The sequence below is a fragment of the Ruegeria sp. C11 genome (assembly GCF_056537725.1).
In genome coordinates, this window is sequence record NZ_JBQFSB010000014.1 from 1 (window position 1) to 57,671 (window position 57,671).

A 57,671-nucleotide genomic window follows, 5' to 3' on the forward strand; every position below is an offset into this window, starting at 1 on the left:
TATCGGGCTGCTGCTCTTCGCCAGTATCGGGCTGCTGCTCTTCGCCAGTATCGGGCTGCTGCTCTTCGCCAGTATCGGGCTGCTGCTCTTCACCGGTATCGGGCTGCTGCTCTTCACCGGTATCGGGCTGCTGCTCTTCGCCAGTATCGGGCTGCTGCTCTTCGCCGGTGTCGGGCGGAGTCGTTCCGGTGTCGGGCGGAGTCGTTCCGGTGTCGGGCGGAGTCGTTCCGGTGTCGGGCGGAGTCGTTCCGGTGTCGGGCGGAGTCGTTCCGGGATTGGTCTGGGACTGATTATTAGACCCGGAAGAGCCCGTATTTATAAGCCAGTCAAAGTAAGAACCCGAGATATTGCTTGCGAGGTCAGAACCCGCATTCAGCGAATCCGCCGGGCTACCGGGCTTAACGATATATTGGTTGTAGCCATCCGCCTGCGCCGTCGCCTGATAGATGAAATGCTGATCATACTCGGAAGGCTTGATCAGAACATTGTCTGCAACGGTCCAGCCAGGCTGCCCGTTGTCACCCAGGATTTGCGACGTGATGTTCTGAGTGATGGTCACATTCTTGGAATCGCCTGAGACATTGATGAGCGGAATTTCAATACCGCCTGTCTGCGTCTTCTCATCCACGTGCAGAACCGAATTCTTGGTGACAGTGATCCCGTCAGCACCATAAACGGAAATACCATGCAGGTGGCCGTTGTAGATCACGTTGCCTTCGATCAGCACGTTGTGGTGGATGACACTCGGGTCGCTGATGTTCTTGCCGTCACCACCCATCCAGATGGTTTGAGTATAATCCCCGTTCCCCATGTCAAAGACATTGTCGCGGATGATGATATTGTCACTGCCGCTGCCGTTTGCGCGTTGAACCTGGATCATGTCACGGTGATCGCCAGCACCTGCAGCGCCGCCAAAATCGTGAATGTAATTGTTCTCGACCAGGATGTTGTCGACATTGTCGAAGACCAACCCATCCGAGCGGATCGAATGGATGTCATTCCCGGCAAAACTGACCCCATCGGAGTTAATCGCGATGGCGCCCTTCCACCATTTCGAGAACTCGGTATTGGTAATGTCGATATTGCTGGACCCGGTGATCATCAGGCCGGTGCCGTACCCGGTACCGTCCGCGGTTGTTCCGGTACCGCTGGCAAAATCGCCGTCGAAGTTCGAGTTATTGAACGCGATATTCGAGCTGTTGGTAACGCTGAACTTGTTCTGGAAGTGATAGTCACCAGAGCTGAATGTGTAGTCGAAATTGACCGTGTCGAATGTGACATTCGACGCACCATTGAGATGAGCTTCGGAGAAGCTCGCCATCGCGTTCGGATCTGCAGACTTGATCGTTACGTTCGATGAGAACTGTGTATTGTTCAGACTCAGCTTCCCATAATTGCCTGCCGCAAGGAGGATTGTTTCGCCGCCTGTTGCTTGCGCCAGCGCCTGGTTCAGCTCTGCCGCGTTGGATACTGTGATCGTTGTAGACATCCTACACCTTTAGATTTCATAAGCGCTTGAAAGCGCACGAGATCCCGCTCACCCAGGACGGAGGGAACAGTCGCGCGGGGGCGACAGAGTGGCCAAAATGCGGCTATATTTGGAAACTTGTGCCTGTTTCGGGACAATTAAGCCCGTCTGCCCATCATTTCCGAGTAAACACGATACTCGATACCGGGAATTGTTCCCCTTCCCTAAGCGGTTGAGTAACGTTTGGAGGATTGATTCCCTGATCGCAACAATGGCCACGAAGTTGCCGTAATTCAGGCATGACCCCGCGTATCCCGGTCAGTCATAGGCGATGAATTGCCCGATGCCGCTACGGAAACCCACAAAACTTCATTAAAACCGCCCGGAAACCGGTGGTGTGACGCCATGGGGAGTACCAGAGAATCCGCGTAATCCTAAGAGCGCCGCGATAGACACTATAAAACAGCTCGCCTAAGCTTTCGATGAACCGCAGATCAGAAAGGTGCGTCATGCCCGGATCACGTATTCTTGCCCTTGCAGGCGCGGCACTGCTTTTGTTGAGCACTGCCCTGGCCGCCGAGACACCCTGCAAGAGGCAGGACTTCAAACCCAGGCTCTCGACTCAGGCCGAAGGTCAGGCCATCTCTGATGCCGGGGCCCTTGCAACCGCGCTTCAGAATGCACGTGGAGGTGAAACCTACCTGCTTTCACCCGGAAACTATGGCACTCTGAAACTGGGCCATACGTTTCAATCGCCCGTAGTGATCCGTTCAGCCGATCCCACCAACCTCGCCTGTTTCACGGTTGCGATCTTTGATGGGGCCGAGAACATTCATCTGGATGGTATCCGTTTCGACTATGTCTTCAAGAGAGGAGACCCGCACCATCTCGCCAACTTCGTCGTTCGCAACAGCCGAAAAATAAAATTCTCCAACTCCGTGTTCAGCGGGGATGTTGCCAGCGGCACCGGAACGCCCGAGGACGGCGCCGGGTTCGGGACCGGCCTGCTGGTTTTTAACGCTGACAACGTCGACATCACCAACTCCGAGTTCCTGACCTGGTGGAAGGCCGTCATCGTCATTAACACCGACGGCATAAATATCACTGACAGTGACGTGCATTCGATACGCTCTGACGGTTTGGTCTTCGACAATGTTGACAATATTCTGGTCAAAGATAATCATCTCCATGATTTTGGTGGTGCTGATGGCGTCGGCGATCACCGCGACATGATCCAGATTCAACGCGCCAATAACAGCGGCAGCGCCAACATCACCATTCGTGACAATGTCTTTGACGTGGGTGGCGGGGACTTCACCCAAACGATCTGGGCCGGAGGAGACGGGAAGAATATCGGCGACCGCCAGGTACGGCATCAGAATGTGCTGATTGAAAATAACATGATCTATAACGGTCATGTCCATGGCATTTCCATCTATGGTTCCGACAACATCTCGGTCAGGAAGAACTCTCTTATTAATGTGCCTGGCGGCCATTCCGTGCCTGCGATCAACATTTCGGCAGACTCTTCATCAGTGGTCATCGAACAGAATGCCGTGGCGAATATTCTGGGCTATGAAAATCAACGGGATTGGGTCGTACTCAATAATGCCATGATTCAAGATCAAACTCCGTCGCAGGGCGGTTATTATGATAGCCAGTTCATCTATTACGCGCATGGAGCAAAGAACGGTTACAATGAATACGGCGTGCGTCCCGGCAGTCTTATCGACCGTCTGAATGCCGGATCAACGCTGGCAAAAAAATATCCCACGCAATGATGGGTAGTGGAGGCGGGGGAAGCACGGCTGGCAGCCTTGGACGCTGCCGATGTACTGATCGCTGAATTTTACGAGTTGGAATGATTTATCCAGACAATGAGCAGGAATTTTGAATGACCGCCGTTTTGTCAACCAAAGCCAGTGCTCCGGCGACAAGGCCGCTGGTTCTGGTATTGCTGATTTTGTCCTTTGCAATGCCATTCTATTTCTTCCTGGGCGGGCTGAAGCTCAATGGCTACCGCGTGATCCTGATCCTCTTCCTGTTTCCCGCAATTTTTGGCTGGCTGAGCGGCAAAGCGGGAAAGATCAGGGCAATCGATTTTCTGGTTATCGGGTTTTGCCTCTGGGCATGTCTGACGTTGGCCGTCAATCACGGCTTTGGGCCGACATGGCAATTCATCGGGATGTTCATGATCGAAACCCTGGTCCCGTATTTCATTGCCCGCACGTATATCCGGAACATGGAGTCGTTCAGACACTTCGTAAAGTGGCTCTTCCTGCTCCTTCTGGTTCTTCTGCCATTCGCCGCCTTCGAAGCTGTTACGGGAAGAACCCCGCTGCTGGATCTGTTCGGCAAGGTGATGAGCGTTTACCAAAAATGGGTCTTCGAACCCCGGCTGGGGTTGCTGCGCGCCCAGACAACGATGCCTCATCCCATTCTGTACGGAGTGTTCTGCGCGCCCGCCTTTGCGCTCACCTGGTATGTTCTGGGGTGGAACAAGTCGCTCTTTAAAAGGGCCGGACTGACCTCAATCGTGGGGGGTGCCGTTTTCTGTTCGCTGTCGTCAGGCGCTTTCATGAACGTTATTCTGCAGGTGATGCTGATGGGATGGAACTGGGTGTTCCGGTTCCTCGAGAACAGATGGAAAATCTTGCTCAGTATTTTTGGCGTTCTGTATTTTATCGGCGAGGTTGGATCGAACCGGAACATGTTCCAGATCTTCGCAACGCATTTCACGCTCACACCGGGAACGGCCTGGGCGCGGATCAATATTTTCACATTTGTCTCTGACGACATTCTGCGAAACCCGCTTTTCGGGATCGGACTGCACGACTGGACCCGCCCCGCCTGGATGTGGGCGCTGAGTACCGTGGACAACTTCTGGCTTTTGATGGCGCTGAGGCACGGCTTCCCCGGACTAATTCTGTTGGTTGCCGCCGTGGTGACCATATTTTTTCAGGTCGGGAACAAAACGCTGAGCGGAGCGGCTGCAGATGCACGCCTTGGGTACCTGTTTTCCCTGTTCGGCATTTGCCTTTCCGCCATCACGGTGCATTTGTGGGACTCCACATACTGTTTTTTCATGTTTCTTCTGGGGGCTGGTATCTGGTTTCTGGACGTAGATGACCAAGCAGAGCAGGACGGCGGGGAAAAGCAGGCATCCACACAGGGCAGAACAGTTCAATATACACGGTTCCCGCGGTCGCAATCGGATTCGGCATCGCACGGACGCCCGGTCCGGTCCGCTAACCGGTAACAGTCCAGTTGCGCCGGGCCATCCCCAGTGCGCGCCGAAGGCGGCGCAGGGGGGGCATCCGGCCTGAAAGGATCGCATCCATCGCCTGTTTCGACATGTCACCACGCAATGACGTCCGGGGGCGCAGGAATGCACCCTGACGCCAGCCCCCCCCGTCACTTGACCAAGCGGCAGAGTAACCCTCAGCACGAAGGGCGCGCAGCACCCGCGCATCGTAGCGACCGAACGGGATGCCTGCCTCGACCACCGGGTGGCCACAGATTTCCTCGAGTTGCTGACGCGAATCGCGCAGCTCCTGCCCGAGCGCGACGTCATCCAGAGTGGGCCAGACGACATGATCGATCCCGTGACTACCGATTGTCATGCCGGCATCGCGCAGAGCTTGCAGATGACCGGAATTCAGAGACCCGTCCTGCCCAATCCGCCCCGTAAGAACAAAAAAACACGCCCGAAGCCCACGCGCGGCAAGGGCGGGCAAGGCAATGTCATGGTCCGAGAGGTTGCTGTCATCAAAAGTAATCGTGAAACTCTCGGGGTCAGGGGACGCCGCAATCTGGTCGAGTACGTGTTCGAACTGACTGATCGAAAGCCAATAGGGTTCCTCACCAGTTTCCAGGGGACGTTCCGGCGCTCCGATACCATGAAAGTTGATACCCCTGAAAACCGTCATCGGCGCGCTTTCCTCAGGTGGGAATGAACCGTTTCTGCGGTGCTGATCAGGGATGAAACCAACCCGGCAGGACGGAACTCATAAGGTCCTGCCGCCTGCAGGTCCGTTCCCCCGGTGCGGAGTTTAAATTCTGCAACAGTGGGATTGATATCAGGGTCTATACCGTCAAGATCGTACCATTTCACGCCAAGCTCCCGACAACGCAAAATGGATTCCCACATCAGAAAATGGCCGGCATTGCAACGTCGGCCAACTGCAGTCGTGGCCCCGAAAAGATAGACGGCGCTACCGCCCGCCCTTCCGACCGTCATTCCGGCGATATCAGCACCGTCCTGCCGGGCAAACAATACCTCATGGATAAAATCGCCCCCCCGAAGCGGATAATAGAATTCCGGAGGTATGTCAGGTTGCTCGAACCCTTTGGCAGTCTGAACATTCCGATAAAGCGCCTGAAACCGGTCGGCTGCATCGGATATCGGCACCACATCAAGCTCTAAATCGGCTTTCAGAGATTTGCGCAAATGGTTGCGCCACTTTCCATGCAGGGCACCCATCAGGATCTCTTCGTCCTGATCGGGGTCAACGACCACTGTGCGATAGGGCGGGGACCGGTCTGTCGGGCAGAACCCCGCCGCAGCCATCGAGCGGTCCGCAGCCGACACATCATAAAGCGGCAAGGCAGGCAGGCGGAGCCGGAGAACACATCCAGCGTCCTGTGCATAGGCGCGCAACGTGGCAAATACCGCATCCAGCCTGCCCGGGTTCGTATCGGGCTGTTCCCGGTGGTGCATCAAGGGGCCAGCGGCGATCCAGGCGATGCCACGCCCCAGCCCCGGCACGCGCTTGAGGCGCAGACAGGCCGCAGCAACCGGTTTGCCCGCCTGATCCGACAAAGTGATGAATTGCGCCTCGGCCCCGATCCGTTTTGCCGCTGCCTGCGCATAGGTCAGGGTTTGCTCATAGGTCAGATCACGAAACCCCGCGCTGATCCCGGGCCAGTCTTCGGCTGCGACTGTCTGCAATGTAAAGGGCGGGGTCATAGCTGTGTCCGTATCCAGTTGGTCCAGAGTTTACCGGGCCGTATCCCCAGCCGGGGGCGGATCTTCAGAAACCACGCGCGATAATAAAAGAAATGAAGCGCATCCGCCCAAAGAAGCAGCGACAAGGCCCGCAACCGCGCCGGGGTTCGATCAGGAGCAAGCACTATATTGTGAAATGGCACCAGTTCACCGCCATAGCTGAGCTTGTATTCGTATTCCCCCGCACCTGCTTCGATCAGACGGATGCCCGAACCAATCAAATCCTCTACACGCTCGATCAAGCCCACGCGGCCCAGGCCGTTTTTTGCATATTCAGGGTCTATTTCACGGGCATTCAGCCACCAATAGGCCTTATCCCCCAGCGTATAACGCAGCTGGCTCGACAGGAGTGTCTGGCCCAGCCATTGCTCGTCTATCGCCGCCTGCTCCCTGGGCGCCAGTCGCCGCAGCAATGCGCGATAGAACGCTGCGGCCACACACCAGTCGGAAAAATGTCCACCCTTCCCTGCTGCCCGCCATTGCCTTGTATGCAGCTCGATAAAGCGATCCATCATCGCGTCGACCGTATCCGGGGTCGAACTGACATTGCTCAGCGGCTCGTCTCTGGTCAGGCGTTTGATATCCCGCCGCACCTCACGGCGACGGCTTTTGGAAAGCGCGCCCATAAATGCATCAAAGTTCCCGGGCAGGTCCATTAATGTGTGTCCCCGCAGGCTGCGATCACGCAGAATGGATATGCCATGCCCATCTGTAGCGCGCAGGTTCCCGAGTTGCGCAGCGCGGTCAGAAAGCGGCGAAAAGCTGATGGCCGCACACTTCAGATCATGCACCAGATGCCGGAGAACGATCTTCAGCACAGTTTCCTCGCGGCCAGCTGCAATCGGCAGGCCCATCACCGCAAAATTCGGATCCACACCGGCCAGCCGGGCCACACGCACGGGTATTGGGCCCGCCCATATGGTTTCGATGCAAAAAGGCAGAACAGCTATAAGGTGGGGGCCATCCCGCAAGACAAAGCTGGCCGGACGGCGACTGGCGGCAAAGGTGGGTCCGTAATGATCCCACCAGGCTGATTGCCAATCAGTCAGAAAGTATATGTCGGCGCCGGTCGCGGTGACCAGATCGTCCCAGTCCGCCCTTGCGTCCAGCGAATGGGCCGGTGCCTCAAGGAATTCGATCACAATCCCGGATTTGGCGGACACCGTATCTTTCATGTACTCGGCTCCTGACCGAACAGATGATAGCGGATCACCGCCTCTGACAGCCGCAAACGTGCCTTGCGCTCGGGCGTGGAGCGCAGCAGACCCATCAGGCCAAACACCGCCCCGCGCAGGGCTGCGCTGCTGATAAAGATGGCGCGCGCCACCAGCTCTCCATACCGGCCATAGTGTTTTCTGGCATAGATTGTCTTGCTTTTCTGTTTTTGCACATACATGCGCGATTTGATCTGCACCGTGCTTTTTGACCCGCCTTCCAAATGCAGAATCCGCGCCACGGGCGCAAACACACAGTCCCATCCGGCATCGCGGATGCGGCGGCACCAGTCGGCCTCTTCGGAATAAACAAAGAATGCCTCGTCCAGAAGACCCACCACCTCGAACACGTGACGGGGTACCAGCATGAACATGCCGGACACCACATCGACCTTACGCTCGGATTTGCGATCCCAGTCCCCGTATTCGGCATGACCCAGAAACCGGCCCTGCGGGGACAGGCGATGCAGCCCAAATTCGATCAGCGCAAGATTTGCAGGTCCGGGGTCGGCAAAACAGGTGCGCTGGATCGTGTGTTCATCCTCCAGGACCTGACACCCGACACAGCCCACGTTGGGGTGTTGCTCCAGCCAGCCCACCATCGTGTCGATTGCACCGTCCAGAATGATGGTGTCAGGGTTGAGCAATAGCAGGGTTTGCCCTTGCGCGATTCTCAGGCCCTGGTTGTTGGCGGCGGCAAATCCCCGATTGGTATCGTTAGCAATCAGCCGGACGCCGGGAAATTCGTCACGGACAAGATCTGCCGAACCGTCGTTCGAGGCGTTGTCAACGACGATGACCTCGTGCGGCAGCTGCGTCTCGTGCGCTATGGATTTCAGGCAATCCCGAAGAATGTCCCGCGTGTTCCAGTTCACGATCACAATGGAAACGGCATATTCGGTATTTGTACTGTGCGGTGATGCAGCCATAGCACCCTGTTCTCGTTAACCACTTACATATCTAAATACTCAGCCACTGATTCACTTTCTGAACACGCTGGCTGTAATCATCTGATGGCCACAGTTGTCAAAAAGCAGCCGCAAAAGTCAAAGTATATAACCAATACATTGAGGTAATAGTTTGGCGGCGAGAGCCTTGGAAAGACAAGGTGGCATTGCGAACGAATGCGATCCGTCAACTGACTGACACATCATGAGTCACCGCTTTCGGGTGCTTCACACCCCCACGGCACGAGGACAATATGCATGAAGATGGCAGATTGTTGAAACAAACTGCGCGAGGCACGCCATCGCGATGACGCATGCATTTCCCGCCAACCTCCTCCTCGGTCGACGAGATCAGTACAGAAGTACAGAGCGGTTTCTGCCAGCGGTCGATCCGTCTTGAACGGCAAACCCTCCAATTGTCTGAGGGTTGGAATATAATATATGTTTCAATTGCTTAAATCACGAACCCACAATCTGATGGCCGGGCCTGCCGCCCCTGGTCGTGCCAGTATGGCCGGGAAGAAGGGGAAAGCGCCATGGTACCTGCCGCCCAGCCATCACTTGTGGTGACAGCTGACCAGCCCCGGTACCTTCTTCCTGCTATACCCCCGGGATACCCCGGAAGAACGGGGGCTGTATTTGTGCGGCTCATCAGGATTCTGTTGTGAATCGAAGGTAATCTCCTGTAGCCTGATGCTAAGGTTTGGTTTTGAGTATGGGTGTAGGTCATTTGAAACAAGATACTGTTCCAGTCGTCATTATCGGTGGCGGCCCCGCTGGTTTAACCGCAGCTTATGAACTTCAGAAGCTAAGCGACAAACATGTCCCACAAGTTTTTGAGGGCTCGGATCTGGTCGGCGGCATTTCGCGGACCGAAACCCACAAGGGCTATCGCTTCGACATCGGCGGGCACCGGTTTTTTACCAAGGTGCGCGAAGTCGAAAAGATGTGGCACGAGATTATGGGTGACGATTTCATCACCGTGCCACGCCTCAGCCGCATCTTCTATCGGGGTAAGTTCTATGATTACCCGCTGCGCATCTTCAACGCGCTTGGGAATATCGGGCCTTACGAGACCTATAAGATCGTCGGCAGCTACATCAAATGGAAGCTGCGGCCCAAAAAGCAGGAAGATACGTTCGAAGAATGGGTCATCAACCGCTTTGGCGGACGGCTCTACATGCATTTCTTTCACAGCTACACGCAAAAGGTCTGGGGCATCCCACCTTCCGAAATCCGTGCCGACTGGGCGGCGCAGCGGATCAAGAACCTGTCCTTGCCCAAGGCAGTCTGGAACGCGATCTCTGGCGCCAATGACACCGCCAGCCTGATTGAAGAGTTCCAGTATCCGCGTCTTGGCCCAGGCATGATGTGGGAAAAAACCCGCGATCTGATCGAAGAAAAGGGCGGCACCGTACAGATGCGCTCGGAGGTCGTGAAGGTGAACCGTGACGGCAACCGGGTAACCTCGATCGACGTTCGCCGGTGGAACGAAAACGACGCTCAAAGCAAGACGGTCGAACGGGTCGAAGGAGAGCAATTTATCAATTCAATGGCGGTGCGCGATCTGATTCACGCCTTTGACCCACCGCCCCCGCCAGAAGTTGTTGAGGCGGCCAATCGCCTGAGGTACCGCGACTTCCTGATCGTGACACTGATACTGGATCATGCCGACCCGTTCCCAGACAACTGGATCTATATCCACAGCCCGATGGTCAAGGTTGGTCGCATCCAGAACTTCCGCGCCTGGTCCAAGGAAATGCTGCCTGATCAGAATACATCCTCGATCGGGATGGAGTATTTCTGTCAGAAGGGGGATGGGCTTTGGTCTTCGTCCGATGCGGAACTCAAGAAGCTTGCCAGCGAAGAACTGGAAAAGCTTAATCTGGCCAAGGCTACCGATGTCGTCGACTGCGCGGTGATCAGGCAGCCCAAGGCGTATCCCGTCTATGACAGCGAATACAAAGAAGCTCTGGATACTGTCAGCGACTGGCTGAAGACACTTGAAAACTTCCAAACCGTTGGTCGCAATGGCCTGCACCGCTACAACAATCAGGATCATTCAATGCTGTCGGCGATGTATGCCGCCCGCAATATCCTGGGCGAGGAAAACGACATTTGGGACGTCAATGTCGAACGGTCCTATCATGAGGAATTCGAAGCCAAGCCTGAAAAAAAGAAGGCATCGAAAGAGCGCTTCGATAAAGACGTCGTACTCGAATAAGGACCACCTTCCGGGCGTATTCGGATGAATGCCGAGTAACGCCCGGAAGGCATTTCTTTTCGATTTTTGCTTACACGTATGATCGGTGGGAAGAGTCCCATCAGAGGGGCGAAAATGCATGCCTGCCCCCAGACAAAGAGTCTAAACAGTGCTGTTTGGACCTCCGCTGAGGAGGGGCGCGGTCAGTTTCAGCCCTGGCTACCGCTGCCCTTCACGTCAACAACCCGTCCAGATAGGCCCCGTATTCGTTTTTGGCGAACATCTCTGCCCGCTGGCGCAGCTGCTCCTCGTTGATCCAGCCCAGTTGCCACGCGATCTCTTCGGGACATCCTGTCTGCAACCCCTGACGTTCCTCGAGCGTGCGCACGAAATTGCCCGCATCCAGCAGGCTGGCATGGGTTCCGGTGTCCAGCCAGGCATAACCGCGCCCCATGGTTTCGACCCTGAGCTCACCCTCTTCCAGATACATTTGCAGCAGGTCGGTGATTTCCAGTTCTCCGCGCGGTGATGGTTTGACCTTTCTGGCGCGTTCCGGCGCGGTCCCATCGAGGAAATACAATCCGGTGACCGCATAATTCGAGGGAGGTGTGGATGGTTTCTCTATGATTTCGCGTGCCCGTCCACCCTCGTCGAAGGCGACCACGCCATAGCGTTTTGGATCAGCCACGTGATAACCGAAAACCGTTCCTCCGGTGTCATGCGCATTGGCTGCAGCAAGCAGTTTCGGCAGGCCATGTCCAAAAAAGATGTTATCCCCCAACACCAGCGCAGATGGTGCACCCGCCAGAAACTCCTCGGCCAGAACAAAGGCCTGCGCCAGCCCGTCGGGACTGGGCTGCACGACATAGGTGAGGTTTATCCCCCACTGGCTGCCATCCCCCAGCGTACGTATAAACTGATCCTGATCCTGTGGGGTGGTGATCACACAGATGTCCCGTATGCCAGCCAGCATCAGCACCGTCAGCGGGTAATAGATCATCGGCTTGTCATAAAGCGGCAACAGCTGCTTTGATACGGCCATCGTGATCGGATACAGCCGGGTGCCGGATCCCCCTGCCAGTATAATGCCTTTGCGTGTCATCATGGTGCGTTTTCCAACTCTTTCAAAATATCACTCAAACCTTGCCGCCAATCCGGACGGGTAATGCCAAAAGTTGTTTCCAGTGAGGTACAATCAAGGCGGGAATTCAACGGCCGTCGCGCGGGCGTCGGGTAATCGCCGGACGGGATATCTATCACGTCGCAATCAGTCTCTAACTCAGCAAAAATCGCGCGGGCAAACCCGGCCCAACTGACATCCGGCGCGCCTGAGAAGTGATAGATACCCGCTTTGTCCACATCCTCGGCCAATTGCCGCGCCATCGACAGGCAGGCCACCGCGATGTCCCGCGCCGGGGTCGGACCCCCGATCTGGTCGGCCACAATCGACAGCCGGTCACGCTCGGCCCCCAGCCGCCGCATCGTTTTGACGAAGTTGTTGCCATGGGCTGACACCACCCAAGAGGTGCGCAGAATGCCATAGGTTCCTCCGGCCCGGACGATCCCCTGCTCACCAGCCAGTTTCGAGCGCCCATAGGCACCCAGCGGCCCGGTGGGATCGGAGGGTTTCCATGGGACCTCTCCCGATCCATTGAACACGTAATCCGTCGAGACAGAAACGAACGGGATATCCAGGGCAGCGCATTCCCGGGCCATCGCAGTGGGTGCATCCGCGTTGATCACGGTTGCCAGCGCCTCTTCTTCCTCGGCCCGGTCCACGGCGGTATAGGCCGCGGCGTTGATCACCATCTGTGGTGCGGCGGCGCGAATGGCCTCGGCACAGGCTGCGGGTCGTTCCAGATCAGCTTGGGAACGGTCAAGGCACGTCACCCCTGCAAAACCTGCCAGTTCCCGCGCAACCTGTCCGGTTTTGCCAAAGACAAGTATGGTCATACCTTCACACCCAACCGCTTGCCGACGCCTTCGCGGTTCTGCAGCGCACGCCACCAGCTTTCATTGTCCAGATACCACTGCACGGTTCTTTCCAACCCCTCTTCGACACTGACAGAGGGCCGCCACCCAAGCTCTTGCCGGATGCGGGTCGGATCGATGGCATAGCGCGCATCATGGCCGGGGCGGTCGGCGACAAAGGTGATCAGATCGGCATAAGGCGCCGGGCCGGGGCGCAGGCGGTCGAGAATACCGCACAACATCTGCACCAGCTGCAGATTGGTACATTCGTTTTCGCCACCGATATTATAGCTCCGCCCGATCTGGCCTTTCTCAACCACCAGCAGCAATGCTTCGGCGTGATCTTCCACGTATAACCAGTCTCTGACATTGGACCCATCGCCATAGATCGGCAGCGGCTTACCCGCCAGAGCGTTCAGAATGATCACCGGGATCAGCTTTTCCGGAAAATGATACGGCCCGTAATTGTTGGAACAGTTCGTCAGCACCACCGGCAACCCATAGGTTTCGAACCAGGCGCGCACCAGATGGTCGCTGGCCGCCTTGCTGGCGGAATAGGGCGAGCGGGGATCATAAGGGGTCTCTTCGGTGAACTGACCGGTCGCACCCAGCGAGCCATAGACCTCATCGGTCGAAATATGGTGAAACCGGAAACTGTCCGGCCTTCCCCGGCCTTCCCAGTATCCCCTGGCCGCTTCAAGCAGCGTGTAGGTTCCGGTGACATTGGTTTCGATAAAGGCACCCGGCCCGTCGATCGACCGGTCCACATGGCTTTCAGCCGCCAGATGCATGATCGCGTCCGGGGCATGCTCTGCCAGCGCCTGATCCATGGCTTTGCGGTTCCGAATATCAGCCTCTAAAAAGGTGTAATTCGCGTCATCCGCCACCTCAGCCACATTGTCGAGGCAAGCTGCATAAGTCAGCGCATCCAGATTGACCACCTGATGCCTGTCCCGGATCGCCCGCCGCACCACGGCCGATCCGATAAAGCCTGCGCCCCCTGTCACCAAAAGCTTCACGGCGCATCCTCCCACAGAAACGGGCTGTCGAAATCCGCCAACGCGGGCGCGGCCCTGTCCTTGTCGGACAACACCGGTTCCCCGGTCAGCCCCCAGTTGATGCCACAGCTGCCCCAGTGCACCGCCCCATCGCAATCGGGTGCATAATAGTCAGTGCATTTATAGCAGATCTCGGTGCCCGGCTCCCGCGTGACAAAGCCGTGCAGAAAACCTTTGGGCACCAAAAGCTGCTTTCCGTTTTCCGCCGTCAGCTCCACGCCCAGCCATTGCCCATATGTGGGTGAGCCCCTGCGGATATCGACAACGACATCGAACAATGCCCCTCGCCCACAGCGCACCAGCTTGTCCTGCGCATGGGGCGGCGACTGAAAATGCAAGCCACGAAGGGTACCGGTGTTGGCCGAAACCGAATGATTGTCCTGCACGAAATCCAATTCGATCCCATATGAGGCCAGGACCTTGCGGCTCCAGGTTTCGGAAAAAAAACCGCGTACATCACCGAACCGCTTTGGTGTCAGTATCAGGACACCCGGCAAGGCGGTCTTCTCAATCTGCATGTACTCAAAACCCGTGTTAACACAACATGTTCATAGCAATTGAATATCAGCCTGTCATGAACGAGGTGCGAATGCGGCAGAACATGTTGTCGCCAAGGCGACAATCCCAGTGACTATACGAAGAATGTGCAGGGCACCTGCTTTCTTGCCGTCATTCCATGTCATTCACGATGGAAACCAATATGACAGATGTCCGAAGATCTTCATGTCGGCAATCGCATTGGCAGCCCTCGTCATTTACTGGCTATGTGTCCTGAGCCCAGGTGCTTCCTTCGTCACCCAATGGTGACGACCAATCACACTGTCGAGTAAGAACATGAACGCGAGTGGGATAAAGAGCAGATACCAAAGGACATGGTTCAGGTAGTAGTGAACGTCAGAATGGCCCTTGGCCAGAATGTACCACGACACAGGCGCAATAAGCGACATCACAAACGCTGCTGACAATCTGTCCCTACGCCGCAACGCGTAACCGAGGCACGTCAGGGTCAACACCGGCAAAAACAACGTTTCGAGCGCACGCAGACCAAGCCGCGCATAACTTGCGGGGTTTATGGTCCGGGCTGTCTCGATCACCGCCGGCAGCGAGAGGTTTGTCCGCAACTCTCGCAATCGCCGCAGATCTTCTGGATGGTGACGCACATGTTCCACCCAGGGAAATGCGCGCGGCATCATAAAATATCGTGCGACGACCACGACCGGATTACGCACGAGAGAGGTCTCAAGTTCGTACTCGCATTTGTTACGATTTTCCTTTTCACCCTGACTGCAGATCTCTTCGATGGTTTCGGCAGGCAATTCGGAAATCGTTCGTTTTCTGGCCACAGTCGCAATCTGCCCTAAGCCATCAGTCAGGCTTGGGCCCAATGATCGAGCGTGGATGCCAACCGACAAAACAAAAGCCGAAACAGAGGCCACTCCGCAGACGCCCATAGACAGGATCAAATTCCGCAGTCCTGCAGTGCTGCGCGCCCATACCATTGTCAACGGAACCATTGCTGCAAGTGTGATTGTGGTTATGTATTCGTAACCACACAGAAATCTGATGGTAAAAACACAGAACAGCCCTCCACCCAACATGATCAGCCCACCCGGTGACACCAGTGCACGGCGAGCGAAAAACAACGAAACCAGCGCGGGCACAAACCAGGTAAATTCAACCCAATAGAGATGCCGCGAGAACACAACCGGCCAGGGGCTGAACACCAGTGGCATGCAAAATGCGGCTGCATGTGCAGTAGAATACAGCCTTCTAATCCCGATAAAAAACAGCATTACAACGACACTCATGAAAAAGGCTGTCATTGAACTGAGCACTTCCAGTGGAAATCCGAACCTTTCGTCGAGCGCACTGAAAAACTTCACCTGCAGGCCCAGCTGTGACGTGTAGTGATAGAATTCTCCGGTCCGGTTTTCGTCCTGGTAAAGCTCTCTGGCATGCGGCCATTGCTGGTCGATTTCCGGGCGGGTATAGCGCCCCAGCACAACGGGCCCCTCATTCGCCGCAGCATTCAGCATGCCATCCAGAACCAGCTGCTCGGACCCCATATCGTGTTTGTAGAGCGTCGAATCCCAGGTGATCCTGTAGAAATTAAAATTGAAAGACAGGAATGCCATCGCCAGCACGATCAGAGGCAGGGTAACTTTCAAGAGCGGAATCCTGACAGATTCTACCTGGATGCTTTGAGGTTTATCGTTCACAATAAGACGCTTCTCTGTAACCCAGGCACCTGACACCCCCTAAAGCATTCGCAATACTCTCATGTTGTTGCATGATTGCGCATCGATCAAGTTTCGCAAATTGGCGCGTGGTGATGTCCTGTTCACGTGCGCCGCGATCTACATGTTCCAAGCATCCTGGCACGCAATCTTCATTGGCAGGCGACGCATTGACGACGGGTTGGATCAGTTGTTCTCGGAATTGCCAGACTTTGCCGCCTCAACCGGAAATCGCACGGCGTTTTGTCAGACGCTCTCGCACCGCGTTCTACTGGCCAGTCGTAAGGCTGCATTATTATTCCTGATAAGCGATACTTATCGAATTTAATGAAGGAATCTGCACATTTGAAAGGTAGTGGGCATAATCAGGCGCTTACGCGCAATAACCAAGTCACTATATTGATAATAAATGCTTTTTATCGGCAGGAAGTATATCCCACGAATGCCGCTACCGTTTCGCACGCGAAACGCTATCCCGCCCGGGATTTCAGCCAGCCCCGCAACTCGACAAGAAATGCATCAGAAACCCCGTCGCCAGACAATATGAGTTGCGCACCATTTCGGCTCCGCTTCAGGTGAATGCCCCCGATCGCCTCAGGCTGTGGTGCAACGACCTTTGATGTTTTCCCGGCGCTCTTCTCCGGGGACTGTATCGCATGTGTCAAAATCTGAATCTCGGTGTCCGGCGTGCGAGCCGGATCGGCGGCCAGCAGTCCGGACAGTTTAGAAATAGCCTTTGGATTATCTTTTACAGCCTTGGCTATAGACAGACCCAGCCTTTCGGGAATGACCGAGGCAAATCGCAGATTGCTGTCCAATGCCTGATAGATTGAAATGAACGAGCCAATCTTTGACCGTTTTGCCCGACTGGCCGAAGCAAACAGCCCGCGCAAGGCTGCGGTTTCGTCCGGATAAACACCCTGCTCTACCGCCCGAGCGACAATTCGCGCGCGCTCATAGTAGCTCAGCCCGACGCGTATCTCGTTTTCCTCCACCATTGCAACATAGGCATCCGAAGCACTCTGAGGCTGCCTGAGAAACGCGCGAACCGTTTCGAAACGCGCCTCACCGGTTTCCTCTGCCAGTACCTTCAGTGCCGTCAGGCGGCGCCAGCCCGAGATCAAACCATAACGCCCTTCCTCCAGCGCCACGACCTCGATCGGGGTTTGTTGTCCGCGGGCCTTCAGACTTTCCTTGAGCGCTGCCATTTCCGCGTCATCCACCGCCATCCGGTCACGGACCAGATAGGTTTCCTCCACCTCCGCAAGCGGCAAATCCTGCACCATCCGCCCTTCAGCCCGGGCCGCGCGGAATTCTTCGGTCAGTTCTTCAAGGGCCGCCTGAGCAGCAGTGGCACCCGCAACCTGAGCAACAGGAGGCGCGGATCGTGGCGCGGTGGCGGGGAACATGGATTTCGCCTCGGGGGTTGGGCGGGTTTCTTCGAGATAACCTGCCCGGGCGGGGGTCAGCCGTTTACGTTTGGCCATCGCTTCCTCCTACTCTCGCGCGGATCAGGCATTGGTCGGGCCTGTCCAAAAACAGTCAAAGTGTTTCGCGCGCGAAACATCATCTCATTACAGCATCAGCTCGGGGGTTCCGGCCGCCTCAGCCTGCTGGGTCAGTTCTTCGCCCCGCCAAACCCCGATCAGCAGCTTCTTGAACGAGGCATAGGTGGCATCAAAGGTTTCCCGCCCGCGCACATAGGTCTCGCGGTTGAAATCGCGGTAATCGGCCTCGTAGATGCCGTTGACTTGCTCACCCGCCTGCCCGATCAGCGCCGTGTATCCCTGCCAATGCGGCGACAGGGTGCGGCCCAGATAGGCCTGCATCAGCCCGGCCAGCTCCGCCTGCTGGCTGCCGTCATAGCGGGTGATGACCGTACGCACGGCATCCCACTGAAACGCCATCTCAGGCCGCCCCAGAGCGCGGGCAGCCATGTTCTCACCCTCTTCGATGGACTGGAAGGTCGAATGCAGCATGTCGAAGAATCGGCCGGTGGAATCGAACTCCAGAAAGGATGCACCCATGGGCACCAGCAAGATATCCGAGGCCGCCAGCCCGTTGATCGTCAGATACCCCAGCGCAGGCGGTGTATCGATGAAGACGATGTCGTATTCGTCCAATACGCCATCTTCCTCCAACGTGTCGGTCAGCGCATCCCACAGCTTCCAACTGCGGCCCTGCATACGCCAGACCGGAATCTGGAACTCCGCCCAATACAGGTTCAGCTGGGCGCCGATCAGATCGATATTCGGCCAATGCGTCGTCTGGATCAGTTCACCGCTGCGCACCTTCAGGGCATCCGACAGCGTGTCATCGATCGGGTGGGGGGCCTCGCCCCGGTCAAGCCGTCCCTGATTGTCGCGGCGCAGATGGGTGGCATAGTGGCGAGCGAGCAGAGGAAAGACGGTCTGCCATTCATCCGTTACCTTGCCGCCAAAGATCGAGGTCATCGACCCCTGGCTGTCCAGATCGATGACCAGTACCTTGTAGCCGTCCAAGGCCGCGGACATGGCCAGATGGGCGCAGGTTGACGTCTTGCCGACGCCACCCTTGAAGTTTGCCACCGAGACAATCTTGGCTGGCAGCCCCTTGGGGCGGTAGGGGCGATACTCCTTGGCCTTGGAGCCTTCGGAAGCGAAATGCAGACGCAGGCGCAACACTTCATCCAGCGTGAACCACTTGGCGCCGCCTTCAGTTTCCGATCGCCCTTGCGGCAGGTCCGGATTGCCCTTCAGCACCCGGCGGAAATGGGCAGGCGCGACGGGGATCAGATATTTGGTAATTTCCCAGGTCGAAAACAGCCGCAGCTTTTTTTGGCCGTCTTCCTCCAACCCGCGGCTGGCAAGATCTGAACGACCCCGGGCACAGGCATCCGCAATATCGGAAAAGTCATGTGTTCCGGTGGGGTTTCCCAACTCGGCATATGCCAAATCCGGATCAATATTGAAATACGGAGGAAGCCCCTCCGGCGTGCCTGCCCGCATGGAAAATACCGCCTATATGCTGCCTTTTCGGCAATATACCACAAAAGGTGGCATGTGAAAGCATTATGCGAACAAAATCGAATTTTCTAAGCAAAATAGCAGGATAAGGGCGCTTGGTAGTTGGCTTTACGGAGCGGGACAAAAAAATATTCGGTTAAGATTCAGTTATTATATTAGTTACAGGGAAAACAAGACAATCATAACACACTGATAATAAATGGTATTCCGGCATTTCTGTTGTTGCGTGCGATTCTGAACCCACGATAAGGTGACTCTGATCCCACGTTGTACTGACTCTGATCCCACGATCCGGCGGCTTTACGCTGCCTGTGGATAACTTTACGGTAAGCGTCAATAAAACCACGAACGAAGATTCGGGCAGGACATATGGGCAGGGCAGTATGAGCGGGTCAGGGGCGTTGTTGCCTGACCGGCATCCAACGGGCGATTTTTTTGTATGCGATATCTTCGATGCGCTGCCCAAGACCGATATGGGGTCGATGGAGCATCCGATGTTTTCGCTCTCGACCCGGCCGGACCGGCGGATTCTGAATTACGAACATAACGGGGTAGAGATCACGGTGACGCCGTCGGTGCGCGGCCTTGCGACGATCCACGACAAGGACATCCTGATCTTCTGCATCAGTCAGTTGATGTCTGCAATCAATGCAGGCCGTGCCGTCAGCCGTGTGCTGCATCTGAAGGCGCATGATCTGCTGGTGGCCACCAATCGCGAGACCAGCGGTGATGGCTACAAGCGCCTGCGCGAGGCGTTCGAGCGGCTGGCGGGGACCCGGATCACCACCAATATCGTTACAGGCGAGACCGAGACGACAACCGGTTTCGGACTGATCGAAAGCTGGGAGATTGTCCGCCATACACGGGCGGGCCGGATGGTCAGCGTCAGTGTGAAACTGTCGGACTGGCTGTATCGCGCGGTCCTGGCCAAGTCGGTTCTGACACTCAGCCGCGACTATTTCCGTCTGCGCAAGCCGCTGGAGCGGCGGATCTACGAACTGGCGCGCAAACATTGCGGGCGGCAACCCGAATGGCGGGTCTCGGTCGAGGTGTTGCTGAAGAAGTCGGGTTCGGCCTCGCCCCGGCGGGTGTTCCGCAAGATGATCCGGGACATGATCGCAGCAGATCATCTGCCCGATTACGAGATGACCGAGGACCCCGGTGATCTGATCCGCTTCACACGCCGCGGACAGGTGGTGGAAGGAACCGACAAACCGACCCTGCCGCCGGAGACGCTGGATGAGGCCCGGGGGATGGCACCCGGATGGGACGTCTATGCGCTCGAGGCGGACTGGCTGGCCTATTGGGCCACATCAGGCAGGCCCGCAATCAGAAACCCGCGCCGGGCCTTTCTGGGCTATGTCACCAAGCGGGTTGCGGGGAAGGGATAGGGTGTTCAGACAGGGTCATCTTGACCTGTATCGCCCGAGAAACCCGAGGCCGGTAAATGCGAGCACGGAAAAAAACGGAACCCAGAGGGGCAGGGCCGTACTTATGGCGGCAGCTCCGGCAATGATCCGTACCGTCCAAAGCGCGGCCTGTGCAACAACACCCGCCGCTGCGTTGTGTTTCAGCCAGAAGGAGCAGGCCTGAGCCAGAAAAACATAAGCGGCAAGTACGGCTGTGAAAGCAAATGGCAAAAGCACCGACGAAAGAATAAAGGCCAGCGCGAGCAAGGTGATGGCACCAGCTACCCCGTTGTACAGAGGCAGATCTCCCGAGGTCAGCGGCTGATGTCGTTTACCCGCATGTTGCCGGTCGGCAGGAAGGTTCAGCAGGTCGATCAGAAAATACACGCCGGACGCACAGAGGCTGAAGCAGAGGAAGGCCAAAAGGGTCGTCGGCACCACTGAGAGGATCGAAGAATCCTGAGAGGTGAAAAGCGGCACAAAAATCAGGAGGTTCCGGATATATCGATGTGGTCGCATCGATCTGAGGAAGGACCGCCACAGAGGCGGGCGCGAAACGATGACCTTTTCCGCAGTTCCGGAAACTTCCGCAGCCGCCACCGCCTGTGTAGGGGCGTTGATGTACAGGCCTGAAGATGCAGCTGCCCAGATGGGGGTGTCGGCCTTACTGTCGCCCGCATAGGCGAATGCGTCATTGCCAGCCATCTCGCGGATGGCCTCCAGCTTTTTTGTTCCTTTCAGATTGCGGTTTTCATCGGTCGCCAGAACAGCGTCGAACATGCCCAGATAACAGGCGACCTTATCGGCATATATGCGATGTGCAGCCGTGGCGAGGATAAGGCTCCGGCCATGCTGCTTTTCCTGTTTCAGATATTCAAGAAGCGGGATTTCGTACGGCAGCGCTTCGGCCGCAATATCAACATGCTGTGCGATCCGTGTTTTGGTATACGGAATGCCACGGTGCAGCCACAGAATGAACGGAAAGATATTGAGTGGGTTTTTCCTCAGAAATTGAAGGATGGCTTCGACAAAAAGATCCGTTCTGACCAGCGTTCCGTCCAGATCGACGAAAATTTTTTCCGGCTTGTCACTCATTACAAGGGTTCTTTGTTTGACTTGCACATCCCTGACGGTGAACCGGCTTTTCAGGCCGGAATTGCGGATTGCCCTGTGCAGGGAGTGTGATCGGCATTCTCAGACCTTCACGAGCCGCCCGCCTGTCACCGCGATCCCAGCTTTTTCAAAGACATTGCGTGTATCAAAGATCACCGTCGCCTCGCGTGCGACAAGATCATAATCCGGGGCGCTGTGATCTGTGATGACAGCCACTGCCGCATAGTGTTTCAGGTTTTCTGCGGTCAGCGATACTGACATTCGGCCTGCAAGCTGGGGATACTCGCCGCCTTCCGGCAGGCGGGGAAAATATGGATCGTGATAGTCGACTTCGGCACCCAGTCTTTCCAGCTCGTCCAGCAGTACCAGTGCCGGGCTGCGGCGGGTGTCCTCGACATCGCGTTTATAGGCGATGCCCATCAACAGAATTCGCTGCCCGGCCAACGGTTGCTCTGCGTCCGTGGCGCTGCCGCGTGCCGCCAGTTCTTCGGCAATCCTCGTGGCAAGGGCATTGGGCACGGCATCATTGCTTGTCCGCGCCAGATTGATGATCGGCGTGTCGGATCCCGCATCAGCGGCGCGCCAGGCCAGATAGGCGGGCGAAACCGGAATGCAGGCGCCTCCGATACCGGGGCCGGGGTAGAAAGGCATGAAGCCAAAGGGTTTGGTTGCTGCCGCCTCGATCACCTCCCAGACATCCACGCCCATCGCATCGAGTGCTGTTTTCAACTCGTTGACCAGGGCGATATTGACGGTGCGAAAGCTGTTCTCCACCAGTTTCACCGCTTCGGCAGTGGCGGCCGAGCTGACCGGAACCGCACTGGTAACGATGGCGCGGTAAAAATCCTCGATCAGTTGCAGGGACAGAGGGTCGTCCGCGCCCACCACCTTGGGAATGCTGTGCGTGTCGAACTTGTCATTGCCCGGATCTTCGCGCTCGGGCGAGAATCCAAGGAAGAAATCGGTTCCTGCGCGCAGGCCCCCCGCTTCGAGGATCGGTTGCACCAGAGTGGTTGTGGCACCGGGCCAGACACTGCTTTCCAGTACCACCAACTGACCGGGGCGCAGATGTTGGGCGATGGTTTGGGCGGCGGCGGCCACAAAGCGCATATCCGGGTCCTGTGCATCCGTCAGCGGGGTCGGCACGCAGATCAGCACGATATCGGCCTCTGCCAGTGCGGCGCTGTCTTCGGTGGCGCGGAAACGTCCGCTGTTCACCGCCTGCGCGATCCGGTCGGATGCGAGATAGGATATGACCTGATCGCCCTGATTGATCCGGGCAACCCGGTCAGGGTTGAGGTCGACCCCTGTCGTGTCGAACCCTTCGTCATAGGCGGTCAGCGCCAGAGGCAGGCCGACATAGCCCAACCCCACCACAGCGACGCGCGCGTCGCGTGCCGCGATAAGCTGTCTGAGGGACTGATGGTGCGAGGTCTCGAGGTTCATAATCTATCCTGATCGTACAAAGTCAGACTGAAATCAATTGGCGTCGCGGCCTCCGGAAATTCCGGCCCTTTCCACGGATAGGGCGGAACGGGCGCGAATCCAACAAATTTGTCAGCCCTGTTCGAGACCGCAGTACTGTGTTTCCGAAAAGGGCTCAATTATGAGCGGCAGGTGGAATTGTTCAGGGTCACTCGAGAAAAATGAACAGGCCGATTTTTCGCTATTTTGCGTGCAACGCACGCCGGAATGACTCCTCAGCCAGTGCCGCGCCCTTGTCCCAGCTAAAGCCCGAAGCCTGCATCAACGCTTTTTGTGACAAGTCGGTTTGCAGATGAGGTTCGGTCAGCAGGCGGATGGCCTGAGCAGCCAGTGCCTGACTGGACAGCGGGTCGAAGTAAAGCCCGCCAGCACCCACCACTTCGGGCAGGCTGCCGCGATCCGAGGACAGGACGGGTGTGCCGCACGACATGGCCTCGAGTGCGGGCAGGCCGAACCCTTCCCAAAGCGAGGGAAAGACCAGCGCATCCGCGGTATTCAGCAGGGCGGCCAGATCCGGATCGTCGATTTCACCGGTGAACACGATGCTTTCCGAGCGGGCCGCATCGGCAGCGGCGCTGGCCTTGAGGTCTTCGATATTGTCCCAGAACCGCGCCCCGGTCGTGCGCCCGACAATGGCCAGACGTGCCTGCGGTACCTGTGCAAGAATATCCGGCATGGCTTCGATCAGGCGCAGCACGTTCTTGTGCCGGTTGAAGCCACCCAGATAGACCAGAAGCGGTGCATCAGGTGGAATGCCATAGGCCTTTCTGGCCTGTGTTAGAGCCGAATTTTCGTGGATGGGCCGGAAGACGGGCTCGGCCCCTTCGGTGATGATGTCGATCTTGTCACGGGGAATGCGCAGGATGCGTGTCAGATCATCTGCCGAGGCGTCCGATATCGTCATCACCCGGGTTGCCTGCATCTTGGCCAGCCAGCATTTCGCTTGCCACAGCCGGAAATTCAGGCGTTTGGGAAAGATGAGGTCGGGAAAGCGCTCGGGGATAGTGTCGTGATAACACACCACCGTGGGGCGTCGGGCGGGCAGGGGAAAATAGGAATAAACCGCCGGATAAAAGAAGGCATCGCAGTCAATCCGCCGCGCCGATTTGGCCATCGTCAGCAGGTCAGCCCCGCCCCGGGCCCTGGCCCCCGACGAGGCCTCGGACATCGACAATTCAGATCCTGCAACAAGGGTTTTCACCCCATCCGGCACCGGCCGCGCCGGTTCCTGATCGAACAGAAGCGTGTAGCGAAAACCGCTATCGCGAGCCGCCAGAGCAGTGATCAGATTACGTGTGAACCGGCCAAAGCCGCGTTCATTGTCCCAAGGTGTTGCGTCAACGGCGATATGGATCAAATTTACTCGTCCCTGAAATTGAATGGTAACTTATTATAAAGGGTAATTATTTTCCAAACCTGGACTCAAGATAGGAGCGGGTGGCGGCCAGCCCGGCATCAAGGTCATGAACGGGCGCATAGCCCAGTCGGGCGCGGGCGTGATCGATCCGGCAGTGCCCCCGGGTCGAGAACAGCTCCAGCATGTAACGATCAGGATATACTTCGCCCTGCGCAGGCAGTCGCCGTTTCACCGCGCGCACCAATTTTTCAAACCTTTCCCTGCCAATCCAGGTTCGCGCAGCGGCGCTGATCCGGGCGGCCAGCGGAGGTGTATCGGGCACTTCGCCCTGCTCCTCGGGCGGCAACCCGGCCTCTAGCGTTGCAAGCGGGATGTGACGCACCGAGCCCCGGCCCATGATATAGCCGTAACCGGCCAGCAGATCCGACCAGGCAAAGGGGTCAGCGCCTGAGATAATGAACCGCTCCTGCCCCAGACCTTCCAGCCGTGCCGCACACAGCATGGCCTGAACCAGATCGTCGACGAAAACTGCGTTGCACAGCCCCTCAGGCTCCGGCAGAACCACGCTGCCCGCAGCCATCCAGTCGGCCAGCCGATCAGTCCAGAGCATGCTTCCGGGGCCGTAAACCAGCGTTGGCTGCAGAATCGCAACCGGGCAATTCCCCTGTATTAGAGCCTGTTCCATGGCCATTTTGGCCTGCCGGTACGGCGTGCCCCCGGCTCCGGACAAGGGGCTGTCCTCGGTCAGGTCATCCTGCGGCCAGCCGTCATAGACGACGATGGAACTGATATGGATGATCCGCCCGATCCCCGCGGCATCCGCTGCCGTTCTGAGTACGTCAAAAGCGGCAAGGTTGTCGGCGGCTGGCGCACGCATGTCATAGGCAAGATGAAACAGAACCTCCTGCCCGCGCAGGGCGGATTCCATGGCGACCCCGTCGTCAAGCGAACCGGTTATGACATGCACTCCCCTCGCCTCAAGCGCCTGCGCCCCGTGACGGCTTCGCAGCAATGCGGTGACCCTGGCACCAGCCTCAAGAAGGGCTGGAACAAGCCGCTTGCCGACAAAACCTGTAGCTCCGGTCACGAAGACGGCCTTGCCGCTGAGATGGTCCGGTCCGGCGGCTGTCACGGTCTCTTGTCCTTCGTCAAATCCACGGTCCCCGGCGATGCGTTGTCTTTGAGAAACCTAGCGCAGGGGCACAGCCTATGCTACTCCGCTTGAAGGTGAATTATTGTTAGAGATGCCGGGTGTAGCCCTGTTGCGCGCCCGCGATTGTTAATGAGGAATTGAATGAAGATCGGTGTGATCGGGGCGGCCGGAAAGATCGGCCAGATGCGGGTTCAGAACATTCTCGAGTCTCCTGACGCCGAATTGGCGGCGGTTCTGGATCTGGAGTTTCATCGCGCCGTGGCTGTGGCGGATGGTGCGCCGGCCTTTACCGATCTGGACCGGTTCTTTGCTACGCCGATGGATGCGGTGGTGATCTCGACCCCCGCGCATGTACGTGAACCGCTGTGCCTGCGCGCCTTTGACGAAGGGCTGCATGTGCTGACCGAAAAACCACTGGCTCCGACAGTAGAAGGAGCAAGGCGGATCGTTGCGGCGGCGGAAAAGGCGGGCAAGGCTTTGGGGGCAGGGTTCAACATGCGCTACTACCCTTCCTTCGCCCATGTGAAAGAAGTCGCTACATCCGGTGAGATCGGAGAGATCGACCATGTCCGCATCTATGGTGGCCATGACGGTCTGGGGCATTTCACCCACGACTGGGAATACAAGGCCGAGTTTTCCGGGGGTGGCGCCCTGTGGGATGTGGGCATCCACATGACCGATATGGCGCGCTTCATTCTGGGCGAAATCACCAGCGTTTACGGGGTGACCAGCAACACGGTCTGGAATGTGCCGGGGTCGGAAGACAACGCAATGGCGATCTTCAAGAACCCGGATGGCATCGCGGCGATCTATCAGGCCTGCTGGAATGACTGGAAAGGCTATCAGAGTGTGATCGAGGTTTACGGATCGCACGGTATGGTGCGCGGGGCCTATGCGCCGATGCAGAACCTTGTCATCACCATGGACAAGCCGGGTGGGGCACCCAAGCGGGTGCGCAAATTCTATCCGGAAATCATGGTGCGCGAGAAACTGAAATCCTGGAAGACGACTGCTATCCTGTCCTTTGGCGAGGAATTGGCCGATTTCATCCGGCTGACCCGAGGCGAGACGGGTCTGAACTGCGCCGATGGTTATGCCGGTCTGCGCGCGGTCGAGATCGCCGCCGCCGTGCCGGAAAGTTCGCGCAGCGGACTGCCGGTTGAACTGGACAATCTAGGGGACATGAAAATCCGATGAGCAGCGATCCAACCCTTTCCATCGTTCTGACCATCGTGCAAGGCGGCAGCTATGTGCGGGATTTCCTCGAAGCGGTGCGCAGTTTTGACGAACCGCCGCCGCTGGATGTGATCATTCCCTATGACGCTAGCGTCGCGGATGTGGCCCAATACGCCGATGACTACCCCGAGGTGCGGTTTCTGGACCTTGGCGTGATCAACCCTATCCGTCCGATTACGTCCGAGGCGGGCAAGCACGAGCTTTATGATCGCCGCCGCTCGGCCGGGCTGGCCGCGGCCACGGGTGATATCATCGGCATTCTCGAAGATCGCGGCCTGCCGCAATCGGACTGGGCGCGCACCATCGTGCGTCTCTATGCGGAAACCGGCAAGAACGTGATCGGCGGCGCGATCGAATGCATGGAGCCGGTCAGCCCGCTGAACTGGGCCTTTTACGTCACCGATTTCGGTCGCTACGGGCGACCGTTCGAAACCGGCCCTGCCGACTGGGTGTCGGATGTGAACCTGACCTACAGCCGCAAGGCGCTGGATGAGACGCAGCACCTGTGGAAAGACCGTTATCACGAACCGATCGTGCACTGGCATCTGATCGAACAGGGCGAGGAACTGTGGCTGTCGAACGAAGTGGTCGTACATCACCACCGGCCCAAGGCAACCTTCCGGGAGTTGCTGCCCGAGCGGTTCGACTGGGGCCGTTTGTTTGGTGAGATCCGGGTGCGCAATCAAAGCAATGCAAAACGCCTGATGCTGATCCTGGCGGGGCCGCTGATCCCGCCGCTGCTCTGGGTGCGCCACTACAAGCTGCAGGCCAGCAAGGGGCGGGGCATGCGATATCTCAAGACGTTGCCTTATGTCATGCTGCTGTCAACGGCATGGACGTTGGGCGAGGTCTGGGGCTACATCACCAAACGCCCCTGATAGGCGGTGTCACCCTTGGCGGCCAGCCAGATCGTAATAGGTCTTTTCGAACTGGCGGTGCACCCAATCCGGATCGAACCGGTCTTCCCGGCTGCGTTTCAGGGCATTTTCCGCAAGGGCGCGGCGGCGGTCCTCGTCTGACAGGACATCCGCCACGGCTGCGCAGATCGCGTCGATATTGCCGATGGGGACAACCGCGCCGACACTGTCGTCGATCAGTTCGACCACGCCCGAGCAGGCGGTGGCCACGGCGGGGGTTCCGGCCTGAAACGCCTCGGCGATGGTAAAGGGCAGCGCCTCCCACCGCGAGGTCAGCAGGAACAGGTCAGCCGCGCGCAGGTGCCGGATCGGTTTGTCCGTGCGGCCAATGAAACGCAGGTGCTTGCCGAGGCCCTTTTCCTGCGCCAGCGCATGCAGTTGCGCCTCGTCCGGTCCGTCGCCTGCGACGATGAAACGGTAACCGGGATGGGTCTCTTTTATCCGCGCGACGCAGTCGATCAGGATGTCGATCCCTTTCTGCGGCAGCAGGCGGGCCAGCGTGACGATCACCCTGTCGCCATCTCCAAGCAGATCGGCGCGCAGCTTTGCGATCTCTTCTGGGCTGTCTTCGGGCGGGGGTGTGACGCCCAGCCCTATGACCTTCAGCTTGTCCTGAGGCACATTGCCGATGGTGGCCAGATCCTCGGCCGAACGGTGGCTGGGCGTGATCACCAGATCGCATTTTGCGGCAATCCGGCCGAATGCGGCGATCCGCTCGGGCTCGGATCCGTGATAGGTGACAGCCACCGGAATGCGCCGCCCGGTGCGGGCCAGATTGGCGACCAGCGCAGGCGCGGATTCATGGCAATGGATCAGGTCGGCCGGGTTTTCCGCCAGCCAGCGCCGCAACCGCCAGGCTGCGCTCGCCGTATGGCGCAGCCGGTTGGCGATGCTGCCCCCGTCGCCCGCGACATAGCGGGTCGGCAGGTCCAGAAACCCCGATTGCCGGTTAGGCCCCGCCCAGATATCGGCCGTTCCCGCCAGCGTGACGCGATGGTTTCGCGCCTGCAGCCAGTCGCTCAGACCAAGGATATGCCGGGTGATGCCACCCATGCCGAACTGGGTGCCCATTTCGACGACATGAAGGGGTTTTCGGGGGGGGGTGGTCTGCATCTGAAGCGGTTTCGGGCCAAATTTCTGAACTATTTCCCGATCATAGCATGTGCGCCGCATTTGCACATGCTGTGGTCACGGCCTGTGCCAGCCCGCATGTATTTGCAGCATGTCCGCAACACCGGGTGCGATCCGGGCGATCGCACGGCTTGTGCCTTTCGATTGTTGCCTGGATCGTGTTTCATACCGGAAAGTCATTGGTAATCTGGTATATTTCGCATGCAGTCGTTGCGCATTTTGATGTTCACCACATTTTACCCGCCCTATTCCTTCGGAGGTGACGCCGTGGGGATTCAGCGCATGGCCCGGGCGCTGGTGGCGCGGGGACACGATGTGACGGTGGTGCATGACGAGGACAGCTATCTGATCCTTGGCGGCAAACCCCAGCCCGAGGGCGACCCCGACGGGGTGCGGCGGATCGGGCTGCGCAGCCGCAATGGAATGATGTCGAACCTGCTGACCCAGCAGCTTGGCCGCCCGGTCGTTCATGCCGGCCGCATCCGCGAGATATTGGCCGAGCGGCAGCCGGATATCATCTGGCACAACAACACCTCGCTGATCGGTGGGCCGGGTCTGTTGCCGATGGGCGAGGGGCTGAAGGTTTATGAGGCGCATGAGCACTGGCTGGTCTGCCCCACCCATGTTCTGTGGCGGCACGGGCGCGAGCTGTGCGACGAGCGCCAATGCCTGCGCTGTGTGCTGAGCTACAGGCGCCCACCGCAGCTGTGGCGTTACACCGGCGCGCTGGACCGGGCGCTGGATCATATGGATCTTATTATCGCCAAAAGCGAATTCAGCCGCGCCAAACACCGTGAATTCGGCCTGCGTCAGGACATGCAGGTGCTGCCGTATTTCCTGCCCGATATCGACCAGAACGCATTGCCGGACCCGGCAGCGCATGAGCGCCCGTATTTCCTGTTTGTCGGGCGTTTGGAAAAGATCAAAGGGCTGCAGGACGTGTTCCCGGCCTTTGACCGCTATCCCGATGCCGATCTGCTTATACTTGGTGATGGCGACTATGCGGATGAGTTGAAAAAACAGGCTGCGGGCAATGACCGGATCAAATTTCTGGGTCGCAAGACGCTTGAGGAACTCAACGCCTATTACCGGGGCGCCATCGGGCTGATCGTGCCGTCGGTCTGTTATGAAACCTTCGGCATCATCTTGATCGAAAGCTTCCGTCTGGGAACGCCGGTGATTGCCCGTCGGTTGGGTCCATTCCCCGAGATTGTCGAGCGGGCAGGGGGCGGATCGCTTTTTGAAACCGAAGAGGATCTGATTGCGGCGATGCGCGATCTGCAGCACCAGCCGGATCGCCGCGCAGGGCAGGGAGCTGCCGCGCGCAAGGCATTCATCGATATCTGGCACGAGCCCTCGGTGCTTCAATCTTATGGCGCCGCGCTGGCTCGAGCAGCGCATGCAAAAGGGGACCGGTCACTGGCCCGGTCGCTGGAGGCAGGGGCGTTCGAGTTTGGGTTTAAGTAGAAAATAAGGTATAGTGCCATGGAAACCTGGGGGGGCTTCCTATGGTGTCTCACAGCGCTTCGGGCGGCGAAGCGATCAGGCACTCGTTGTTTTGGCGCATTGCACGTCGGGCGTTGCGGTTGCTCTGGATAGTGTTTCTGGGCCTTTCGATTATCGCAATATTGGTACTTGGCGCGATCGCAACGACGCTGATCGCCAATGCAGCTCTGCGTGATCTCGATTCCGTCATGAGGGCAACCGAAAAACATGAAACCCTGCCCGAGCCGGATCTTTCACGTATCAAGCGCGTGGCGCTTTTTGTAACGGCTCAGTTTCTGCCCTTGCGCCAGCCCGGTGATGAACTGGTTGTAGCGGGCCGTGTTTTTCAGGATTGCGCAGACTGCCCTGAAATGGTCGAGGTTCCTCATGGCTATTTTCTGCTCGGTACGCCGGTTTTCGAAGAAGGGCGCTATATGCACCTGTTTGAGTTTCCGCCGCTTCGGCAGAACCTCAAATTTGCCAATCAGGAAGGTCCGCGACGGTTGGTCCGCATACCCCAGACATTGGCGTTTTCCCGGTACGAGATCACTTATGGGCAATGGCGGCAGGCTCAGGCAGATCCAGAATGGCTGGCGATAACCGGACGGGATCCGTACTTTCCCGATCTGGAGGCGGATTATCGTGATGACCAGCCCATGACGATTGTCGAATGGCGTGATGCAAAGGCCTATGTCGACTATCTCAGCGCGAAGACGGGGCACACCTATCGTTTGCCGGCAGACGCTGAATGGGAATATGCCGCCCGGGCCAGGACGGTAACGCGCTTTCCGTGGGGAAATGACGTGGGAAACAACAATGCCGTTTGCGTCAACTGCTCGTCCATATGGACCGAACGCCGCCCGGCGCCGGTCGGAGTGCACCCGCCCAATGGTTTCGGCCTGTATGACATGCACGGAAACGGCTTCGAGTGGGTCGAGGATTGTTACGAGGCGTACCATACTTCCGCAAAGCGCGACGGCTCTCCTAATTCCCGGGAGATGTGCGAATTCCGAACCCTTCGTGGTGGTGAAGCGGCTTCATCTGCCTGGCAAAGCCGATCAGGATATCGTGTCGATCCGCATTACAACAACCGCGACTACGGACATGCGATCCGGATCGTCCGCGAACTGGACTGACGGCAGGATCCGGTGTCAGGGGGCCAGCGTTCCGATGCGATGGGCGTTGGCCATGACCGAGAATGTGATGGTCGTTGCCGGAATACTGGGCAGGCTTGAGGCGTCGACAAGATGCACCCGCGACAAACCCTTGGGGCGCCCCAGAATATCGGCCTGTCCCGAACCGGGTTTTCTGGCCATCGGAACCGACCCACCCACGTGAAAGCTGGACCCCGCATCACCCGGACGGCGGGCGAAGCTGAGTGGCGAAAGCCCCGCCAGTTTCAAAACCTGTGAAAGCCGGGATGTGGCCAACCCGATAACCTTTTCGGTTTCGTCATTGCCTATAACCGTCGGGGCGAGCCGCCCATCAGTAGACAGTGTCAGGTCGATCCGGGCCGAGTGTGCCGAATGCAGAAAGGCCTGCGCCACGATCAGCCGCCGGGCCAACATCTTCCACAAGGGGGCAGAACCCGGCAATCTGGCACCGTAACTGCTGATCAGATCATGGGCGTAGAATTCGTTCCAAGTATAGATCTGGGCATGCACGAGGTTTGGTGAAATGTCCGGATCATCCAGTTCGATGAAAATCTGCGGCAAGGTGTGATAGGGCCTCTGGTCGACGCGGCGTGGTGCGCGCCAGCGGTGCAGGCTGGGCAGAAAGAAATGCTGACTGTCCTGCAGCCGCAAACTTGCCGTGGGGTCCGGAGATGACGTCAGAAGCAGACGCGCCGTTTCCAGAACACCGGCGGCAATGAAGATACGATCAGCCCGCAAGGTTTCACCGCTGTCCAGCAGCACTGTCACGTGGTCACCGTGTTCCTCGAACCTGCAGGCAAGACCGGCACGATGGCGGAAGGCAGCGTGATGCCGCAGATCGCCGAGGGTTTGTCTGGCGGAATATATATGACCCCACGGGCAGCCGTGCAGGCATTGGCCACAATACCGGCAGCCGGGATCGACGGCCAATCGCGCCGCACCTGCGCGGGTGTGCAGATCTGCAAGCCCGGTTTTATGGCGGCTCAGCAGATCCAGCATTCGCTCGGCCTGTGGCGATGGGGCCAGTGGCACTCTTTCCTGCATCGAAAAGGCGGGGAACAGGGTCTGTAGTTCGTCCACTTGGCCACTCACGGGCAGAAATTTCGCGACCGCCCGGTAATGTGGTGCCAGATCCTCGATACCAAATGGCCAGTCGGTGATATCGGCGGCACGGTTCGGCAATACGGCCGAGCCCCAGAGGTTGGACAGCCCGCCTTCGGCGTGTGAGGCGCGCAAGCCGATCCCTTCGGTCGAAACCAGCGTCTTTTCACCGGGTACCATGGCAAAATCCGAACCGAACCTGCGTACCTGTCCGGGCGGCGTATCGAACTGTGGCGCCTGCCAGCTTTGCTGATCGGCGGCGGACCAGTCGTCCGGGTCCAAAGCTGCCAGATGATCGCGACGCTCCTGCGCTGCGGCTTCAAGCTTGCGGCCACCGTCCAGCATCAGAACCTGACGGCCACGGTCCAGAAGGGCAGTGGCCACCGAGACCCCGGACGGGCCGGACCCGATCACCAGATCGGTCACGGCGCGCTACCTGTCTGGATCGGCGTCTGTCCGTTCATGCGGAGACCGGACGTTTCATTTCGACGACAATGTCATCAATGATCTGCTGCAGCGAACGCATCGGGCGGAACCCGGTGACACGCTCCAGTTTCGAGACATCGGGCAGGCGGCGCTGCATATCCTCGAACCCTTCGGGATAAACCGTGTCATAGGGAACACATTGGATTTCCGAGGCAGAGCCGGTCGTCCGGATGACCTGTTCCGCCAGGGCGCGGATCGTGACCTCCTGATCCGTTCCGACATTGAAGACGTCGCCGCGCGCGTCCGGCAGGATCATCAGTCGGCACATGGCTTCGACCACATCGGCCACATGGCCGAAACAGCGCGACTGTTCTCCGGTGCCATGAACCATCAGTGGGGCGCCCTCCAGCGCGGCCTTCACAAAGTTTGGCAGCACCATGCCATAGCGCCCCGTCTGTCGGGGGCCTGTGGTGTTGAAGAACCGCAGAACCGTGACCGGCAGGCCGGATTCCCGCGCATGCGCCAGCGCCAGAAACTCGTCCAGTGTCTTGGCGCAGGCATAGGACCAGCGCAGATTGCGCGTGGCGCCAATGGTCAGGTCGCCTTCTTCCTGAAACGGGAAATTCGTGCTCTTGCCATAGACCTCAGAGCTTGAGGCGATGAAGGTGTGCGTGTTGTTCACCAGCGCAGCATCCAGCACGTTTTCGGTTCCTGCCACATTGGTCAGGATGGATCGGCTGGGTTCGTCCATGATCAGCTTGACGCCAACGGCTGCGGCCAGATGAAAGACGACATCGGCGGGGCGCACCAACTCGGCGACCAGTTCCCGGTCAAGAATGCTGCCTTTGACAAAGGTGAACTCCGGATGATCCGCCACAGTGGCAAGATTGGACATGAGCCCGGTCGAAAGATCATCGAGGATCGTGACCCGATGGCCTTCGCGGATCAGCCGTTCCGTCAGATGAGAGCCGATGAACCCGGCGCCGCCGGTAACCAGAATATGCATGTGTTTGTACCAGTCACTTTTTGAGAACCAATTTGCCGGATTTTACGCGTCTGCCCATGTGTCCGGCCATAGCTACGGGCAGAAAAGAACTTGCTCACCATGATTTTCCCCGCACCATTGCACGGACGTTCCGCATTATTTTGCGGGCCGTAAGATATGGGCCGCCCCGCCCGGCAAGATGTGCCCGCCAGCGGGCGATGTCAGTGAAATAGAACATCTCAAGCCGGGGCAGATCATGGATGTCATCCCCCGGTCCGGCCACACCCAGCCTTGTGCCGACTGAGGTGTCGTAATGCTGCGCGATCTGTCTGAGCACGCTGTTGTTCGACGCACCGTATGGGGGCGCGAAATGTCGGATCGGTTGGCCAAGCCGCGCGGCAATGTCCTGCCCCGATCCGGTCACTTCCTCCTCCAGCGTTTCCGGGTCCAGCGTGGAAAGATCGGAATGGCTGATACTGTGCGCGCCAAAACAGACCCCTTCACCGGCCAGTGCTGCGACTCTGTCCCAGTCCATCAGGGGGCGGGGCGGGGTATTGCCTCCGGCCCAGCTGTCCGCACCACCCATCAGGCCCGAGGGCAGATAGACGATCGGGCAGAACCCGTGATCACGCAGGATGGGCCAGGCGGTATCGGCGAAATCGGCAAACCCGTCATCGAAACTGATGATGACCACGCGGTGGTCGGGCGGATTGGCCAGAGCGTCCGGCGTCACCACCGGCAGGCCGGAAGCGGCCAGTGCCTGCATTTGTGCGGCAAAGATGTCAGGCGCGATCGAGGTCGGCCCCGGCGCATCCGAGATCGAGTGATACATCAGGATATCGGCCTGCCAGTCGGGCATGGGTCAGTCTTCCACCACATGGGTGGCGAAGACCTCGCGATAATTGTTCCATTTCGCACGGTCGACCCGGCCCTTGTCATCAATGCAATCTGCGGCCCCATAGGCCATGGCAAAGGCGTGATGGGTATTGTCATGGGCGAACAGGCCCTGTCGTCCAAATACGAGCAATCCGTCCAGATCTGAGAGCCACTGATCCACCGTATCGAACCGCGCCTCGTAACCCACATCGTAAACCGGGTAGGCGTGGCTCAGCCGCCGGGTTTCGCAGCGGCGCACCGGCACAGTAACCGGCAGACCCAGCTGGCCCAGCCATTTGGTGAACTCCTGCCCCAGTTCCTCGTCGGACATGGACCACCACTTTTCATCCGGATCGCAGGGCAATTCGGCGCACAGCACGGTGACACCCTTTGGCTCGCCACTGGCGTTATAGTTCTTGGGTTCCGACATCCGGCTGATCGGGATCGACAGCTCCGGGAAATAGTGTGCGTCGAACTCGGTGAACTGGTCGGTCTCAAGAACCAGATACAGCAGGATCATGCCCCGGAAGCGAATGGCACGGGCGGCCTCGACCACCTCGGGCGGGGGCGCGTCGATCAGGCGTGTCAGCCCGGTCAGTGGAATGGTCGACAGGATCAGGTCGCCGGTCAGTTGCCGTTCGTCTTCGCCTTCACGGATCGTCAGGCCGGTGATGCGGTCGCCGTTCCGGTCGATCCCGGTGATCTCGGTGTTGAACAGGAACTCAACACCGGATGCGCGCGCACTCTCCTGCATCGCGTCCGAGATTTGCCCGAACCCTTTGCGCGGATAGAAAAACCGCCCGGCGGTTTCACTACGCAACCCCGGCAACAGGCGCAGCATCTTCATCAGGATCTTGCCGACCGATCCGCTGCCGACCCGCCGTTCGGCCAGCTTGACCGCCAGCTTGTCCGGGTCCAGCCCCCAAAGCTTGCGCACGTAGGGGAAATAGAAATTGTCCGAAATCGTCGGTCCCAGCCCGTCATAAAGCACGGTCGAGAATGTCTCTGCCCCCTGATTTTTCTTGCGGAAAGGTTTCAGCACCATGTCCCCGATCAGCGACGCGGCAAAGGGTTTGGGCAGGCGCATCAGCGCATCGGTCAGTTTCAGCGGGAAGTGAATCCACTTGCCACCCAGCCGGATGCGCCCATGGCGCGGACGCAGCAGCAGATCGTCACCCAGCAGGGCTTTCACATCGGCCAGAACCTCGGGTTCTGCTGCCGGATGAAACCGGTGCGAGCCATAGTCGCAGATCACGCCTTCAACCGGGAATGAGGCCGAATTGCCGCCTGCAATGGGGGCGCGTTCGATCACGGTCACCTTGGCCTGACCGGCAAGGGCATGGGCGGCGGCCAGTCCGGCGGGACCGGCGCCCAGAATGATAATGTCAGGCTTGCCGCCGCTGCCATCGGATTGGGAAACGTCCGTCACGTGCGCAGTTCCTTTGCTGGCTCGGAATGTATGTGTCATGTCCGGTCAGGGTCTGAGATGCAGACGCGAGATCATGTCGGCGATCAGTCCCAGCGACCAGATCATGATCGCCGCAAGGAACGAGAAAACAGCGGTTTCACTGAGGTTCCACTGTGTCAGGTCATAAACTGTCTTGAAAAAGCCCAGAGCGAAAAACGCCAGCCCCAGCGGGATAAAGACCCGGAGCGGATTGAACAAAGTACTGATGCGCAGGATCAGGATGATGAAGTTCAGAAAGTCGATCGGCCGGATTTTCGATTTTCCCACCCGCTTGCCGTATTCGATCGGCGTATAGATCATCCGCTTGCCGTTCGAGGTCATGCACAGCGTGATCGTGGTGGTGAAGGAAAAGTTCTGCGGCAGCAGCGGCAGGAACGGGATCAGCTCGGATTTGCGAAAGACGCGCAGGCCGGAATTGAGGTCGTTGATCTTGCGCTCGGCCAGGAACGAAGCAAAGGCGAACAGGAATTTCTTGGCCGGTTTCCGCAACAGCGGCACGTTCTTCATCGCGGCGCCCCGGTCGCCCACCACCATATCCTGATCGCGGCACATGGCCAGCATGCCCGGCAGGTACCGCGCGGGATAGGTGCTGTCGGCATCAAGGATCGCCACATATTCATACTGGGCCATCCGCACGCCGCGCTTGAGGCTGGCGCCATATCCGGAATTGACATCGTTGAATGTGACGGTGGCGCCGCTGGCTTCGGCCTCGGCGCGGGTGTTGTCCTGACTGGCATCGTCCACCACGATGATCTCATAGGGAATACCCAGCGGCTCGAGATGGCTGCGCACATCTTCGACAGTATGGCGGACGGCGTTTTCCTCGTTATAGGCGGGGATGACCACGCTCAGGCTCATGCCTGTTGTATTCGCCATAGTTGGCTCATCGGTCGCGGCACTGCCCGCGTCGATCCGCTCTGCGACTTTGTTCATGAAAATAGAAACCCTTTATTCACTCAATATATCCTGTCCCGTGCCCACCCGCATGACATGTGTGACATAAGGACCGCTACGGGGGTAATTCCCTGTACTTGTATAGTATTCGAACACGCACAGACTGAACATAGTCAATAAATTTGACCAAATTCGACCGTTTCGACGTCAAGTTTTGTACTTGTTCACACTGCATACAGCGGATGCGGACATTTTGAGACCGTTGTCACCCGGCAAGCAGCCGGATGCGGATGGAAAAGGTTATAGGAAGAGGGCCGATGTCAGGGCGGCAGAATTTCACCAGCGGGGTTGCCTGGATGTCTGCCGGGATCTGGGTCGAGCAGGCGTTCAATTTCATCATTTTCGCCATTCTCGCCCGGCTTCTGGGGGTCGAAGCTTTTGGCCTGTTGGCGATGGCGGCCGCCTTTGTGTTGTTTTCCGAATTTCTGGTGCGTGAATCCATCTCCGAGATATTGCTGACTCATGAGGAGTTGTCGTCCGAGCGGTTGAATTCGGTGTTCTGGCTGCTGGCGCTGCTGGGGGCCGTTCTGACCGTACTGCTGTATCTGGGTGCAGGGCCGGTTTCGGTGTTTTACGAAGAAGAACTCGCAGGTCAGCTGCTGATCGGTTTGTCGCCGACAGTGCTGATGATTTCGCTGACGGCCGTGCCGGTGGCGATCCTGCGGCGTGAGATGCGGTTTCGTGTTCTGGCGCTGCGCGCAGCACTGGGGGCGGCCATTGGCGGGGTCGTCGGAATTGGCATGGCACTGGCGGGTTACGGTGTCTGGAGCCTGGTCGGTCAGCGGCTGGCGATGACTGCCACGAATATCATAATGGCCTGGGGCGCAGTGTCCTGGCGGCCAGCCCTTCGTGTGTCGCGGGAGCATATGCGCGACATTTTGCATTTCAGTCACCGGATCATCGGATTGCGCGCCGCTGAACTGGCTGCGGTACAATCGCCCGCAGTGGTTATCGGCGCGATGCTGGGGCCGGTGCAGGCCGGGTACTATTCGATCGCATGGCGAGTGGTCGAGATTGCTTCGTTCCTCATGATCACACCTTTGCGTACCGTTGCACAGCCCGCCTTTGGGGCGGTGGCACGGGGTGGGGGTCAGGCAGTGGAGCTGCTTTTTGATGTCATGCGCCTGACCGGGTTCGTGGCTTTCCCGGCCTTTGCCGGGCTTGCGGTTCTGTCGGAACCGGCGCTGGTGCTGCTTTTCGGTCAGAAATGGGCTCCGGCGGCCCCAGTCCTGAGTCTGATGTCGGTCTTTGGTATGTATCTGTGCGTCGAGAAGGTGCAGCAGACCTTTTGCCTGGCCGCAGGACAGGCCGGGCGGCTGGCATTGCTTTCCTGGATCGAGGTGGCGCTGGCTGCTGCGGCGATCACCCTTGCCGCGCCGTATGGGCTGACGGTTGTGACAGCCGGTTTTGTGGCGGCGTTTCTCATCGTATGGCCGTTCAAATTCGCCAATCTGGCTGCCATCTCGGGGCAACCGGTTCTAAGCCTCGTCTCGCTTCACGCCTTACCGCTGGCAACGGCAGGGATCATGGTGGTGGGCGTTCTGGGATGTGTGCGGGTCCTGAACGGTTGGCCGCAAATCACGTTGCTGATTGCCGGGACGCTGGCCGGGGTGGCGATTTACACCGCGCTTGCGTTTTTGCTCATGCGAAGCAGGTTTACCCTGCTCAAAGTGCTGGCCGGGCAGACATGAACGGATCGGATTACCGGGCTGGTGGAATTTGTGCTCTTCGTGTTGCCGGAATTCACTAGGTGGCCTGTATGTCCTGGCTGAAGGCATCAGGCGGCCCGGGTTCCACATTTGCATAAGATGCGGGGCTGAAGCGCATATAGGCAACGATCAGGATGCCCAGCAACAACACCAGATATGCCCATCGAAGCAGCCCCATCCCACGCCAGATGCGCCTGACCGGGCCAAAATTTGTGGCATTCGGGGTCAGCTTGGCGGCAAATATCAGTGCACCGCTGCAGGCGACGCCAAAGGCCGTGAGACCCAGAAGAAACCAAATCACTTTTGAAAATGTCCCGCCCCAGGTGCCGAAATGCAGCACTTCCATCAAGTGCAGCCAGCGCGCCATTCCACCAGAGTCATCCGGCGTGAAGGCCCCAAGAATTTCGAGGGTTGCAGGATCAATGGATACTGTGCTCGCGCCACTGAATTCCGAAAACCCGGCCTGATGGCCGACAAAATTGAGACTGCCGTATTTATGGCCGGGAATGATCAGGACCGCCGGCTTGAAATCCGGAAGTGCGGCACGGGCCTTTTCTTCGGCGGCATCAATGATCGCTGAATTGAAGTCTCCCGGCAGAGCGGTTTCGCGGTCTGCGGGGGGGAGGGGTTTGGGTGTCGTGCCATCAAACCCCAGGTCAAACAGCAGGAAATAGAAACTGGTTATCGCAGTTATGACCAGCAGTGGTACTGCCCAGACCGCCAAAAGCCGGTGAGTACCACCGGCCCAGGGTCTGAGACCACCTGAGCGGTTTGGCCAGCGAAAGAGGCCTTTCCAGAAGCGCCGGTAAGTGATGAGGCCGCTTACGGCCTGAAACAGAAGCAGGACGGATGAGGCGCAAATCAGGAGATAGACGGGTCGTTTCGTTGTCAGAAACGTATCGTGGAGATCGCGCAGAATGTTGCGGAAATTTGTATCGGCGGTCTCTTGAACAACATCCCCGGTTTTGGGGTCCGTCCAATAGCTTACATTTTTTCCCCGCTCCGTGCGGCTGTAGGTCCGATCCACGAACCAGGGGGCAGGGCGCTTTTCAATGGCAAGGATTGTGCTGTCGGGATGCGCCTTTTTGATACTGTCATAGATCATGCCAAAGCTGGCGGTACGTTCCTTTTGAGAGATGGTGGTCCAAACCGCCGGTCGGGCAATCGATTCCAGCTCATTGCCAAAAACGAGCAATGTGCCTGTCAGAAACATGAAGGCAAAAAAGATTGACAGGTGCAGGCCAAGCCATGTGTGAAATGTGAATAGCCGGTTGCGGATTTTTCGGTTCATATGAATGACTGGTAGCTAATGAGCTTCCTGAACACTAAATGAGATTGACGCCTGATAGGCAATGCGACTGAAATGCTTTTTTGCACGGTTGAGATTACAATATGCTCTTTTGCACCCCTATCATGATGGCGGATTTATTGATCGCAGGCATTGAGGCGAAAGCCGGATTCGCTGGAGCCACTGAAACAGAAGAGCAGGCATGACCGCCGATACACGTCAAAACGCGCTTTATTGCGGTGATCCGCAGATGCAGTTCTCCAATCTGTTCCGCCGGGATGCTGCCGGTGGGTATACCGCGCTGTTCAGAGGGCGATCCGTCTCCTGGAGCTATAATACCCGTGTGGCGATCCGGGCAGCATGCGATTTGCTGGAACTGCAATCCGGAGACGAGGTCCTTGCTCCGGCCTATAACTGCGGATCGGAGCTTGATCCGTTGATCGATGCGGGTGTTTCGGTCCGGCTTTATCCGGTTGCTGAAGACCTGATTGCCAATCCCGACCGGATCGCGCCGCTAATAACAGAGCGGACACGGGCGATTTATGTGACGCATTATTTTGGTGTGATCCAGCCTTTGCTGGCAGAGTTGCGTACGCTGTGCGACCGGTACGGGTTACGGCTGATCGAGGACTGCGCTCTCAGCCTTCTGAGTGGCGCCACCCCGGCCGAAGGTCATACGGGTGATGTCGCGGTGTTCTGTTTCTACAAATTCGTGCCGGTGTTGGGGGGCGGAGCACTGGTGATCAATGCGCCGGATTTAAACACCACCCATCCGTTTTCGCAGCCCGCCCCGCGCAAGACGGTTGCCAAAGCGCTGGCGCGCGCCGGGTTGGCGAACGTGCTGGGGCCAAAACGTGCAAGGGGGGTGCTGCAGGCGCTGCGCGGCAGAGATCAGGTGGCGGTTGAACCGCCTTCCTCAGATGATCCGCTGGAGGATATCCCGGGGCATTACTATTTTGACCCGGCCCTGCGCGATGCCGGGATGAGCGCGTTCGCGGCCCGTCCGTTGCGGGCATTTTCCGTTTCCGAAACCATTGCATCAAGGCAGGCAAACTGGCGGCGCTATCGGGATATTCTTGATGGTGTGGCCGGTGCGCGCATGCTTGTACCGGAGCTTGCGCCCACGACCTGCCCGTTGAACGTGCCGGTTCTGGTGGCCGGACGCGACCGGGTTGTGCAAGGGCTGCAAAAGAAGGGGATCGATGCAACACCCTGGTGGGCAGGATTCAATCGCAATCTCGACTGGACAGGTCAGGACGAGGCAATGGCGCTCAAGAACGATGTCCTGTCTCTGCCGCTGCACCAACATCTGTCCGATGCGCATATCGACTATATCGTATCCGCACTGAACCAAGAGCTTTCGGCCTGAGATCAGAGCGCTTTCGCAGCTTTGGATCTGATTTTGGATGCAAGCTCCAGTGCCAGGCTCTCAAAGCCTTTCGGCTTCCCGGAAAGGCGCCAGAGCAGAAGGTGCGTTCCGACATAGGCGCAAACGCCGACCAGCACCTTGACCGAGAATCTGATACGCAACAGGGGCAGATCATCCACCGTTTCATAAGCCCAGCCCACGGCGTCGACACTGCCGTAGGCGCTGCTGACAAACAGGACTGCGGCCAGCATGACAAAGGTGGACACAAAGGTGCGCCAGGCCACCAGGATAGGCGTCAGAAATCCTCCGGTTCCAAAATCTCTGGCCATGACAAGCGCCAGCCCAATCCCAAACAGGCTGCCGGCGCCAGAGCCGAGGATCGCGCCCAGGAAGCCATGGTTCGACCCCAGAAGCATGAACAGGATCGTGACAACCAGAAGGATGCTGTTGCGCAGGAACAGGCGTTTTGTATCGCCCTGCACATAGCTTGCGGAACGGACATTGGCCTGCAGCGTTTCCATGGCTTTCAGTGGGGCCAGTACCCAGATGACTTGCGATGCTGCCAGCCATTCGAAACCGGCAACGACAACGATCAGGTGGTTTGCAACCAGGGCCATGCCGACACTGGCCGGGACGATGATGCCCAGCAGAATGGCATTGGCCTGTTCAAAAGCCTGCCGGTCGGTGCCCATGGTCCTGGCGGCGCTGGCAAGGCCGGGATAGATCACCCGTTCCAATGGCCCGATGATCTGGCTGGTGAACAGGGTTACGATGCGATAGCCAATTCTGAAAATACCCGCATCCGCAAGACCCAGCGTACCCCCGATGATGATCTGGGGCATGTTATTGATCAGGAATTGCGTGATCTGAACGCCCAGTGACCATGACGATACATTGATGCAGTCATGCCAGCATTTCAGTGTCAGCCTGGGCCGCATGGGGGCAACGGAAAAGCTCCAGATCACCCGGATCACCTGGGTGATGATGCTGGCCACGACGATGGCCCAGAAATCGCGCCAGAGCCAGGCAAGGCCAACCGCCAGAAGTGTATATGCCATCCTGCTGATCGTTTCTTCGCCCGCTACGAAACCAAAGCGCAGATTCCGTTCCAGCAGGGGGAAACGTGTGCTTTTGACGGAGCTCACAATGGCGATGACGCACAGCGCCGGAATGAGCGAGGTCAGCTCTGCCAGGCCGAAGAACTCCATCAACGGGCCGCTGGCCCAGATCAGAACCGCTGCGGAAACTCCAAGCAGCAGTTGCATGGTGAACACCGTGTTCAGATGGTCGTCGGTTATGTTGGGCTGGCGGATCAGGATCATCGATACAGCGCGCTGGATAATTTCCAGAAACGCGGCAACGATTATGAAATAGGCGATGACGCCAAAATCCGTCGGCGTCAGCAGGCGCGCGGTCACGGCAAGTGTTACAAGACCCAGAATCTGACTGAAGACACCTGAGGCGAACAGGGTCGCGGCCCCCTTGGTGAGGGCGGTGCCGCGGTCGGGTGTGCCGGAATGAGTGTCCGGCCCAGATTCAACAGAGCGTTTCAAATTTTCAAACTTTCCACATTCGCAACAAACTACAAATTAGCGCTCTAGTGTTTCCTGATTACTCCTGAAAAAAAGTTTCCCGCACTTAAAGATTTGCCATTGTGGCAATAAAGGTAAGTCGCTGGTAGTCAGTCCAAAGAGCAACATTCATTTTGTGACAAGATTGCATGTTTTTCACTCAGTGTCAGAAGGCAGCGCGACATTTCAAGAAAGATGTCCAATCCAGGACAGAATTGACCTCTAAACGCGTAAGGATATCAAGTATGTGCTGTCCTGTATTCAATTCGGAAACAATCGGGCTGTGGTAGCCAGTATTTAAGACGGTGTGAGAGTATGAAAATCGCGATTTTCGGATTGGGGTATGTGGGGTTCACGGCGGCCTGTTGTCTGGCCCGTGAAGGACATGAGGTGATCGGCATCGATGTGAATGCCGACAAGGTCGCCGAGATCAATTCCGGCCATCCGCCGATCAAGGAACCAAAGGTGGACGAACTGCTGACGGCGGCGCTTGCCAAAGGTCTGATCCGGGCTGTGGTCGAAATCCCTGACCTTTCTGATGTTGACCTGGCCATTGTCTGTGTGGGCACGCCCAGTTCCACTGACGGGTCGCATAACATGAGTTTCGTAGCCGAGGTGACCCGCCAAATTGCCGAAACCGTGTCGCCCGGCCGGGCGCGGCCGCTGACGGTGGCATACCGGTCGACCTTCCGGCCCGGCACCGTCCGTCAATTGGTCGAACCGATTTTCAACAGTTATCTGGGGGACAGGGCCACACACGCGGTGGAGATCGTGTATAACCCGGAATTCCTGCGCGAAGTGTCGGCAGTTGATGATTTCTTCAACCCGCCCAAGATCGTGGTGGGGACCAGGGACGGCAACCGGTCCGACGTGATGGATGCCCTGCACGAAGGTCTGGATGCTCCGGTCTTTTATACGGCCTACGAAGAGGCCGAGATTACTAAGTTCGTGGATAATACCTGGCACGCGGTAAAGGTGGCCTTTGCCAATGAGATCGGCCGTATCTGTCACCAGATGGGGGTGTCGGCCAAAACCATGCACGAGATTTTCGTTTCCGATACCAAGCTCAACATCTCGCCCTATTACACGCGCCCGGGGGGGGCTTTTGGGGGATCGTGCCTGCCCAAGGATGTGCGCGCGCTGCAGCATATCGCGGGCGAGGTTGGGGCACATACGCATCTGATCGACAGCCTGTTGCACACCAATCAGGCGCACAAAACCTATCAGGCGCAGGACATCATGGCCCGGCTGCCCGAAGGAGGCAGGGTGCTGATGGCGGGGCTGGCCTTCAAGGCCGGAACCGATGATCTGCGCGAAAGCCCGAATGTTGATATCGCCCGGCGGTTGTTGGAAGGCGGGTATGCGTTGTCGGTCTATGATCCGGCAGTCCGGCCAGCCGACCTGCGGGGGCAGAATTTGGGCTATGCCTTTACCCATTTGCCGACGATGGGCAGCCTGCTGGTGGATCGTGCTACGGCCGAGGCCGGACCCTGGGATTTGGTGATCGGATCAAACCGTATCGTGAACGAGTTGAACCTCGGTAATACAGAGGTGGTGCGAACCTATGAATATGACTAGCCCACCGCCCGCCGTTCAGCCGATCACGTTTGATGAGTTGCGCCAGAGCCAGCCCCTGAAAGGGCTGAAGGTTCTGATCGTGGTCGAAAACCTGCCCGTACCCTTCGACCGCCGTGTCTGGATGGAGGCGCGGACGCTGGCCGCCGCCGGCGCGCTGGTCTCGGTCATCTGCCCCACCGGCAAGGGCCATGAGGAACGCGTGTGGGAGGATGAAGGCATCAAGGTCTATCGCCATCCTCTGCCGCTGGATGCCAGTGGCGCGCTGGGATATCTGTTGGAATATGGCGCGGCGCTGTTCTGGGAAAGCTGGCTGGCGTTGCGGATCAAGATGACGCGCGGTTTTCACGTCATCCATGGCTGCAACCCGCCCGATCTGATCTTTCTGGTGGCGCTGCCCTTCAAGTTGTTCGGCGTGCGTTACCTGTTTGACCACCACGACATCAACCCCGAGCTTTATGAGGCCAAGTTCGACAAGCGCGGCTTCTTCTGGAAGCTGATGAAGACGTTCGAGCGGTTGACCTTCGCCTCGGCCCGGGTGTCGATTGCCACCAATGAAAGCTATCGCAAGATCGCCATCGAACGCGGCGGCATGGCGCCCGAGGATGTCTTTGTCGTCCGCTCGGGTCCGGACCTCAGCCGCCTGCAGCATCTGCCCCCGAACCCCGATTGGCGCAACGGTCGCAAGTATTTGGTGGGCTATGTCGGCGTGATGGGCGATCAGGAAGGCATCGACCTGCTGCTGGAATCCGTGGCGCATCTGGTGCAGGCCCAGGGACGCGAGGATATCCAATTCTGCCTTGTGGGCGGCGGCCCCAGTCTGGACAAGCTGCAACAGCAATCCGAAGAAATGGGGCTTTCGGATTTCGTCACCTTCACCGGTCGCGCGCCGGATCATGATCTGTTCGAGATCCTGTCGACCGCAGATGTCTGCGTGAACCCGGACCGGGTGAACGAGATGAACGACAAGTCCACCATGAACAAGATCCTCGAATACATGGCGTTCGAAAAGCCCATCGTGCAGTTCGACGTGACAGAGGGCCGGTTCTCAGCGCAGGAAGCCTCGCTTTATGCAAAGGCCAACGATCCGGTGGATATGGCCGACAAGATCGCCAAACTTTTGGCGGATGAGGGGCAACGTGCCGAAATGGGCCGCTATGGCCGCGCCCGTGTCGAGTCCGAGATGGCCTGGCCCCACCAGGTGCCTGCCCTGATCGCGGCATATAAGCGGATCTGGAAGGGGTAAAACCCTGACCCGCTACTCGGCGGCTTGTTTGGTTTCAATATGCCCCGGTGCTTTCTTCCGGCGCCGGAGCTTCATGGCCGGGGCCTCGATGAAATGCCAGGAAAGCACTGCACAGAGCAGGGTAAAGGGCAGTGAAATCGCCATATTTATGACAGGCGTCGTCACGCCTGATTGTGCCACCAGCTGCTGGATCGGGAAGGCGTAGATATAGACCCCGTAAGAATAGTCGCCCAGCTTGTTGTAATTCAAAAGCAGCGGAACTCTGGCATAGCCGAAAAAGAACACTGCATAAGACAGGCTGACGGCAAAAACCGGCAGGAACAACGGTGTGAACCAAGCCGCGAAAGCCAGTGCGGTCAGCCCGGTCAACAATGCCCAGGACAAGGGAATATGGTGACGCCAGATATAAAGCACCATTCCCGAAAGAAAGGGCAGTCCAAGCCGTGTGAGTACCTCAATCCGTGGGTTCACGTCGATAAAAGCGACGACCAGTGTATAGAAACACAGAAACAGCACTACCAATACGGCAAAGATCTTCTTGTGCCCGAGAAACCCCAGAAGGCCGCATATCAAAACGCCGACATAACAGGTGACTTCGTATGAGAGTGACCAGAGCGAGCCGTTGATCGCGGCCCCGTAGGGGTTGGCTTCGAATACGCCGGGCAAGGTATATTGCAGCTTGAACAACAGCATGTTGCGGATGAAATAGTCGCCCGCCTCGGCCCAGAAAACGGAAGGGGGTGCCTGCGTCAGAAGAAATCCGGCGATCAGAATGGTGATCATGGTCACCATGGCGAGCGCGGGAAATAACCGCAGGGCCCGGGCAGTCAGAAATGCCGTTGCGGACGGTTTCCGATCAAAACTGCGCGTAATGAAAAACCCCGAGATCGCAAAGAAAGCCCACACACAGATTATGCCGAGCGAAAGCCCGTGCAGTACGGATTCAAAAGGCTGCCCGAATTCAGCGCCCCAGCTTAGCGGATAGGCATGCGACACGAGAACGAGAATAGCCGCCCAAATACGGATCAGATTGAAGTTGTTGTCCCGCCCCTCTGACCGATCCGCGATGCGAGGCGCCGTTTTTTCGGGACACACACTCGCAACCTGTTCTTTCATTTCCGTTTTCCCGGGCTGACTGCAGTATTCGTGTAACATGCGCTTATCGGCAGGCAGCTTATTGATACAATATCCATGAAATCATTACTCCAAATATCTTGAAACTTTGCCGGAGGTTGCGGAAACAACCTTGTGATTGAATTGGGAAACGTCTCCAAATTTCCCTTCGTTAAATCATTGTCGCCTACATCAGAACGGTACGAAACGCGGCAGGCGGTTGAGGCTTGGTTCCATGAACCGCTGCAGCCGTGCATCCGCATCCGCCTCGGTCTCACCGGCCAGGATCGGAGTGACAAAACGCACCAGCGCCCCATCGGTACGGCCCATGGTAAAGCCGTCCTGAATAACGCTCATCTTGGCGCGGAAGTCGTTGACCATGCGTTTGCCGCGCTGTTCGAACCAGTAATAGACCAACTGCTTTGACAGTTCTTTCTGGATTACCGCGCGATTGACGGTGAAACTGCCATAAGGGGTGCTGCCCGGATTGACCTCGTAGGGCTCAAGACTGAAGATTTCCCAGCCACCAACCGGCAGGCAGACCTCGGGCGAATGAATACCCTCTCCATCGGTCTGTTTGTCGTAGAAGGCCACGAACATATTCACGAAATCGCCGGAACCGGTGTCGATATAGCTGGCATTAAGATAATCGCTGGCACCAAGGGTCTGTGCAACCTCGGGATCCAGGCTGGCGGTCGATCCGGACCAGTCACCAAGCTGGCGTGGGTAAAGAACGAAGGGATCGCGTTCGATGGGCTGCACTTCAGAGGCAGGCCGCAGCATCCAGATGGCAGAGACAGTGAGGGTCAAAAGCGCCGCAGCCGCCAGAGCCACCGAGGCACGGATTCTCAGGACGCGCAGCGCGATGGCGCCAAGCCCTTCGACATCCAGATCGATCGCCTCAGTAAAGGGCTGCGGATTGGGGGCAAGTCGCTGCAATCCGATCGCCATCAGGAACAAAACGGTCACGCAAAGCAGGAAGATGATCCAGCCCTCGAAGAAATGCAGGAATCCTTCGGCCTGCTCTATGCCGTTATAGTTAACCAGAACGCCGATAACGCCGATGCGGATGGAGTTCATCAGAATGGTCAGCGGAGCAGCCGAGACCAGAAGAACCACCTTGTGCCAGACAGGGCCGCGGTAAAGCAGAGCAAAAAGATATGAGAAACTCAGGATCGGGAACAGGTAGCGCAACCCGGAGCAGGCCTCGGCCACCTGCAATTTGTAGACCCCCAGGTCGATGATGTTGCCTTCGATGAAAACCGAGACGCCAGCCATCTGCACGAACCAGACCCCAAGCTCCGACGAAACCCACTGAAGGAAAATCGTGAGCTTCCAATAGACGAATTGTGGCAGGGGCAGCATGAAGATCAGATGGAGCACCGGCAACTGATGGTATTTGCCGCGTTCCCAGCCGAATACGGTCAGCACCAAGCCACCTGTCCAGATAATCATCGCGTAAGTGACGATATCCGGAATACGCGCCAGATTGCCCAGAACGGCGACGACCAGTGCTAGTGCGATCACCATCACACCTGGCCAGCGATCATCGATAGTGGGGTTGGGTGGGGGGTAATTACGCAGCTCGCGCAGAAAAAGATAAAGCGAGATGACCGGGATCAGCGGTCCGTGGCTGTATTCGGGCGTACTCCAGGCTGCGCCCAGAGAGACAAGCCCGAGCCAGAAAATCGGCATTGACCCGGCCATGAGCAGGACAAACCAAAACAACCCGGTCGTATTTATGGCCGACAGGGTAATCCGGGCAGTATCAAGCGCCTTGCCGCTGGCCTGCATGGTCCGTTCCTTCGAATCGAGGCCAAAATTCAGTGTTCATCATGCACGAAATGATCGGGTTCTTAAGCTTCCGGCCAGTTACCTCGGGATTTTTGACTTCGAACCGGAAAGGTGCCGCAGTACAGATAATTTTGTCTACAAACGGGAAACAATCATTGGGTGCGTCAGGGTTTGAGGAATAGCCGTCGCCCCAGCGTGAAATAGATGGAACTCCCGGTTGCCTGCGCTGACTGACGCTGCTCATCGATCAGGTATTGATACCCGAGGGTCATCGCCCAGTCCTTGGTGATCGCGCGGGTATAAGCGGCGGTGATGTTCGTGCGTGAAAGCGGATCGGTCGGGCCGGGGCCTTCTTCTTCCTGATCCACGTAATCTATGCTCAACGAGAGGGCGGAATCCTGATTGATGAAATAGTCATAAGCGAAATAGGCCAGTGTCTGGCGGGTTTCCCGGCTTTGCGTGCTGGTGTCTACCCGGCGCTGTGCTGTCGCGGTGATCTGTGATCTGTTGACCGTATACACATAGTTGAGATCGCCGATAACGGTCGTTTCCCCGAATGGGCCATGCGTCAGACCGATGTTGAAATCGAACGATCCGTTGGGCCGTTGAAAATCACGGCCAACCGTTGCATTCGTTCTGGCTCCGTTGACGCCAAAAGTATGATCAAGCAGGGCATTCACAGAACCATCCGGAAGCTCTCTGAACCAGGAAAAGCGCGCGACATAATCTTCGTCCACAGTATTGGTATTGAACGTCCGCAGCGTTTCATCGACCTGGGTTACACCAATATCTGCATTGATCGTGGTAACCGCGGAAACATCATACGAAATGCCCGTAGACAGAGTCGTCGTCTTTCTGTCAGTCCGTTCCTGATCTTCGGCCGTATAGCCGATATAGCCCAGGCTCACATTCCCCTGCAAAACCGGAGAGAAGCGCAGCAGAGCAGTCGCAGCAAAATCGTCGTATTCGTTGTCGAACAGGTCCGGATCGGTCGTGTTTGTGTAGGTGCGCTCGTAACGGTTGTATGTAAGCTGAAAGCCGAGCGGATCGTTGAGACCGGTTTGCCAATCCAGGTTTATCCGGCCATCGGCGCGATCACCGCTGGAAATGACAACATCGCCGGCATCGATAATGCCATCCTGATTGATGTCTGTGAGTGAGCGGTTGAAGTTCAGATCGGTTGAGCGGTATTCAAGCAATCCGCTGAAGCGGCTGTTGGCCCGGTCGCGCAGATAGGTCAACCGTGTGAGCGGGTCGTTGAATTCCGTGTCCGATCCAAGAATCGGTTCGTCATAAATCCGAATGAGCCCCGAGAGGTCAAATGTCAGGGTCGAATCCGGCGTTTGATTCACGACCCCGATACCGAGGAGGTTCTCCCACCGCGATGTTGAACCGAGTGATGGATTGGTCAGCCGGAGATTGTCATCATATCTAAACGTGGACAGGTAATCGAGTGTGACGCTCAGCCCCTCGCCGGTCCCAAGTTGCTGTCCGGCAGGCAGGGCCAGCCTTCGCGCCGGGTTTTGCAATGCCCTTTGCCTGATCAGCTGCTGGCTGGGTGTTTGCTGATTGGATGTCAGTTGGTTGGGCGTTTGTTGACCGGTAGTCTGCTGGCCAGTAGTCTGTTGATTGGACGTTTGCTGTCCGGCTGCCGGCGCAAATGACATGATGCAGGCTGCCCCGCTTGCCAGAGCAAAGGACAGCCTTTTCCCAATTTTCCCCACCTGTTAGCCCCTATTCGAACAAGCGGCGTGCTGGCACAACAATAACGTCTCCGGTCTTGAGTACTGTGCCACCACTAATACTGTTGCCCGTGCCATCATAGTTATAGATAAACTTGGTCATCACGCCTGTTTTTTTGTCTGCCCGCCGCAGTTCGATACGTTTGCGGGCCGCGAATCTTGTTAGTCCCCCGGCCTCGGCCAGAGCCTGAAGAATGGTTGTTCCCTTGCTGGAAAGGAGTTTGCCTGGCAAACCGACTTCGCCGGTCACGAAGATGTCGATCGTTGGGCCCGTTGGAACAGTCCCCTGATTCAGTGGCGGCGGCGCCAGCGATGCAATCGAGACAAATACGGTCGGCGGTGTATTGAAATTGCTCGACAGCGCGGACGTCAGCGAGTTCTTCAGCCCGTTCACCGACTGGCCCGCAGCACGCACCGCGCCGACAAGCGGAAAGCTGATTGATCCATCCGGCAGAACCAGAACGGTCCGGTTCAGAGTCGGATCTTCAAGGACCTCAATCTGAAGCGCATCACCTGGCTGTATCTGATATGAGGAGCTTTGCGCAGAAACACCCGTTGAAATCATCATAGAGATGATGAGAGCGATAAATGATCCGATAACTGTCCGCATGTTCAAATCTTTCACTTTTTCCCCCTTATGCCTTTTTCAAATTCACGAAACAATCCACAGGAGTCTCGTCGGTTGCAGGCTGCGGCAGAAATGCAGCGGATTCACCGGCACGCTTATTGGCCGGTGTCACTTGTTGTGCGCAGCCGTTCAATTTCATCCTCAAGCGCAGATGTGACATCCGGAGAATGCCCAAGGGCCTGGGCCGCCTGATATGTGCGCAGGGCATCTTCGTTTCGGTCAAGGGCGGCATAGGCCTTGCCTAGATGATACAGAACCAGCGGCTGATCGGGGAAGGCGCGCGCTGCGGGCTCGAGATAGATGAGCGCCTCGTCGTAGTTGCCGACCCGATAGGCGATCCAGCCATATGTATCCTGAAACGCGGGAATACGTGTACCGCGCAGGCGCCGCGCCAGGATTTGGGCGCGCTGCAGGCTTTCATCGTCACTGCGGTGGGTTGTCAGAAGACTTGCCAGATTGTTGGCCACGACCAACGAGTGGTTGCTGAGCGGGTAGAGCTTTTCATAAACGGCGATTGCCTGATCCAGATCCCCGTCGCGTTCATGAGTTGCGGCAAGAAGCATCAGTATTTCCGGACTCTGAGGCAGCTCATTCAATGCCTCAGACAGCACGGCCCTGGCATCCTCTGGCTTGCCGTGGCGGGTTTCCAGCGTATGAAGCGCCACCCAGACCTGTGCCGTGTTCGGATAGTCCGCAAGGATTTTGCGATAAAGCCCCCTGGCTTCATCAAGCTTGTTTTCGCTAGTCAGTGCACGCGCTTTCACGAATTGCAGTGGCAGTGAACCGGGGTTTTCCGCAAGCTTCTGGTCGAGACGCCCGAAGGCGCCTTGTGCATCGCCCTGCGCCAGCATTGACCGGATGAGCGCGATATCGGCTGGAAGGCCAAATTCGGGATCGTCCGCCAATTCGTTCAGGAAGTCCGTCAGGTCATCCGACCGGTTCTGAGCTGCCAGCATTTGAGCCCTGAGTTCCTTGGAAACACGCTGCGCCTCCGCTTCGTCCAGATCGCTGAGCGAGTTCAGCACGGCCTCAAGGCGCCCCCAATCCTGCATTCTCAGATAGATTTGCCCCAGCAGCGGCAGAAGTTCCCGGTTGTCCGAGTTTCGACGGAGGGCATTGATCAGAACGCTTTCGGCGATTTTGAGATCGCCCTCCGCAATCAGATATTGGGCATAACTAAGCGACTCTACTGTCGCGCCCTGAGATGTTTCCGCCGCAAGCGCCAGCATTTCCCCCATGAGTTCCCGGTCGCCATTGCGCTCGTGCGCGCCGGCCATCAGGGTCATCAGTTGCGGATCCCGCGGAGCCTCGCCAAGTGCTTCGCGTAGCAGGGCGATGGCGTCACCGGTATTATCCTCTTCGATCAGCCATGCCGCCTTGAACTTGAGTGCATCCACCTGTGTGGCGTCCTCCGAGAGGATCTTTTCGATCAGGGCGCGGCCTTCCTCGGACTTACCCGCCTGAAACAGCATCCGGGCGAACTCCACCTCGTTTTCACGGGTCTGAGTGGTGCGTTCGGAATTTTCCACCAACTCTTTCATCTCGGCAAGCGCGGTTTGCTCATCGCCCGAATGGAATTTCAGTGTCGCCCTTATGGTCTTGAGCTTTGGGGTGTTCGGTCCGCCCTGCGCGATAATCGCGTCCATTTCGGAAATCGCTGCCTGCGGGCTGCGATATTCATTCAGGAACGCAACCAGTCGCTGCGCGGGGTGATAGTCTTCGGCCTGAGGAACCACTTCCTCCCGCAGCACCGCCTCGGCGGCATCCAGATTGTCCCGATCGATATAGTGCTGAACCAGCATCTGCTCTACGCCCCGGTCGTCGGGGTAGATCAGCATCATACTTCTGAGTTGTTTTTCGATTTCTGCAGGCTTGTTCAGCTCCTGCAGCGCCCGAATCCGGATCGCATAAAGATTGTCCTGTTTCGGGGCAACGACCAGAGCCGCATCGACCTCGTCCAGCACATCGTACCAATCCTGTTTGCGGACCAGAGAGTCGATCACGATATTGCGCGCGGTCATCAGATCCGGGCGTTCCTTGATCAGTTCGCGCGCAGTATGCACGGCAAAGTCCGTACCCGCAGCGCTGCCATCCCTGACCGCATCGGTGTAAGCCAAAGTGTTGTTGATGGACTGGACTTCGATATTTTCGGGCTCCAGCTCGGCAGCGGCGGTACCATGGCGCCTCACGTCCTCCCAATTGCCCACTTCCAGCGCCATTTCGGCCAGGGCGAACTGACTTTCGAAATTATCCGGGAATTGTTCGACCAGCCGCAGGTACTGACCATAGGCAATCGGGATATTGCCGCGCTCACGCTCCAGCCGGGCAAAGGTCAGGCGGGCCTCTTTGTGCCGACCATTCAGCTTGAAGACATTCCTGAACTCGACCAGCGCGCGCTCGACATCCCCCTGCTCCAGATGGGCCATCCCCGCCTGGAAATGCGCCTCTGCCCGTTCTTCGGCCGAGTCGCAGGCGCTCAGAAACAGGGTCGCAGCGAAAAGGGCAGCTGTCAGACGCTTACCGATGGAAATCCCGGTTCTGCTCATTGCTGCACTCCCGCAAAAATCAGTCACGAAAGGTTCGCGGCTGGCCGGATACGCCCGGAGCGAACCTCGGCCTCAACAGCCGGTGCCGCGCAAAACGACAAAGATGGTCCGGGTCAGAATGGAAAGATCGGTGCCAAACGACATGTTCTTCCAATACTCGATATCGTGGTGCGCACGTTCGGCAAATGAAGAGTTGTTGCGTCTGGAAACCTGCCACAACCCCGAGATGCCCGGGCGCATGGCATAGTAGAGCTTGCTGGGATACAGCTTCTGCTGGTTCACCATCATCGGGCGGGGACCAATCATGGACATCTCACCGACAAGAACGTTCCAGAATTGCGGCAGTTCATCCATCGAAGACTTGCGCAGAAACGAACCCAGTTTGATGACGCGCGGATCATTGCGAAGCTTCTGGTTGCGGTTCCACTCTTCCCGGGCCTCGGGATTGTCCGCCAGATGCTTTTCAAGAACCGCCTCGGCGTCATTCACCATGGTGCGCAGTTTGAGCAGGTTGAAAATCTTGCCGTTCTTACCGACCCGTTGCTGCCGGTAGAACGGGGTCGCACCCTGACAGGCAAGCAGCGTGGCAAAGATCAGCACCAGCGGCACGGCGATCGGCGCCGAAACAAGGACGAACACAATATCAAGGATGCGTTTTCCCATGCTTTTGTAAAACCCCGGATAGTGCGCCGAGGTCGGCATCGCAGGAATTTTAGAGTAGCCAACGCCAGCGTTGGCAACCTCTTTTGAATGACTTGTCACTATACAAACCCCCAACACACACAAATACTCACGAACCACCTACACACCCAGAGACCACTTACACTCAGCACTAAGCCTCAAAATTTTATACAAAATCTATTATATTTTTATGTCTATTTCAGACTCTGCCCGTATTCCATGCTCGGCAAGCCTCCTTTTGTTAATTGTTAACAAATTCCCACTGGCTTGCAAAACATTAATCACCCCTCAGCGCGTCTTAAGCCCATGAAATGATGGTTGCACAAAGCACTTTCAGTACAAGGCGGCTGTGTCGGAAACAGGATGAAATCAGCGTGATTGTGCAACATTTCGGCGCAATAAGGCGGCTTTCTTGGTTTTGATGCTGTGAGAAGGGCAAATCGGGAGTGGCAGACATTGAGAATCGTCGACCACCTCCAATCATAATATCTCGGCTTTTTGGGGCGATTCAGGGAAACAATTGTTAAAAACTGTTTCAATTGAGGCACCAGCGAGGCCAATGTATCGCCTGAGGAAATTAGTGATGCCTGCCGCCTTGATGTTGTGGCAGAATAAGAGCCAAGTATTTGTTGGTTCGTGTGATATCTCTGCATTGTGTAAGGATTTGCTGGTGGTTCAGGGTGCAAGTTTGGGTAATCTCCGGGAAACCAGGATTAATTTTGACAAAGCGGAAGGCGACCGTGGCGCCATGGCTTCCAGCGATGGATTCTATTTAGATTTCTTCGGGCTCGACCGGCGGCCGTTCACGCTGCTGCCGGATCCGGGGTTCATGTATTGGTCGCCCCTTCACAAGCGCGGCTACTCGATCCTGCAGTTCGGCATCATGAGCTGCGCGCCGATCACGGTCCTGACCGGAGAGATCGGCGCCGGGAAAACAACCCTGATCCAGCACCTCCTCAGTGACATGGAAAACTCGATCACGGTCGGACTGATCTCGAATGCTCAGGGCGGACGCGGAGAGCTGCTGCAATGGGTGCTGCATGCCCTGGGCCTGCCGATCGAAAAAGACGCAACCTATGTGCAGATGTTCCAGGCGCTGCAGGATTTTCTTATTTCGGAATATGCCGAAGGGCGGCGGGTGGTCCTGATCTTTGATGAGGCGCAGAACCTGACCGTCGAGGGTCTGGAAGAAGTCCGCATGCTGACCAACATCAACTCCAACACGGATGAGTTGATCCAGCTTGTTCTGGTCGGCCAGCCCGAGTTGCGGGATCTGGTTCTGGACCCCAAGATGCGTCAGCTGACACAAAGGGTGGCCGCAAGTTTTCATCTGGAGCGGATGGATGAGGTTTCGGTCGAGCACTATATTAGTCACAGGATGAAGATTGCCGGTGGTTCAGGCGAGGAGTTCACCGAGGAAGCCTGCAAGCTGATTTTCCACCGGACTCATGGTGTGCCGCGCCTCGTGAATCAGTTCTGCGATTTTGCCCTGCTCTATGCTTGGACAAATGAGGCGGAGAAAGTGGACGAAGAGGTCGTCAATCAAGTGATCAACGACGGTGTATTCTTTGGTGGGAATTCCCTTGAGAAGGAGCTGACAGTCTGAGATGGGCCCGGTTCGCTATTACATTTCCATTTTTCTGAGGCGCTTTCCGTATTTCCTCATCGTGGCCATGATCGTGTCGGCGGTTTCGATCATCGTCGCAATGACCTTGCCGCCCACCTATGTTTCGCAAATGCGGCTGATCGTTGAATCCCCTCAGATTCCGGGCAATCTGGCCGCCAGTACCGTGACGACACCCGCAGCGGAACAGCTTCAGATCGTCGAGCAGCGCCTACTGACCCGACCGGTTCTTCTGGACATTTCCCGCAAGTTCGACGTGCTGCAGGATCAGTCCGAGGCAAGCCCGGATCAGATCGTGGATGCATTGCGTGCCAAAACATCCATCTGGATCAGCACTGGCCTCAACCAGGCCAATTTGATGACGATCAGCTATGAAGCCAGGACCGGTCAGATTGCAGCCGGTGTATTGAACGAATATCTGACCGAAATCCAGAAACTTGACGTGTCTTATCGTAAGGAGCGGGCCTCGGATACGCTGGAATTCTTCGAGCAGGAAGTGGAGCGCCTGAACGACGAACTCGACAAGCGCAGCGCCCGGATTCTCGAGTTCAAGAACAAGAACTCGGGCGCATTGCCTGACAGCCTTCAGTTCCGGCTGGCGCAGCAGGGGGCAATGCAGACCAATCTCGAACAAACGGACCAGCAGATATTTGCGCTCCAGGGGCAACGGGAAAAGCTTGTAAAGATCTATAGTTCGACCGGGCAGGTTGTCGGTGTAGCCCAGCAAAACCTGACCCCGGCGCAGCAACAGCTGAGTCAGTTGCAGACGCAGCTCGACAATCAACGTGTCATCTATTCTGAGAACAATCCGCAAATCAGGTTGCTGCGCGCCCGGATCGCAAAACTGGAAGAGATTGTTGCCGCTGAGCAGGCGGCCAATCCCACGCAACCGGATGCGCAGACGGGTAACTCGGCTCTCGACATTCAACTGGCCCAAATCGATTCACAGATTGCATCGCTTCAGGATCAAAGGGTCGTGATTGAAGAGCGTCTTGGAGAACTGACGCTGACAATCGACCAGACACCGGCCAATGCGATCACGCTTGCAGAGTTGCAGCGCGACCATGATAACATCCAGTCCCAGTATAATGCCGCCATCAGCCGCCTGGCGGAAGCCTCAACCGGAGAACGAATCGAAGTGACGTCCCAAGGACAGCGCATCTCCGTGATCGAACATCCGTCCGCGCCAACCGAGCCCTCCAAACCCAATCGCCTGATGATTGCTGGCGGAGGAACAGCTTTTGGCATCATGCTGGGGCTGGGGCTTGTCGTTTTGCTGGAACTCCTGAACCGGTCCGCGCGCCGGCCGGAAGACCTGATCAACAAGCTCGAGGTCTGGCCAATCGCAACCATCCCTTATGTGCGCTCCCGAGGTGAGAAAATACGGTACCGGCTTATCTGGGTTCTGGTTATTTTGGCAATTC

Annotated in this window: 44 protein-coding genes (1 of these 44 running past the window's edge); 14 read left to right on the top strand and 30 right to left on the bottom strand. The window is 57.5% G+C overall.

Going from position 1 to position 57,671, the window contains the following annotated elements; all coding sequences use genetic code 11:
* The coding region (locus ACR0NA_RS19820; RefSeq protein ID WP_480731983.1) for a right-handed parallel beta-helix repeat-containing protein at positions 1 to 1,489 on the bottom strand (1,489 nt) is incomplete at its 3' end.
* A 740-nt stretch (positions 1,490 to 2,229) separates the two neighbouring features.
* Here ACR0NA_RS19820 and ACR0NA_RS19825 point away from each other — a divergent pair.
* Together ACR0NA_RS19825 and ACR0NA_RS19830 are read left to right on the top strand one after the other, a co-directional pair.
* Positions 2,230 to 3,249: a right-handed parallel beta-helix repeat-containing protein gene (locus ACR0NA_RS19825; RefSeq protein WP_480731985.1), complete on the top strand. Its 1,020-nt coding sequence runs from the start codon at positions 2,230 to 2,232 to the stop codon at positions 3,247 to 3,249.
* Positions 3,250 to 3,362: 113 nt separating this feature from the next.
* Positions 3,363 to 4,727: an O-antigen ligase family protein gene (locus tag ACR0NA_RS19830; RefSeq protein WP_480731987.1), complete on the top strand. Its 1,365-nt coding sequence runs from the start codon at positions 3,363 to 3,365 to the stop codon at positions 4,725 to 4,727.
* Here the strand turns inward: ACR0NA_RS19830 and ACR0NA_RS19835 are convergent.
* From ACR0NA_RS19835 to ACR0NA_RS19850, 4 genes are read right to left on the bottom strand one after another with little or no spacing between them, the layout of a single operon-like run.
* Positions 4,717 to 5,397, bottom strand: coding sequence for a polysaccharide deacetylase family protein (locus ACR0NA_RS19835; protein WP_480731989.1), 681 nt, complete (start codon positions 5,395 to 5,397; stop codon positions 4,717 to 4,719). The two genes, ACR0NA_RS19830 and ACR0NA_RS19835, sit on opposite strands and share 11 nt — an antisense overlap.
* Complete coding sequence (locus tag ACR0NA_RS19840) at positions 5,394 to 6,437, bottom strand: lipid II:glycine glycyltransferase FemX (RefSeq protein ID WP_480731991.1); 1,044 nt, start codon at positions 6,435 to 6,437, stop codon at positions 5,394 to 5,396. The genes ACR0NA_RS19835 and ACR0NA_RS19840 overlap by 4 nt, the downstream gene beginning before the upstream one ends.
* Positions 6,434 to 7,651 carry a GNAT family N-acetyltransferase gene (locus tag ACR0NA_RS19845; RefSeq protein WP_480731993.1) on the bottom strand — a complete coding sequence of 406 codons (1,218 nt, stop codon included), beginning with the start codon at positions 7,649 to 7,651 and terminating at the stop codon, positions 6,434 to 6,436. Before ACR0NA_RS19845 ends, ACR0NA_RS19840 begins: the two co-directional genes overlap by 4 nt.
* A complete protein-coding gene (locus ACR0NA_RS19850) occupies positions 7,648 to 8,619 on the bottom strand; it encodes a glycosyltransferase family 2 protein (RefSeq protein ID WP_480731995.1) in 972 nt (323 codons plus the stop codon). The genes ACR0NA_RS19845 and ACR0NA_RS19850 overlap by 4 nt, the downstream gene beginning before the upstream one ends.
* Before the next feature lie 748 nt (positions 8,620 to 9,367).
* Between ACR0NA_RS19850 and ACR0NA_RS19855 the strand changes: the two genes are divergently transcribed.
* Complete coding sequence (locus tag ACR0NA_RS19855) at positions 9,368 to 10,861, top strand: NAD(P)/FAD-dependent oxidoreductase (protein WP_480731997.1); 1,494 nt, start codon at positions 9,368 to 9,370, stop codon at positions 10,859 to 10,861.
* 211 nt (positions 10,862 to 11,072) lie between these two features.
* Here ACR0NA_RS19855 and rfbA read toward each other — a convergent pair whose 3' ends face one another.
* The 7 genes from rfbA to ACR0NA_RS19890 form a co-directional block, all read right to left on the bottom strand.
* Positions 11,073 to 11,945, bottom strand: coding sequence for a glucose-1-phosphate thymidylyltransferase RfbA (rfbA, locus tag ACR0NA_RS19860; protein WP_480731999.1), 873 nt, complete (start codon positions 11,943 to 11,945; stop codon positions 11,073 to 11,075).
* A complete protein-coding gene (gene rfbD / locus ACR0NA_RS19865) occupies positions 11,942 to 12,793 on the bottom strand; it encodes a dTDP-4-dehydrorhamnose reductase (RefSeq protein WP_480732000.1) in 852 nt (283 codons plus the stop codon). Before rfbD ends, rfbA begins: the two co-directional genes overlap by 4 nt.
* Positions 12,790 to 13,830 carry a dTDP-glucose 4,6-dehydratase gene (gene rfbB / locus ACR0NA_RS19870; protein ID WP_480732002.1) on the bottom strand — a complete coding sequence of 347 codons (1,041 nt, stop codon included), beginning with the start codon at positions 13,828 to 13,830 and terminating at the stop codon, positions 12,790 to 12,792. Before rfbB ends, rfbD begins: the two co-directional genes overlap by 4 nt.
* Entirely contained in the window at positions 13,827 to 14,387 is a 561-nt protein-coding gene (gene rfbC, locus ACR0NA_RS19875; protein WP_480732004.1) for a dTDP-4-dehydrorhamnose 3,5-epimerase, read from the bottom strand. Before rfbC ends, rfbB begins: the two co-directional genes overlap by 4 nt.
* Before the next feature lie 237 nt (positions 14,388 to 14,624).
* On the bottom strand, positions 14,625 to 16,037 hold the full coding sequence (locus ACR0NA_RS19880; protein ID WP_480732006.1) for a hypothetical protein: 1,413 nt from the start codon (positions 16,035 to 16,037) through the stop codon (positions 14,625 to 14,627).
* Positions 16,038 to 16,576: 539 nt separating this feature from the next.
* Positions 16,577 to 17,593 carry a ParB/RepB/Spo0J family partition protein gene (locus tag ACR0NA_RS19885; protein WP_480732008.1) on the bottom strand — a complete coding sequence of 339 codons (1,017 nt, stop codon included), beginning with the start codon at positions 17,591 to 17,593 and terminating at the stop codon, positions 16,577 to 16,579.
* 87 nt (positions 17,594 to 17,680) lie between these two features.
* Positions 17,681 to 19,093, bottom strand: coding sequence for an AAA family ATPase (locus ACR0NA_RS19890; RefSeq protein WP_480732010.1), 1,413 nt, complete (start codon positions 19,091 to 19,093; stop codon positions 17,681 to 17,683).
* Between the two features lie 401 nt (positions 19,094 to 19,494).
* On the opposite strand from ACR0NA_RS19890, the gene ACR0NA_RS19895 reads away from it, so the two are divergent.
* Positions 19,495 to 20,502: a replication initiator protein A gene (locus tag ACR0NA_RS19895; RefSeq protein ID WP_480732012.1), complete on the top strand. Its 1,008-nt coding sequence runs from the start codon at positions 19,495 to 19,497 to the stop codon at positions 20,500 to 20,502.
* A 15-nt stretch (positions 20,503 to 20,517) separates the two neighbouring features.
* Here the strand turns inward: ACR0NA_RS19895 and ACR0NA_RS19900 are convergent, their stop codons facing one another.
* The 4 genes from ACR0NA_RS19900 to ACR0NA_RS19915 form a co-directional block, all read right to left on the bottom strand.
* Positions 20,518 to 21,615: a UbiA family prenyltransferase gene (locus ACR0NA_RS19900; protein WP_480732014.1), complete on the bottom strand. Its 1,098-nt coding sequence runs from the start codon at positions 21,613 to 21,615 to the stop codon at positions 20,518 to 20,520.
* A gap of 99 nt (positions 21,616 to 21,714) precedes the next feature.
* Positions 21,715 to 23,079, bottom strand: a complete 1,365-nt coding sequence (locus ACR0NA_RS19905) for a nucleotide sugar dehydrogenase (RefSeq protein ID WP_480732016.1) — start codon at positions 23,077 to 23,079, stop codon at positions 21,715 to 21,717.
* A gap of 220 nt (positions 23,080 to 23,299) precedes the next feature.
* A complete protein-coding gene (locus tag ACR0NA_RS19910; RefSeq protein ID WP_480732018.1) occupies positions 23,300 to 24,475 on the bottom strand; it encodes a glycosyltransferase family 4 protein in 1,176 nt (391 codons plus the stop codon).
* Between the two features lie 46 nt (positions 24,476 to 24,521).
* On the bottom strand, positions 24,522 to 25,607 hold the full coding sequence (locus ACR0NA_RS19915; protein ID WP_480732020.1) for an NAD-dependent epimerase/dehydratase family protein: 1,086 nt from the start codon (positions 25,605 to 25,607) through the stop codon (positions 24,522 to 24,524).
* Positions 25,608 to 25,769: 162 nt separating this feature from the next.
* Between ACR0NA_RS19915 and ACR0NA_RS19920 the strand changes: the two genes are divergently transcribed.
* Entirely contained in the window at positions 25,770 to 26,825 is a 1,056-nt protein-coding gene (locus tag ACR0NA_RS19920) for a Gfo/Idh/MocA family protein (protein WP_170656610.1), read from the top strand.
* Positions 26,822 to 27,742: a glycosyltransferase family 2 protein gene (locus tag ACR0NA_RS19925; protein WP_480732022.1), complete on the top strand. Its 921-nt coding sequence runs from the start codon at positions 26,822 to 26,824 to the stop codon at positions 27,740 to 27,742. Before ACR0NA_RS19920 ends, ACR0NA_RS19925 begins: the two co-directional genes overlap by 4 nt.
* Before the next feature lie 9 nt (positions 27,743 to 27,751).
* On the opposite strand, the gene ACR0NA_RS19930 is transcribed toward ACR0NA_RS19925, so the two are convergent.
* Positions 27,752 to 28,894, bottom strand: coding sequence for a glycosyltransferase family 4 protein (locus ACR0NA_RS19930; protein WP_480732024.1), 1,143 nt, complete (start codon positions 28,892 to 28,894; stop codon positions 27,752 to 27,754).
* A gap of 240 nt (positions 28,895 to 29,134) precedes the next feature.
* Between ACR0NA_RS19930 and ACR0NA_RS19935 the strand changes: the two genes are divergently transcribed.
* Both ACR0NA_RS19935 and ACR0NA_RS19940 read left to right on the top strand, forming a co-directional pair.
* The gene (locus ACR0NA_RS19935) at positions 29,135 to 30,379 is read left to right on the top strand and encodes a glycosyltransferase family 4 protein (RefSeq protein WP_480732026.1); all 1,245 of its coding nucleotides are present in this window, start codon (positions 29,135 to 29,137) and stop codon (positions 30,377 to 30,379) included.
* A gap of 41 nt (positions 30,380 to 30,420) precedes the next feature.
* Positions 30,421 to 31,533 carry a formylglycine-generating enzyme family protein gene (locus ACR0NA_RS19940; protein ID WP_480732028.1) on the top strand — a complete coding sequence of 371 codons (1,113 nt, stop codon included), beginning with the start codon at positions 30,421 to 30,423 and terminating at the stop codon, positions 31,531 to 31,533.
* Between the two features lie 15 nt (positions 31,534 to 31,548).
* On the opposite strand, the gene ACR0NA_RS19945 is transcribed toward ACR0NA_RS19940, so the two are convergent.
* The 5 genes from ACR0NA_RS19945 to ACR0NA_RS19965 all read right to left on the bottom strand — a co-directional run bounded on the left by ACR0NA_RS19945 (position 31,549) and on the right by ACR0NA_RS19965 (position 37,340).
* Positions 31,549 to 33,078: a GMC oxidoreductase gene (locus ACR0NA_RS19945; protein WP_480732030.1), complete on the bottom strand. Its 1,530-nt coding sequence runs from the start codon at positions 33,076 to 33,078 to the stop codon at positions 31,549 to 31,551.
* A gap of 34 nt (positions 33,079 to 33,112) precedes the next feature.
* The gene (locus ACR0NA_RS19950; protein ID WP_480732032.1) at positions 33,113 to 34,084 is read right to left on the bottom strand and encodes an NAD-dependent epimerase/dehydratase family protein; all 972 of its coding nucleotides are present in this window, start codon (positions 34,082 to 34,084) and stop codon (positions 33,113 to 33,115) included.
* Positions 34,085 to 34,178: 94 nt separating this feature from the next.
* The gene (locus tag ACR0NA_RS19955; RefSeq protein WP_480732034.1) at positions 34,179 to 34,922 is read right to left on the bottom strand and encodes a polysaccharide deacetylase family protein; all 744 of its coding nucleotides are present in this window, start codon (positions 34,920 to 34,922) and stop codon (positions 34,179 to 34,181) included.
* A gap of 3 nt (positions 34,923 to 34,925) precedes the next feature.
* Positions 34,926 to 36,368, bottom strand: a complete 1,443-nt coding sequence (locus ACR0NA_RS19960; protein WP_480732036.1) for a protoporphyrinogen/coproporphyrinogen oxidase — start codon at positions 36,366 to 36,368, stop codon at positions 34,926 to 34,928.
* A 45-nt stretch (positions 36,369 to 36,413) separates the two neighbouring features.
* Positions 36,414 to 37,340 carry a glycosyltransferase family 2 protein gene (locus ACR0NA_RS19965; protein WP_170656592.1) on the bottom strand — a complete coding sequence of 309 codons (927 nt, stop codon included), beginning with the start codon at positions 37,338 to 37,340 and terminating at the stop codon, positions 36,414 to 36,416.
* Between the two features lie 278 nt (positions 37,341 to 37,618).
* On the opposite strand from ACR0NA_RS19965, the gene ACR0NA_RS19970 reads away from it, so the two are divergent.
* Positions 37,619 to 39,052 carry a lipopolysaccharide biosynthesis protein gene (locus ACR0NA_RS19970; RefSeq protein WP_480732039.1) on the top strand — a complete coding sequence of 478 codons (1,434 nt, stop codon included), beginning with the start codon at positions 37,619 to 37,621 and terminating at the stop codon, positions 39,050 to 39,052.
* Between the two features lie 55 nt (positions 39,053 to 39,107).
* Here ACR0NA_RS19970 and ACR0NA_RS19975 read toward each other — a convergent pair whose 3' ends face one another.
* Positions 39,108 to 40,361, bottom strand: coding sequence for a PepSY-associated TM helix domain-containing protein (locus ACR0NA_RS19975; protein WP_480732041.1), 1,254 nt, complete (start codon positions 40,359 to 40,361; stop codon positions 39,108 to 39,110).
* Between the two features lie 199 nt (positions 40,362 to 40,560).
* Here ACR0NA_RS19975 and ACR0NA_RS19980 point away from each other — a divergent pair, with 199 nt between their 5' ends.
* Positions 40,561 to 41,727, top strand: coding sequence for a DegT/DnrJ/EryC1/StrS family aminotransferase (locus ACR0NA_RS19980; protein ID WP_480732043.1), 1,167 nt, complete (start codon positions 40,561 to 40,563; stop codon positions 41,725 to 41,727).
* Positions 41,728 to 41,729: 2 nt separating this feature from the next.
* Here ACR0NA_RS19980 and ACR0NA_RS19985 read toward each other — a convergent pair whose 3' ends face one another.
* The gene (locus ACR0NA_RS19985; RefSeq protein ID WP_170656584.1) at positions 41,730 to 43,280 is read right to left on the bottom strand and encodes an oligosaccharide flippase family protein; all 1,551 of its coding nucleotides are present in this window, start codon (positions 43,278 to 43,280) and stop codon (positions 41,730 to 41,732) included.
* 333 nt (positions 43,281 to 43,613) lie between these two features.
* Here ACR0NA_RS19985 and ACR0NA_RS19990 point away from each other — a divergent pair, with 333 nt between their 5' ends.
* Both ACR0NA_RS19990 and ACR0NA_RS19995 read left to right on the top strand, forming a co-directional pair.
* Entirely contained in the window at positions 43,614 to 44,876 is a 1,263-nt protein-coding gene (locus tag ACR0NA_RS19990) for a nucleotide sugar dehydrogenase (RefSeq protein WP_480732046.1), read from the top strand.
* Entirely contained in the window at positions 44,863 to 46,119 is a 1,257-nt protein-coding gene (locus tag ACR0NA_RS19995) for a glycosyltransferase family 4 protein (RefSeq protein ID WP_480732048.1), read from the top strand. Before ACR0NA_RS19990 ends, ACR0NA_RS19995 begins: the two co-directional genes overlap by 14 nt.
* Positions 46,120 to 46,131: 12 nt before the next feature.
* On the opposite strand, the gene ACR0NA_RS20000 is transcribed toward ACR0NA_RS19995, so the two are convergent.
* The 6 genes from ACR0NA_RS20000 to ACR0NA_RS20025 all read right to left on the bottom strand — a co-directional run bounded on the left by ACR0NA_RS20000 (position 46,132) and on the right by ACR0NA_RS20025 (position 54,704).
* Positions 46,132 to 47,235: an acyltransferase family protein gene (locus tag ACR0NA_RS20000; RefSeq protein ID WP_480732050.1), complete on the bottom strand. Its 1,104-nt coding sequence runs from the start codon at positions 47,233 to 47,235 to the stop codon at positions 46,132 to 46,134.
* Positions 47,236 to 47,424: 189 nt separating this feature from the next.
* Positions 47,425 to 49,026: a VPLPA-CTERM-specific exosortase XrtD gene (gene xrtD / locus ACR0NA_RS20005; RefSeq protein ID WP_480732052.1), complete on the bottom strand. Its 1,602-nt coding sequence runs from the start codon at positions 49,024 to 49,026 to the stop codon at positions 47,425 to 47,427.
* A gap of 164 nt (positions 49,027 to 49,190) precedes the next feature.
* Complete coding sequence (locus ACR0NA_RS20010) at positions 49,191 to 50,693, bottom strand: hypothetical protein (protein ID WP_480732054.1); 1,503 nt, start codon at positions 50,691 to 50,693, stop codon at positions 49,191 to 49,193.
* Between the two features lie 67 nt (positions 50,694 to 50,760).
* A complete protein-coding gene (locus tag ACR0NA_RS20015) occupies positions 50,761 to 51,393 on the bottom strand; it encodes a polysaccharide biosynthesis/export family protein (RefSeq protein ID WP_480732056.1) in 633 nt (210 codons plus the stop codon).
* Between the two features lie 98 nt (positions 51,394 to 51,491).
* Positions 51,492 to 53,942 (bottom strand): tetratricopeptide repeat protein, encoded by a 2,451-nt coding sequence (locus tag ACR0NA_RS20020; RefSeq protein ID WP_480732059.1) that lies wholly within the window; start codon positions 53,940 to 53,942, stop codon positions 51,492 to 51,494.
* Positions 53,943 to 54,014: 72 nt separating this feature from the next.
* A complete protein-coding gene (locus tag ACR0NA_RS20025) occupies positions 54,015 to 54,704 on the bottom strand; it encodes a sugar transferase (RefSeq protein WP_480732061.1) in 690 nt (229 codons plus the stop codon).
* A gap of 667 nt (positions 54,705 to 55,371) precedes the next feature.
* Between ACR0NA_RS20025 and ACR0NA_RS20030 the strand changes: the two genes are divergently transcribed.
* Together ACR0NA_RS20030 and ACR0NA_RS20035 are read left to right on the top strand one after the other, a co-directional pair.
* Positions 55,372 to 56,229 (top strand): AAA family ATPase, encoded by an 858-nt coding sequence (locus tag ACR0NA_RS20030; RefSeq protein ID WP_170656572.1) that lies wholly within the window; start codon positions 55,372 to 55,374, stop codon positions 56,227 to 56,229.
* Position 56,230: 1 nt separating this feature from the next.
* Positions 56,231 to 57,671, top strand: partial view of a GumC family protein gene (locus tag ACR0NA_RS20035; protein ID WP_480732064.1) — the 5' portion only. 101 nt of this gene lie beyond the right edge of the window; only the first 1,441 of its 1,542 coding nucleotides appear in the window; its start codon is at positions 56,231 to 56,233; its stop codon lies off the right edge, out of view.

Bases quoted from the DNA above. Each gene is read 5' to 3' on its own strand.
- xrtD (WP_480732052.1), bottom strand. From the start codon at position 49,026: ATGCAGGCCAGCGGCAAGGCGCTTGATACTGCCCGGATTACCCTGTCG.
- ACR0NA_RS19970 (WP_480732039.1), top strand. From the start codon at position 37,619: ATGTCAGGGCGGCAGAATTTCACCAGCGGGGTTGCCTGGATGTCTGCC.
- ACR0NA_RS19955 (WP_480732034.1), bottom strand. From the start codon at position 34,922: ATGCCCGACTGGCAGGCCGATATCCTGATGTATCACTCGATCTCGGAT.
- ACR0NA_RS19890 (WP_480732010.1), bottom strand. From the start codon at position 19,093: ATGCGGGCAGGCACGCCGGAGGGGCTTCCTCCGTATTTCAATATTGAT.
- ACR0NA_RS19950 (WP_480732032.1), bottom strand. From the start codon at position 34,084: ATGCATATTCTGGTTACCGGCGGCGCCGGGTTCATCGGCTCTCATCTG.
- ACR0NA_RS20010 (WP_480732054.1), bottom strand. From the start codon at position 50,693: ATGTCATTTGCGCCGGCAGCCGGACAGCAAACGTCCAATCAACAGACT.
- ACR0NA_RS19925 (WP_480732022.1), top strand. From the start codon at position 26,822: ATGAGCAGCGATCCAACCCTTTCCATCGTTCTGACCATCGTGCAAGGC.
- ACR0NA_RS19840 (WP_480731991.1), bottom strand. From the start codon at position 6,437: ATGACCCCGCCCTTTACATTGCAGACAGTCGCAGCCGAAGACTGGCCC.
- ACR0NA_RS19965 (WP_170656592.1), bottom strand. From the start codon at position 37,340: ATGAACAAAGTCGCAGAGCGGATCGACGCGGGCAGTGCCGCGACCGAT.
- ACR0NA_RS20020 (WP_480732059.1), bottom strand. From the start codon at position 53,942: ATGAGCAGAACCGGGATTTCCATCGGTAAGCGTCTGACAGCTGCCCTT.
- ACR0NA_RS19995 (WP_480732048.1), top strand. From the start codon at position 44,863: ATGAATATGACTAGCCCACCGCCCGCCGTTCAGCCGATCACGTTTGAT.
- ACR0NA_RS19940 (WP_480732028.1), top strand. From the start codon at position 30,421: ATGGTGTCTCACAGCGCTTCGGGCGGCGAAGCGATCAGGCACTCGTTG.
- ACR0NA_RS19980 (WP_480732043.1), top strand. From the start codon at position 40,561: ATGACCGCCGATACACGTCAAAACGCGCTTTATTGCGGTGATCCGCAG.
- ACR0NA_RS19895 (WP_480732012.1), top strand. From the start codon at position 19,495: ATGAGCGGGTCAGGGGCGTTGTTGCCTGACCGGCATCCAACGGGCGAT.
- ACR0NA_RS19935 (WP_480732026.1), top strand. From the start codon at position 29,135: ATGTTCACCACATTTTACCCGCCCTATTCCTTCGGAGGTGACGCCGTG.
- rfbC (WP_480732004.1), bottom strand. From the start codon at position 14,387: ATGCAGATTGAGAAGACCGCCTTGCCGGGTGTCCTGATACTGACACCA.
- ACR0NA_RS19920 (WP_170656610.1), top strand. From the start codon at position 25,770: ATGAAGATCGGTGTGATCGGGGCGGCCGGAAAGATCGGCCAGATGCGG.
- ACR0NA_RS19975 (WP_480732041.1), bottom strand. From the start codon at position 40,361: ATGAACCGAAAAATCCGCAACCGGCTATTCACATTTCACACATGGCTT.
- ACR0NA_RS19845 (WP_480731993.1), bottom strand. From the start codon at position 7,651: ATGAAAGATACGGTGTCCGCCAAATCCGGGATTGTGATCGAATTCCTT.
- ACR0NA_RS19930 (WP_480732024.1), bottom strand. From the start codon at position 28,894: ATGCAGACCACCCCCCCCCGAAAACCCCTTCATGTCGTCGAAATGGGC.
- ACR0NA_RS19990 (WP_480732046.1), top strand. From the start codon at position 43,614: ATGAAAATCGCGATTTTCGGATTGGGGTATGTGGGGTTCACGGCGGCC.
- rfbD (WP_480732000.1), bottom strand. From the start codon at position 12,793: ATGACCATACTTGTCTTTGGCAAAACCGGACAGGTTGCGCGGGAACTG.
- ACR0NA_RS20030 (WP_170656572.1), top strand. From the start codon at position 55,372: ATGGCTTCCAGCGATGGATTCTATTTAGATTTCTTCGGGCTCGACCGG.
- ACR0NA_RS19905 (WP_480732016.1), bottom strand. From the start codon at position 23,079: ATGAACCTCGAGACCTCGCACCATCAGTCCCTCAGACAGCTTATCGCG.
- ACR0NA_RS19900 (WP_480732014.1), bottom strand. From the start codon at position 21,615: ATGAGTGACAAGCCGGAAAAAATTTTCGTCGATCTGGACGGAACGCTG.
- ACR0NA_RS19835 (WP_480731989.1), bottom strand. From the start codon at position 5,397: ATGACGGTTTTCAGGGGTATCAACTTTCATGGTATCGGAGCGCCGGAA.
- ACR0NA_RS19830 (WP_480731987.1), top strand. From the start codon at position 3,363: ATGACCGCCGTTTTGTCAACCAAAGCCAGTGCTCCGGCGACAAGGCCG.
- ACR0NA_RS19885 (WP_480732008.1), bottom strand. From the start codon at position 17,593: ATGGCCAAACGTAAACGGCTGACCCCCGCCCGGGCAGGTTATCTCGAA.
- ACR0NA_RS20000 (WP_480732050.1), bottom strand. From the start codon at position 47,235: ATGAAAGAACAGGTTGCGAGTGTGTGTCCCGAAAAAACGGCGCCTCGC.
- ACR0NA_RS19850 (WP_480731995.1), bottom strand. From the start codon at position 8,619: ATGGCTGCATCACCGCACAGTACAAATACCGAATATGCCGTTTCCATT.
- rfbA (WP_480731999.1), bottom strand. From the start codon at position 11,945: ATGATGACACGCAAAGGCATTATACTGGCAGGGGGATCCGGCACCCGG.